The following is a 40895-nucleotide window of genomic DNA, read 5'->3' as shown; positions in this document are numbered from 1 at the left end:
AATTAAATTTGAATATAAATTCACAAGCATCATTTGTACAGAACTTTATCCTCTAACTGGATAATTAGTCTTTAAATGCGCTTCAACATAGCCAAATAGACCAATCACCCTGCTTAAATAGCCAAGTTCGAAACGAAAAAAAGCCGAAAGTAGACACTTTCGGCTTTTGATTATTTATATCATTATGGTCGTACTACTGAACTCGTCGGTTAGACCGCTTTTCAGTATTCAGACGATCAATTACAACTAATTTCATCCCAGAACCAATTCGATTGAACTGGGCTTTCCCATACGCCCGGGCCGTTTTTAGCCACGAAGCACTTGCCGTTATGCGTCACTTTGTCGCCATTACTCACTTGGCTAACACCGGCTTGCCACGTAATAAATTCAGATGGATCGACAACCACTGGCGGTTCTGTCACAGGTGGTTCAACGGGTGCAGGGTCTACTGGTTCTGGATCGACAGGGGCAGGATCAACAGGCGTTGGATCTGTCACAACTGGTGGTGTTGGCTCGCCCGCTACTAGTTTCCAAGGGCCACCATTGGCAGGGTCATCCCCTTGTGTCCACCATTTCGCTTCATAGGTTGCGCCGTTATGCGTCACTTGGTCACCCGCGTTGTAAACCTTGGTCGCACTCCAACCATTACCACCCGGATCAGTACCAGGATCTACCGGATCCAGCTTATCGACAACTTTCACTTCAGGCCAACTCGCATGAGAACCATAGAAGTTGGTCACACACTTCTCGTAATCACCAGCCACCAGTGCGGAATAAGCCGTTTGGAAACCAACAAGCTCACACTCAAACGAGTAACCTTCTGGGCGGTCTGCGTAGTATTTCCAGTTACCATCCCAGTTGGTGTACAACACATCCGTTGCTCCGTTGAGGTTTAAGCTTCCGTAAGGCGTTTGCTGCCAACAAGTATTGGCTTCATCCGCTTCTACCGGAATTTCATAGTGCGCTGCTAACCCTTCCCAATAACGAATACGGTTAACGGGTTGGCCTTTGTCTTTGTTCTGCTCGCCACACTCAATACCACCATTGATCACGTTGATTGTGGTACCAAAGCCATAACCAATACCCGCATCCAATTCGCGTTGAGATGGCGTCCAAGTGCGGTCGATGACATGCAGCATAGCTGGTTTAGGTGCTTGAGGGGTAAGGAAAAACCAAATAGCAGAAGCTAAGTTCAACCAAGAGTCCGCCACTAAGCCCGGATTGTTGAGAAGCACCGTCGCGTCACCATCAAACATCACTTCAGAGAACGCGCCATAATTAAAATGGTAAGAAAGCTGTTTAGCACCACGTCCGAAGTAGCCCTGTCCCGCAGCACATGGCCAACGGGCATTCTGCCAATCGTTCTGACCACAACCTGTGGTGTAACCTTCTTGGCCTTCAGACCAACCCATTTCGCGAACATGCACCAGCGCTTGCTGCCACTCTTCTAGAGCTAATGGATTATCAGAGGTGTTGTCTATCGCGATATGCCCACCCGTCTCTTGTGAAAAGTGAGCAAAGGCCGTGATGATGGATTTTTTACAGATAGCATCAGAATCACGGCCATCGGTGTACTCTCCACAGAAGGCTGGGAATTTGCCAATTGCACGTAAGAAGCGAGTGTAGGTGTATTCTGGCGCTGCCATCTGAGTGAGGAAGTTCCATTCCGATTGAGGGAACACGCGCTCTACACGCTTTACGTTTTCAGGGTTGGAGGGGGAACCGGGTTCAATCGCTTCAACGATTGTATTCGGGCGAGTTTGAAGGGCCTGTGACCAGATCGCATACATAGGATCGGATGTTTTCGCTTGTTCAGCAGCTTGTAGAGCCGACTTTTCAACAAGGTAACCATTCGGGTTTTGCGGATCAGGTTGAATGTTCAAAGACGCATGACTTTGCGCTGCTAATGTGCAGCCCAGTACTGTCGCCAAATATTTGATTTTTAACATGATGGATTCTCTTATCTGTCCTTAATAAGTCCATCAAAGAGTATGCTTCACATGTGGAATGGCCTAGCTGTAGCTGTGTGAATTTATAAAAAGTGCGAGTGATCTTTTTGATACATGGCTCAGCACAACAAAGCGTCTCATGGTTTCTTGAGCTGATATCTAGTTTCCAACTCATTTGGTTTCTAGTTATTGTTCATTTGATTTCGAGGTATTGCTCATAAGCCTTTAATGTAATGAATCAATATAATCAATCGAAAAGAAAAAAGCCCCGAACTGAGTTCGAGGCTTAAGATCTTAATCAAAGCTGGTTAAATCTCTAAGAGATTATTCCCACTCGATAGTTGCTGGTGGCTTACCAGAAATATCGTAAACAACACGTGAAATGCCGTTAACTTCGTTGATAATACGGTTAGAAACCTTACCTAGGAAGTCGTATGGTAGGTGTGCCCAGTGAGCAGTCATGAAGTCGATAGTTTCTACGGCACGTAGAGATACAACCCAATCGTACTTACGGCCATCGCCCATTACGCCAACTGAACGTACTGGTAGGAATACCGTGAATGCTTGAGATACTTTGTGGTAAAGGTCAGCAGCGTGAAGCTCTTCAATGAAGATCGCATCTGCGCGACGCAGTAGATCACAGTACTCTTTCTTCACTTCGCCAAGTACACGAACACCTAGACCTGGACCCGGGAATGGGTGGCGGTAAAGCATGTTGTATGGAAGACCAAGCTCTAGACCGATCTTACGTACTTCATCTTTAAACAGCTCACGTAGCGGCTCAACAAGGCCCATTTCCATATCATCAGGAAGACCACCAACGTTGTGGTGAGATTTGATTACGTGTGCTTTACCTGTCTTAGATGCAGCAGACTCGATTACATCTGGGTAGATAGTACCCTGAGCAAGCCATTTAGCATTCTTCAGTTTCTTAGACTCTTCATCGAAGATATCTACGAATACGTGACCAATGATCTTACGCTTAGCTTCTGGTTCAGCTTCGCCTTCAAGAGCATCAAGGAAACGTTGCTCAGCATCTACTTTGATGATGTTTAGGCCAAACTTGTTGCCGAACATCTCCATAACCTGCTCACCTTCGTTTAAACGAAGAAGGCCGTTATCAACAAATACACATGTTAGTTTGTCGCCGATAGCGCGGTGAGCAAGCATCGCAACTACAGATGAATCAACACCACCAGAAAGACCAAGGATAACTTCGTCGTCACCTACTTGTTCTTTAATACGTGCAACTGCATCTTCAATGATTGAAGCTGAAGTCCACAGACCTTCACAACCACATACGTTAAGAACGAAGTTCTCAAGCATTTTCAGGCCGTTTTTAGTGTGTGTTACTTCTGGGTGGAATTGAACACCGAAGTACTTCTTCTCTTCGTTTGCCATTGCAGCGTATGGGCAAGTGTCTGTTTCAGCGATCTTTGTGAAATCAGCTGGAATCTCAACTACTTTGTCGCCGTGGCTCATCCAAACATCTTGAGTAGACTCAAGGTCAGCGAAAAGTGCAGATTCGCCAGTCACTTGTACCGCTGCGTAGCCGAACTCGCGCTCAGTAGACGTTGCTACTTTACCGCCAAGTTGCTCAGCCATAGTTTGCATGCCGTAGCAGATACCGAATACAGGAACACCTGAATCAAATACGTACTGAGGTGCACGTGGAGAGTTCTCTTCCGTTACACTTTCAGGGCCACCAGATAGGATGATACCGTCTGGATTGAATTCACGAATATCCGCTTCTTCTACGTCCCAGCTCCAAAGTTCACAGTAAACACCGATCTCACGAATACGACGAGCTACTAGCTGTGTGTATTGAGAACCGAAGTCCAGAATTAGAATACGTTGGTCATGAATATTTTTAGTCATTGTAAGCAGTCTTATTGGCTATGTGATAAAACGGAGGCGAGTTTACTCACCTCTGATTAACTCTTCAAGAAATAAAGCAAACGTTTTCGTTAGATATCTTTAACCACGTGTTTTGAGACAATCGGACTTTTAACAAAACAGGCGGTAGATATAATACCAATCACAGTAAGTAAGTGTTCAGGAATAGCGTAGGAAAAAAGCCTGAGAACGAGGCAGGATTTTCTGATAAGTAGTTATTCTACAATCAAAAATTCTAACGAAGTTATCGAGGTTTTTAACAAGCTAGGATGACCAGTTATTTACTACGATTGGTATATTAATGTGCCGACTAAATCAGCACATTATTCAAACGTTTGGACGTATTATTAACCTAAACGGTAGTTAGGTGCTTCTTTCGTGATTTGAACATCGTGTACGTGAGATTCTTTCATGCCCGCACCAGAGATACGAACAAACTCAGCTTTAGTACGCATGTCTTCAACAGTTGCAGAACCCGTTAGGCCCATGCTTGAGCGTAGACCGCCCATCTGTTGGTGAACGATCTCTTTTAGACGACCTTTGTATGCGATACGACCTTCAATACCTTCTGGAACAAGCTTGTCTGCAGCGTTGTCAGATTGGAAGTAACGGTCAGAAGAGCCTTGAGACATAGCGCCAAGAGAACCCATACCACGGTAAGACTTGTAAGAACGACCGTTGTAAAGGATAACTTCACCCGGTGCTTCTTCAGTACCAGCGAACATTGAACCAACCATCACACAAGATGCGCCAGCAACGATAGCTTTACAGATATCGCCAGAGAAGCGGATACCGCCATCTGCGATTACTGGAATACCGTATTCGTTTGCAACTTCCGCTGCGTCTGCGATTGCTGTTACTTGAGGAACACCAACACCAGTAACGATACGAGTCGTACAGATTGAACCTGGGCCGATACCAACTTTAACTGCACTAACACCCGCTTCGATAAGAGCACGAGCGCCAGCACCAGTTGCTACGTTACCACCGATGATTTGTAGATCAGGGTATGCAGCGCGAGTTTCGCGGATACGGTTAAGTACGCCTTCAGAGTGACCGTGTGAAGAGTCGATAAGTAGAACGTCTACGCCAGCTTCAACTAGAGCAGCAACACGCTCTTCGTTACCAGCACCAGCACCAACAGCTGCACCTACACGTAGGCTGCCGCGCTCATCTTTACATGCGTTTGGTTTACGTTCTGCTTTGTGGAAATCTTTTGCAGTGATCATTCCAGTCAGTTGGAAGTCATCATTTACAACAAGAACTTTTTCAACACGCGCTTCGTGCATTTTCTCTTGAACTTCTTCACGAGTTGCACCTTCTTTAACAGAAGCAAGGCGAGCTTTAGGCGTCATTACTACATCAACTTTCTTAGAAAGGTCAGTAACAAAGCGAACGTCACGGCCAGTAATGATACCAACCAATTCGTTTGTTTCAGTAACAACAGGGAAACCGGCGAAGCCGTGTTTTTGAGTAAGGGCTACAACATCAGCGATTGTCGCGTCAGGGCTTACAGTTACTGGGTGAGAAACCACACCAGCTTCGTAAATTTTAACCTGGCGAACCATTTCAGCTTGCTGCTCGATTGACATATTCTTATGAATAAAGCCAATACCACCTTCTTGCGCAAGGGCAATTGCTAGGCGTGCTTCCGTAACAGTATCCATCGATGCAGAGATCATTGGGATGTTTAAAGAAATGTTTTTCGTTAACTGAGTGCGAAGATCAGCTGTGTTCGGAAGAACGGTTGAGTGTGCTGGGACGAGTAAAACGTCATCAAAAGTTAAAGCTTCTTTTGCGATTCGTAGCATTTGCAATATCTCACAACAAAGGTGTTAAAAGGAGTAAACCCAACTTTATCGTTTCGCATAATAAAGTGATTTGGATTTGATATTGCAGACGGATTATACGCACGGCGAAATCGCTTGGCTACACATTTTTGTATTTTTAATTTGCATTTACCCCCTTGCTATGTATTATATTGCCGCTATCTTCCATACTCACGCCCTGTGAGATTCCAAGAAAGACCTTCCTTCAAGGAAAGATAGTGCTTCTATGACTAATCCAAACATCTTTACTGTTTCTCGCCTCAACTCAGAGGTTCGTCTCCTATTAGAAAACGAAATGGGAATAGTCTGGCTCGTTGGTGAAATCTCAAACTTCTCTGCACCTGTCTCTGGTCACTGGTACCTCACGCTAAAAGACTCTCGCGCTCAAGTTAAATGCGCCATGTTTCGTGGCAATAACCGCCGTGTGACCTTTAAGCCTCAGAACGGCAATCAAGTTTTAGTCAAAGCTCGCCTATCTCTTTACGAGCCACGCGGTGACTACCAACTGATCATCGAAAGCATGCAGCCAGAGGGTGACGGTAAACTTCAGCAAGAATTTGAAAAGCTGATGATGAACCTTGCCGCAGAAGGACTGTTTGCTCAATCAAGTAAGCAAGCTCTTCCTGAACACCCAAAACGTGTTGGCGTTATCACATCTAAAACCGGTGCAGCGCTGTTTGATATTCTTGATGTACTAAAAAGGCGCGATCCTTCGCTACCGGTTGTGGTTTACCCGACCATGGTTCAAGGCGAAGAGGCGGCGATTCAGATTGCCCAAGCGATTGGACGCGCTAACGAACGCAATGAATGTGATGTGTTAATCGTCGGCCGTGGTGGCGGCTCACTGGAAGACCTATGGTGCTTCAATAACGAGATCGTAGCTCGCACAATCGCAGCAAGCCAAATCCCGATTATCAGCGCCGTTGGCCACGAAGTGGATGTCACTATCGCTGATTTCGTTGCCGATATGCGTGCCCCAACGCCATCAGCTGCCGCAGAATTGGTTAGCCGTGATAACAGTCATAAAGAACAAGCTTTCGCGTCTAAACGTGCTCGCTTAGTCAGTGCGATTCGTCATGTGTTAATCAAACAGGCGCAATCAACTCAAACGTTGAAATACCGCTTAGAGAAGCAACACCCTAGCTACCAACTTCAAAAGCAGAGTCAGCAGCTTGATGACCTAGATATGCGTTTGCGTCGTGGTATGACTCAATACCTAAAACAGCATGCACAGCGTGTTGAACGTAAACAGCACCAGCTTCAATTGAACTCGCCAGTGAAACGCCTTGGCGAACAGAAACTGCATCTGCAACGTTCAGAGCAAAAGCTATTGGATGCAATGGACAAGACATTACTAACCACTCGCCACCAGCTCGCTATGGCTGCAGAGAAGTTAGAGACCGTTAGTCCACTGGCAACCCTAAAGCGTGGCTACAGCATTACTCATTCAGAATCGAGCAAGACGGTATCATCGATTAACGATGTCGAAGTCGGTGAAGTGATCACCACTCAAGTTGAAGACGGTGTGATTGAGTCGCAAGTGACCACAAGAGTGACTAAGAGCGAGCTTTAAGTTCGACCTAACGTTTCAAACCAGAAAGCCCTATCGATAATCGACAGGGCTTTTTAGTATCTAACGCTTTCAAAAAACTAACCTATTCCAACCCTACTCAGTAGTAGAAGGCTCCTTCATGGTTAGCATCCCTTCAGTCACAATAAAGTTGATGATGAAGTCTAGCCCTTGGCTCTCTTTGAGGTTGGTGAACACGTATGGCTTGGTTGGACGCATGCGTTGTGTGTCTTGCTCCATCACCTCAAGTGACGCACCCACATATGGTGCTAAATCGATCTTATTGATAACCAGCAGATCAGAACGCGTAATACCCGGTCCGCCTTTACGTGGGATCTTCTCCCCTTCCGCTACATCAATCACGTAGATGGTAAGATCGGCTAATTCAGGGCTGAACGTCGCACTCAAGTTATCACCGCCACTTTCGACGAATACCACATCGAGGTTTTTGTGCAGCTTAGCCAGCTCTTCTACCGCAGCTAAGTTCATCGACGCATCTTCACGGATCGCCGTGTGCGGACAGCCACCCGTTTCAACACCAATGATACGATCCGGTTCTAGCGCTTCTGCTCGCGTGAGTATCTTGGCATCTTCTTGTGTGTAGATGTCGTTGGTTACCACGGCAATGTTGAGCTTGTCGCGAATAGCTTTACATAGCACCTCTAACAGCGCTGTTTTACCAGATCCTACTGGGCCGCCAATACCAATTCGAAGTGGTTGCTTATAACTTTCCATTGTCTACTTCCTTATATTCTTTTTACTATACCGTTCGAGCTGACCGCTACGAACGAAATAGTCGTGTGTATTGTGTTTCGTGCAGTGAACTTGCTAATGCCATTGATGGCGAAAAACTGCCTACCATCCAATCTTCTATCGCGTGGGCCTTTTCGATCACCTCAGGAAAGGTGTTGGTGATATTAATCAATGCCAACTGCCCGTCGGTTTGACCTAAAGGCACCAGTTTCACGCCTGCGGTAACGATATTTTCAAGCCAGCTCCATAAGTAACCTTGCTTGAGGCTTTCTAAATCAATGCCCCAATGCTGAGCCGCCATACACATGCCCAACAATTGGTTTGGATGACTATCAACAGAATCCACCAGCGAAATATCGATATCCAAGCGCTTCAACAAGGTGTTCAATGCATGCCCACGCTGCTTTTCTTCCGCTCGCAATTCACTGGTTTCACGGCTTGAGTATAAGTAGTTACACCAATGCTCAATCTCATCGATTTCACCCTTTTCTAGCGCGTGATAAAGACGCTCTAAGATAGGTAATTCCAAAGTTGCGACACTGGAACTGACGATGGTATTAAGCCACTGTTCCATGCTGTTGCGATCGGTCACCCACCCCGCTTCAACCGCTAACTCTAAGCCTTGCGAATAAGTGAACCCACCAATCGGCAACGATGGACTGATCAATTGAAACAGACGATAGACGGCTACATTTTCTGTTGTGGTCATAATCGTGCCCTCAGTCTTCCAGAATCAAATAAGTTCGAGAGCCTACGCGCCTAACAGCAATAGTGCGCTTGCTGAAGCCACGCCGACTGACAACCATTTAGAGTAAACCGCGCGACCAACAAAAGTACCGATAACCATCAGAGCCAAAGCACTGATACTCATGCCTGTTGCGAACTGAGTCAGGTTGCTCGCGGCTTCAACGCCGTGTGCGTAACCATGGAAAAACAACATAGCAATCGAAGCAACTAATACGCTGTTTACACGCTTGGTTGATGGTGAGAATACATGCCATAAACATAAGCTGACGACAAACAGAGAAGCGATAATGGCAGGCTCAACAATCACAGAGAAACCTAGGGCTTGGCCTGCGATAAGCCCTACCACTAAAGACACCAATCCACCGCCAATCAGAGCTGCTTTTGTCTTGGTGGAAAATGACAATGCGCCAATTAATAAACCGAAAGCGATCAGCATGATCAGATGATCCATGCCAGTCACAGGGTGAGTTAAGCCAGACATAAACGAGTGAGACTCATGAACTGAATGCGCCCCATGTCCTGGGTGAGCGAAAGCCATCGTTGATGTTGTTAGAGAAGCTATTGTGAAAGTGCATAAGCCTGCAGCTGTTTTAAAGTTCATCGCGAGTTCCTTGCGTTTATAGTTATTAATATTTGTTGTTATATAAATCGTTTAGTGAGTCATCAATGACTCGATTAATGATGGTGATGATGTCCACCTGAGCGACCGCCATAAGCGCCACCTTCAGGTTCAAAGGGTTGTTTTTCGGTCGTCACTATCGCGCCCAAACCTTCCACCATTTCATCCAAAACATGGTCGTGTTGATAGCGAACCCACCCCGCTTCCACTTGCAGCGGAACATGACGATTGCCAAGGTGGTAAGCCACTCGTGTTAACAGGAGCATGTCTTCACAGTAAACAGTCGAAACGGTTTCAGGTGCCGCTTTCACTTCTACGACTAAACCACATTCACTTGAGAGCTGTTCGCCACCACGCAAGATATGACCTCGTGGTAGAAACAGCCCTGCATTGCGCCCGTCATCTAGCATCACCTTAAGGCGGCTTTTGATGCGACTATCGATCGGCAGGCTCAAATAGCCGTCCGGTGCATTTTGTATTTGAGTATTCAGTTGAGTCAGTTCAATCATGCTATTACCTCAATCTCCTTGTGAGATTTATAACGTTCAAAATAGGGTCACTAAAATAAGATTCTTTAGTCAAAGGCTTAGAATAGAAAGTACCGCTGAGCCATTGGCAGCTCTTCAGCAGGCTCACACGTGAGTAGTTCACCATCGGCGCGCACTTGGTACGTCTGAGAGTCGACTTCAATCTTCGGCATCCAATCATTGAGCTTCATGTCGGCTTTGCTGATGTTTCGGCAGTTGCTCACAACACCAATCAAGCTCTGCAGACCCAATTGCTTGTCGATGTTCTGCGCCTTGGCTTCTTTAGAGACAAACAGCATTGATGTGTTCTGACACGCCTTGCCGTAGCTACCAAACATCGAGCGATAGTGAACTGGCTGAGGTGTTGGGATTGAAGCGTTTGGGTCACCCATCGGCGCCATGGCGATCATGCCGCCTTTCAAAATCACGCTTGGTTTCACGCCAAAGAAGGCTGGCTTCCATAGAACTAGGTCAGCTAATTTCCCGGCTTCGATCGAACCGATTTCATGAGACATACCATGAGTGATCGCAGGGTTGATGGTGTACTTAGCGACATAACGTCTTAAACGGAAGTTATCGCTGTAGTCTGAATCTTCTTTTAAGCTACCGCGCTGAACTTTCATCTTGTGCGCGGTTTGCCAAGTACGTGTTACTACCTCGCCTACACGTCCCATTGCTTGTGAGTCCGAAGCGATCATCGAAAACGCGCCTAAGTCATGAAGAATATCTTCTGCAGCAATGGTTTCACGGCGGATACGAGATTCAGCAAACGCGACATCTTCTGCAATTGATGGTGAAAGGTGATGACACACCATCAACATGTCTAAATGCTCATCGACCGTATTGACCGTGTAAGGTCGTGTTGGGTTGGTTGAAGAAGGCAGAACGTTGGGTTCACCTGCCGCACGGATAATGTCGGGAGCATGACCACCGCCCGCACCTTCAGTGTGGTAGGTATGAATCACTCGGTCGCCAATTGCGCCAAGTGTTGATTCAACAAAGCCCGACTCATTCAAGGTATCGGTATGAATCGCAACTTGTACGTCCATCTCGTCAGCAACACTTAAACAAGTATCGATGGAAGCGGGTGTGGTTCCCCAGTCTTCGTGCAACTTCAAACCCACTGCGCCTGCAGCTACTTGTTCACGCAATGCTTCAGGCTGACTTGCATTGCCTTTGCCTAACAAACCAAAGTTCATCGGGAATTGATCGAGTGACTCTAGCATGCGGTGCATGTTCCACGGACCCGGTGTACATGTGGTTGCGTTAGTCCCTGTGTTTGGCCCCGTACCACCGCCTATCATGGTCGTAACACCAGATGCTAAGGCTTCTTCAATCTGTTGCGGGCAGATAAAGTGAATATGTGAGTCGATACCACCCGCGGTGAGAATCGAGCCTTCACCGGCTAAAATTTCCGTGCCCGGGCCAATTACTATATCGACGCCCGGCTGAACGTCTGGGTTACCTGCTTTGCCTAAAGCTTGAACTCGGCCGTCTTTGATGGCGACATCGGCTTTTACGATGCCCCAATAATCCAACACAATCGCATTGGTGATCACCAAGTCAGGTGTTTCGGCGCTTGGACGTTGGCTTTGCCCTTGTCCATCACGAATCACTTTACCGCCGCCGAACTTCACTTCGTCGCCGTATACGGTGTAATCTTTTTCAACTTCTAGCCATAAATCAGTGTCAGCAAGACGCACTCGGTCACCGACTGTTGGCCCAAACATTTCGGCATAAGCCTGTCTGGATATCGTCGCCATGTTCAATCCTTTGTTATTTTCATTATTCCGTGGGAGCGCTTAGAGCTTGCCCATCACCTTTCCTTGGAAGCCATAGATCTCTAACTTACCGGCGTAACGCACTAACTCGACGCTGCGCGACTGACCCGGCTCAAAGCGGGTTGCAGTACCCGCAGGAATATTGAGTCGAAAGCCTTTAGTGACTTCTCGGTTAAAGATCAGCGAAGGGTTTGCTTCATAGAAGTGGTAATGAGAGCCAATTTGGACAGGACGATCGCCAATGTTTTGCACCTTAACGGACGTTGTGTCTCGGCCTTCATTGAGAGTGATGTCACCCGGTGCGGTTTCTACTTTTCCGGGAACGAATCCTGAGTATTGTTTTGTGGAACCAGCCATATTACTTCTCCCTACACGATAGGTTCATGAACGGTCACCAGCTTGGTGCCATCAGGAAAAGTGGCTTCGACTTGTACATCAGGGATCATGGAAGGGATCCCCTCCATAACGTCATCGACAGTAAGAAGTGTGCGTCCAAAATCCATTAATTCTGAAACGGTTTTACCCTCGCGGGCACCTTCGAGAATGGCACTGCTGATCAGTGCGATAGATTCTGGGTAGTTGAGCTTTAAGCCTTTTTGTTTGCGCTGCTGTGCCAGCATTCCTGCGCAGAAGATAAGTAGCTTATCTTTTTCTCTTGGTGTTAATTCCATTTAGCCGCCCGCTGTTAGTGTTGTTTTCTTATTGCTCAAAAACGCATGAGCAGTAAGTGGGATTCAATCACAGCAAGCTTGAAAAAATGTACCTAGGGTCGGAAGTCACCCTAGGTACAAAAAGGGCTAATCGCTAAGTCGCCCAAATCCTTGGTAAATCAGGAGTCGTACCACATAAATGAGAGCGAGTTGCTTGCCAAATCTGACCAAAGGCTTGGAGGATATCTTCACTCCAATTACCCAAGGCTCGCACCACAATCAATCCTTCTATCTGAGTAGCACCCAATATTAATGTGGGTTCACTCGACGTTTTTGATGTAACTGATTGCTGTGAAGCTTGCTGTGAAGCTTGCTGTGTAATAGATATGAGCAAGCTCTGTACCAACTCTAGATCTTGCTTCTCATTTGAGGTGATATAAAAGGTTCCCATCATTGAATAATCAAGTAACCCCATATTTATCATTAACTTATCGCCACCATGAAAATTAAAGCCTTCAGTCAGAAGCCTTTGATTATCAAGATAGATTTCTGTTTTCCCAACGAGATGACCATGCTCGAATCCCTCATTCTGTGCAGGGCGTCCAAAACAGTGCATCTCCCAACCCCAAAACTGTGCACCCTTTTCTAGGCGAATTTCAGTATCTAAACGAACGTGTGCATTGGGGAAAAAGATGTTCTCTTGCGGCATCCATTCCAAGCGTGCATCTTTCTTCACTCGTAGGGTCTGCTTCTGCTTGGCGTACTTGTTGTTTGAGCGATAAAACTTGGTCGCACCGGGTGTGGTGATCAACGCATGCGCACCGCTTTCGATGGTCGCTTCAATATTGAGAGTGTCACCACCTACCACTCCGCCGGGGGGATGGAGTAAATAGGTGTGACACGTTTCCCCATCAGGATACAGGGGGCGTTGCACCGCAAGCGGACCAGACTGCTGACGATTCTTTAATACGGTTTTATCACTGCGGTCGACAAAAGTGAGGTTTAAACTCGCTTGCCAACCATCACGAATATCTTGTTCGATGGTCTCATTCAAAGATAAAGCTTCTACTAAAGAAGCCTTGCTTACTTCATTCGGAGAAAAGAGAGAATTCATACGGTTAGGTACTCCTTTATCAAGGACTCATCGAGCCCTGTCATTTCACCTTCTGCCACTTGGCGTCCACGGTCGATAATGCAAAAACGGTCACCGACCTTTCTTGCAAACGGCAGCTTCTGTTCAACCAACAGAACCGTGAGCCCCATTTTCTCGTTGAGCATGCGAATGATGTCGCCAATCTCTTGCACAATATTGGGTTGAATACCCTCCGTCGGCTCATCCAAGATCAATAGCTTTGGATTAACCACCAGCGCACGCCCAATCGCTAGCTGTTGCTGCTGGCCACCCGATAAATCACCACCGCGACGATGTAGCATCTCTTTTAACACTGGGAAAATATCGAAGATGAATTCAGGGATCTTGCGGTCACCCTTTTTACGAATCGGTAAACCGACCTCTAGATTTTCTTGAACAGTGAGCATTGGGAAGATCTGGCGACCTTGCGGTACATAGCCGATCCCTTGGCGTGGACGGTCCTCGGCATCGGTTTTCAAAAGTGACTCACCCGATAAGGAGATGTCACCGCTTTCAACCTTCACCAACCCCATAATGCATTGCAGTAAGGTGGTTTTACCGACACCATTTCGCCCCATTAACACCGTGCATTTACCTTCTGGGATCTGCATATCCAAATCCCACAGCGTGTGGCTCTCACCGTAATATTGATTAACTGATTTAACCTCTAGCATCCTATTCTCCGAGATAAACTTGTTTAACTTCAGGGTGAGCCTGCACTTGATCCATGGTGCCTTCAGCCAACACATGACCTTGATGAAGCACGGTGACATGGCTGGCGATAGAACGAACGAAATCCATATCGTGTTCAACGACCACAACCGAGTGCTTACCTGCCAGTGAGTTAAGTAACTCAGAGGTGCGATCCATTTCTTGGTGAGTCATACCTGCCACGGGTTCATCCACCAGCAACAGCTTAGGGTTTTGCATCAATAGCATGCCGATCTCTAACCACTGCTTTTGTCCGTGAGACAGGTTACCTGCCAAATTCGCCGCTTCGTCTTTTAAATGAATCAGCTCAAGTACCGAGGTCAATTTGTCTTTCTGTTCACCAGACATCACAGCGGTGAACGTCGCCCACACTGAGCGGTCACCGGCCATGGCTAATTCAAGGTTCTGCCACACAGTTAAACACTCAATCACGGTCGGTTTTTGGAATTTACGCCCAACGCCTGCATTGGCGATTTCGGCTTCGTTCATCTTCAATAAGTTGATGTTCGAACCCAACCACACCTCGCCGGTGTCTGGCTTAGTTTTACCTGTGATAATGTCCATCATGGTGGTTTTACCTGCGCCATTAGGACCTATGATACAGCGTAGCTCTCCCTCTTTGATGTAGAGGTTGAGGTCGTTTATCGCTTGGAAACCATCGAAGCTTTTGTTGACGCCTTCGACATACAACAGCACGTTATGTCGAGTATCGATGGCAGGATGAATATCGGGTTTGAGGTAATCAAAGACTTCGTCTCGACGAGTGAACGCCTGAACCGATTCCTTTACGCTATTAAATGTGGTCATGCGATCACCTCCTTGGCCTTGTGCTGATCATCCTTATCTTTATCTTGGTTTTTCCCATTTGATGCCTTGCGCAGCTGCTGCCACTTTTCACTGACAAAGCCAATCACACCTTGTGGGAAGTACATGGTTGAGAGTACGAATAGTCCACCCAGAGCAAACAGCCACACCTCCGGGAACTCAACCGTAAACCAACTCTTGGCGTAGTTGATGATCAATGCACCGACAATGGCACCAAACAGAGTGGCACGACCGCCTAAGGCTACCCAAACCACAATCTCAATCGAGTTAAGAGGAGCAAATTCTCCCGGATTGATAATACCCACTTGAGGGACATATAAAGCCCCGGCAATACCGGCGATAACCGCAGAAAGAACGAAGACCCACAGCTTGATGCCATCGACGTCATAGCCCATAAAGCGAGTGCGTGATTCCGTATCACGAATCGCTAATGCCACACGACCTAATCGACTGGTCACCACCATGCGACAAGCTATGTAGCTGAGAATAAGCGCAATACCAGTCGCGACAAACAGACCTATCTTGACCGCATCACTCTGCAAACTCAGACCGATGATGTCTTTGAAATCCGTCAGTCCGTTGTTGCCACCAAAGCCCATCTCGTTGCGGAAAAATGCCAGCATCAATGCGTAAGTTAACGCCTGAGTCATGATAGAAAGGTAAACCCCTGACACACGAGAGCGGAAAGCTAAATAACCGAACAAGTAAGCCAATGCGCCCGGCACTAGCACCACCATCAGGCAAGCAAACCAGAACTGGTCAAAGCCCTGCCAGAACCACGGCAACGCAGACCAATCAAGGAACACCATGAAATCTGGTAAGACTGGATCACCATAAACCCCACGGTCACCAATCTGACGCATCAAGTACATGCCCATCGCATAACCACCAAGCGCAAAGAAAGCACCGTGGCCAAGGCTCAAGATTCCGAGATAGCCCCACACCAGATCGAGCGCCAACGCCAACATTGCGTAGCTCAGATATTTGCCCATCAGCGAGATAGTAAAAGTCTCTACATGGAGCGGGTGCCCACTTGGTAACATGGTGTTAGCCAGTGGGATAAGAATAACGGCCGCTAGAATGGCAAGGATGGTCAGTTGGCCACCTTTGTCACCACGCATTGCCGAAAGTACAAATGATTTTGACTGCATGATGTTGTCCTTAACCTTCAGCCGCACGACCACGTTGCGGGAAGAGTCCGCGTGGGCGTTTTTGAATAAATAGAATGATGAAAACCAGTACCAGAATCTTGGCGAGAACCGCACCAGCCCATGGTTCTAAAATTTTATTGAACAGACCAAGGCTTAAGCCTGCGACTAGCGTGCCCCATAGGTTGCCAACACCGCCGAATACCACCACCATGAATGAGTCGATGATGTACGCCTGTCCCATATTAGGGCCAACGTTGGTCAGTTGAGACAGTGCCACGCCTGCAACACCCGCAACGCCAGAGCCTAAACCGAAGGTCATCGCATCAACTCGCTCTGAACGAATACCCATCGCACGAGCCATGCCACGGTTTTGAGAAACCGCACGAACCTGCAAACCTAGTGGTGTCTTTTTCAGAACCATTAATAAGCCCATAAATACCAAACCACAGAAGAGAATGATATAAAGTCGGTTGTAAGTCAGGGACAACATTGGGTTCAATTGAAGTGCGCCAGACATCCATTCAGGCGTGCTCACTGAGCGGTTCAAAGGAGAGAAAATCGAGCGAACAGCCTGCTGCAAGATTAAGCTAATACCAAAGGTCGCGAGTAAGGTTTCCAATGGGCGACCATAAAGATGACGAATCACACTTCGCTCAATCGCAATGCCCACTAAGCCAGAAACAATGAATGCCGCTGGAATGGAAAGTATCAGCGCTAGGCCAATATGATTCGGCATCAACAACTGCAATACGTAGGTGGTGTAAGCGCCAATCATGATCAGCTCGCCATGAGCCATGTTGATAACGCCCATCACACCAAAGGTAATCGCTAAGCCAATGCCTGCCAGTACCAATACCGAGCCTAAGCTCAAACCGAAGAATACGGTTTCTACACCCGAATAGAGTGCTTGGCTTTGTTGATAGCTATCCATCGCACGTTCTGCTGCAGCGGTAATGCTTGGATCTTGCTCAGTGTTTAACAGTTGATTCAGTGTTTTCAGAACCACCGAGTGTTTGAAGTCACCAACTCGTTCAATTGAAGCCACACGATCTTCAATGGTGGCACTGTTATTAAGAGAAGTGGCAATCGCTAACGACAAATCCATTAGCTCAGCTACTTTGCCATCTGATTCATTGGCTCTGAGTTCAGTTAGTCGTTCGATAATGTCAGCGTCTTTGGTTCCTAACAAATCCAAAACCGCCTTATAACGCACATCAGGGTTGCCGCTGTTCAGTCCAATCGAGGCTATTTCCCCGCGTAATATCCCGCGAAGTTTGTTGTTTACGCGCACCTTTTTAAACAGCTTAGCATTGTCGATATTGAGAGTTGATTCATCCCATACAGACTGAGCTGAAGTGGCTGTTTTGGTGTTTTGAATGAGATAGAGCTGTTTATAATGTTCGTTTTTTTTATCATTGAAGTAATAGAGATTGCCGTTTAACCATCCATATAAAATAGCCTTCGACACGTCTTCCGTTTGTGTCTCAATGATCCAATCGATGGCTAGCTCTTTATCCGATGTTTTTTTACCAACTAGCGCCTTGGTAAAGCTAGCTTCATCCGTTATTCCAGCAAAAGCCAACTGAGCACTGATAGCCATGAGCAACAGCGCCTTAAATACGTTTAATACGTTCTTCATCCCTGCTTCCTTAACCAACAAGTTAGATATTGTTATTTTTTACTTGGTGGATGTTTGGATAGTTGTTGTGACTTGAAACTAATTTGAGCCTTCTCTTTCGTTGCGCCTCCATGCAGAAGCACTCTTCCCTAAAGAGAAGGCTCAATATTCATAGCTAGTAGTTACCGGTAATAGCTAACACCCAGTAACGAAAGCTGATAACCAGTAACTAGTTATCAGCTAAGAGCGAATAACTCTAGTTACCACCAGAACACTTTTTAGTTTCAACGTTGAACGCACCACATGAGAATGGCTTAGACCAACTAGAGAATAGTTTTGCTGATTCAGGTAAGTAGTTAGACCAAGCATCACCTGCAACAAGGCCTGTGGTTTCCCAAACGATGTCAAACTGGCCATCATCTTGAATTTCACCGATCAGGACTGGTTTAGTAATGTGGTGGTTTGGCAGCATGGTAGAGTAGCCGCCAGAAAGGTTAGGTACAGACACGCCAATCAAGGCATCTTGCACAGATTCAGGATCGGTTGTGCCCGCATTAGTCACAGCTTGAGCCCACATATTGAAACCAATATAGTGTGCTTCCATCGGGTCATTCGTTACACGTTTGTCACTCTTAATGAATGACTGCCATGTTTCAACGAACTCTTCATTGACTTCGGTATCGACGCTCATGAAATAGTTCCATGCCGCTAAGTGACCCACTAGAGGTTCAGTATCCATGCCCGATAGCTCTTCTTCGCCAACCGAGAATGCAATCACTGGAATGTCTTCAGATGAAACACCTTGAGCACCAAGCTCTTTATAGAAAGGTACGTTTGCATCGCCATTCACAGTAGATACAACGGCGGTTTTCTTACCAGCTTCACCAAACTTCTTGATATCTGAAACAATAGATTGCCAATCAGAATGACCAAACGGTGTGTAGTTGATCATGATGTCTTCTTCTGCGACACCTTTACTTTTTAGGTAGGCCTCTAAGATCTTATTGGTGGTACGTGGATAAACGTAATCGGTACCTGCAAGCACCCAACGTTCCACTTCAAGTTCATCCATTAAGTAATCAACGGCAGGAATCGCTTGTTGGTTTGGCGCAGCACCGGTGTAGAAAACGTTTTTAGAGGACTCTTCGCCTTCATACTGTACTGGGTAGAAAAGGATGCTGTTTAGCTCTTCAAAAACTGGCAGCATGGATTTACGTGATACCGATGTCCAACCACCAAATACCACATCCACTTTTTCTTTCTCGATAAGCTCACGTGCTTTCTCAGCAAACAACGGCCAGTTTGACGCAGGGTCAACAACTACAGGCTCAAGCTTCTTACCAAGTAAGCCACCTTTTTTGTTTTGCTCGTCGATGAGCATAAGAACGGTATCTTTTAGCGTTGTTTCACTGATCGCCATAGTGCCTGACAATGAATGTAGAACGCCGACTTTAATGGTATCGTCAGCCGCAAGCACTGTTGCAGAAGAAAATGAAAGTGTTGTACACAGTGCAGCTAGCGATAAATTGAACACCTTGTTCATGATTGTTACTCCATAATTGTATTTTTGTTATTCAATTACAGAGTTACAAGAAGAGTGCCAAACTTAAAACATAACCAACAAAGTTTTAAGCCTTTGTATTTAATAGTACTTTAACTAAGTTAACACCAATGCAGTGCATAGCGACAAGGTTACTATGTTTCATGCTGGTGCAGTGACGATAAGATTGAACCAAGATGACACACGCATATTCGCTAAATACAAAAAAGGCCCAATATTTTCATACTAGACCTACAAAAAACACCTCAGATTATCGTCTTGCCATTGAGAGGTAAGACTATTCGGCTTGTTGAAACTCGAATTTCACTCTCGACTTAGATTTAAGCTCGTTACAATCACCATTGCAGAAATAGCTCGCAGCCCCACAAGCTTGAAGCTTCTCTAATTGGCAGCTGCACTCAGGACAAAAGCCCACTTTTGTAAAGTGATCTTGGCAGCTTTCACAGTGGTATTTACCATCCCAGCTAAGTTCTGACTGGCATTTAGGGCAGATATTTTCACTCATAGGAAATCCTAACTTTTTACTTTCAGTACTAATAAGCAATCTACTCTTTCTTCGCCTTGGCTTGCTTGATTTGATACATGCTTTTGTCAGCTGACGCAATCAACTGATCGAGCCCTTTAGGCGACTTTTCACAAGCAATCCCAACACTGACTGAAAACTGAACGCCATTAATATAGAGAGCTTTATCCAACGCTTTTTCTAAGCTGTGATAAAAGTCTGACACTTTTTGTTCGGTATCAAAGCAAGAAAACACTACAAACTCGTCACCGCCGTAACGACCTACCTTGGCACATGCCGTAGTCGCTTCATCGAGAACTTTTGCAACGGCTAACAGAACATCATCGCCAAAGCTATGGCCATACGTATCGTTGATTGACTTGAATTTATCAACATCAACAAACAGGCAGGCCATCACTTTGTCCGCAAAACATCGTTTAACTAAAACCTTCTTAGCTTCACTTAACAATGCTCGGCGGTTCAAGCAATGGGTTAAAGAATCTCGATTGGCGAAAAAGTTAAGCTGATTCTCCAACTCGAACTTCTCTAGTGCTACCGAATACAGGGAAGCCAGTAGTTCTAAGATCTCGAGCTCAAATTCATGCGGTTCAGAGATGTACTGACTATAAATAGCGAAGGTACCCAACACATTACCGCGCGACGAGATAATGGGTACCGACCAACAGGCATGCAGATTCGCTTGATTAGTGAGGGCTAAAAAAGGTGCCCAGTTTGGGTGTGCATTTATGTTGGAGACCATCACTGCTTTCTTAAGCGCAGCTGCCTCGCCACAAGAACCTATCCCCGCACCAATTTCTACCCCTTCAATCTGTTGATTGTAAAAATCAGGCAGGTTTGGAGCATATTCAAGGTGTAAAGTTTTAGACTCTGAGTTGAGCAGTAGAATTGAAGCCATGCGCTGCCCAAAAAGCTGCTCGGTAAGCTGAATAATCTTGTGATTTAAATCTTTGCGATCCATCCCAAGCGCAAGCTTCCGTAGCAAGCTATTGACGGCTCGATGGCCTTCTAATAAAAATTGTTGTTCCATTCACTAAGGCTTTCAATTGTGTAATCGGGTACAGCCTGTTCTTATGCAAGCTTGTTATTGGTTAATAATAACACACTAAATTAGTACGACACACAATCGAAGATCATAGGTTGATCTTTCGCTTTATCTATTTTGATCAGCGATCTACCCCAAAAAGAATATTTATATCACCACACACCGAAAGCATAAGTTACATGTGCTGCATTTCAATTTTAAATAGTCATTTATATTAAAAGTTACATGAAAAAACAAAATAAACAGCACAGGCTATTTCGATCTGTAGTCTAAATCATCGAATTACATGCGTCAGCATTTCAATATGCTGGTCATCTAACTGGGTTAACTTAACGGACAATGCCTTAAGCTCTGAGGTGTTCTCAATGTGAGTACCACCACACGGAATAGACACTAAAGTGTCGGCATCCAACTGCCATTCCCAATAACGAGAGTCTGTTAATGCTTCGCCTTCCAGTCGCATTGCAACTGGCGTCGGCTCTGCAAGCCAGCCCGCAATCATCTGGTTGATATCAGCTTCGATGTCATCAAGATTTGCTAGCATGTCTGCAACGTTCAAACCGCGCTTCTTGAGGGTTTTGCCTAAACGATACTTATCGGAACACAGCTCTGGAGTCACAAAGCTCGTCACTTGTGCGTAGCTATTGAAGTCGTAACTGCCAAGCGGATCTTTTCTATCCGCATCTTTACGCCAGTAGCGCTCAGCCAATACTTTATTCAAAGCTAGGAAAGCGATGTGGCCAGCACTGTGACCACGGCTCAAACTGGCTTGGTACTCTTTATCAACCGACAACACGACTTCGTCGTTAACCTTAATCATAGAAGCAGATGTAGGTAGCTGGTGGACAACAACAAACGCCCACCCTTCCGTATCACGCTTAACAGGGATATCTGCTGCGATATGAAGCTTGCCAGTAGATTGTTCTATAGCACCAACAAGGCAGTCTTCAACTGGATATAGCACGTCACCAACACTCACAAAGCCTTGGTCTGCAGGGTGATCTGGCCAAATGTGACTCACTGGGTGGAAGGGTGTCACGTCGGTGATCAGGTAAGTTTTGCTGTCATCGCTTGCAACGTACTGCGCTTTAGCATTGAGCTGCCAAGCCTGATGACAAAATTGAGTGATGGTTGGTGTGATTGCTGACACAGGTGTAATCAAATCGCTAGTAGTCATATCGTTCTTCTTCTGGAATCTAGTCTGATTCGTTGAGCCATGATGATAAAAACGTATTGTTATGGCTTAACGTGAATTTTGCTTAAAAAAATACCCGAGACAGGCTCGGGTATCAAATCTATTGGAAAGGTTTACTTACGACCTTTAACCATGCTCATCATACGTTTACGTTTACGTTCTTGAGAAATTGTCAGCTTGTTAGTCTTAGCTTCAAATGGGTTCTCGCTGTTCTGGAATTGAATGCGAATAGGTGTACCCATGATTTCTAGTGAACGACGGTAGTAGTTCATCAAGAATCGTTTGTATGAATCTGGCAAGTTACGAACTTGGTTGCCGTGGATAACGATAATCGGTGGGTTGTAGCCACCAGCGTGCGCGTATTTCAGTTTCACACGACGGCCACGAACCATAGGCGGTTGGTGATCATCAGTCGCCATCTTCATGATACGAGTTAGCACAGAAGTACCAACACGAGTAGTCGCTGACTTGTAAGCTTCTTGTACAGACTCAAACAAGTGACCAACACCTGTACCGTGAAGTGCAGAGATAAAGTGAATACGTGCGAAATCAACGAAGCCTAAGCGACGGTCTAGCTCTTTCTTAACGCGTTCTTTAACGTCGTTATCTAGGCCATCCCACTTGTTTACGGCAATAACAATTGAACGACCAGCGTTCAACGCAAAGCCTAGCAAGCTTAGATCTTGATCAGAGATGTTTTCGCGAGCATCGATAAGCAGCAATACAACGTTAGCATCTTCAATCGCTTTCAGTGTTTTAACCACTGAGAACTTCTCTACCGTTTCGTTGATGTTTTTACGACGACGAACACCCGCAGTATCGATTAGAACGTATTCACGCTCGTCACGCTGCATTGGGATGTAGATAGAGTCACGAGTCGTACCTGGCATATCGTAAACAACCACACGCTCTTCACCAAGAATACGGTTCGTTAGCGTTGATTTACCTACGTTAGGACGGCCAATGATCGCTAGTTTGATCGGTTGATCTTGAAGACGCTTGAATTCTGCTTCAGCTTCTTCTTCTGTAAATTCAACCTGCTCTTCTTCTTCGTCTTCAAACTCAGTTAAGTCGCTTACTTCGCCATTCTCAGCTTTTAGCGCTTCTGCGAATGGGTTAAGAGCAAGGTCAATAAGTGCAGTAACACCACGACCATGCGCCGCAGCGATTTGGTACATGTCTTCTACACCTAGTTGCCAGAAGTCAGCACTTGCAGCATCAGGGTCGATACCATCAACCTTGTTTACTACTAGCATTGAAGGCTTTTCTAGTTGACGTAGGTGCTTAGCAATCGCCACGTCTGAAGATGTTAGACCCGCACGGCCATCTACCATAAATAGAACGACATCAGCTTCATCAATCGCCGCTAGCGACTGTTCAGCCATTTTAGTTTCAACACCTTCTTCAGTACCGTCGATACCGCCAGTGTCAATAACAATAAAGTCATGCTCGCTAAAATGAGCATGACCGTATTTACGGTCACGCGTTAAGCCAGGGAAATCCGCAACCAATGCATCACGAGTTCGAGTCAATCGGTTAAATAACGTAGATTTACCTACGTTCGGACGCCCTACTAGAGCAACAACAGGTACCATAACAACCTCTACAATTTCTTCTCTAAATGTAGTTATAGGTAAGCACTTGTTCGCAAGTTTAAACTCTTACCTATAACCACACGGTTTATTAATTTTTAACAACAAAACGGCTCCTGGCTGTTACCAACCAGGAGCCGACTGTGAATTATATCACGCTTTTATTGGCTAATCGTTAGTTTCTTTACATCGCCATTGCGAGTCGTCACTAAGTAGCCTTCAGGCAGTTCAATTGGTGCAACCGCAAAGCCGCTATCATCGACAAGCTGTTGAGCAACAAACTCACCCGATGAACGATCCAACCAGTGCAGATAACCTTCAGTATCACCCACGACTACATAACCATTAATAATAGCAGGTGCTGTCAGTAAGCGGTTTTCTAACAATGGAGTGCTCCACAGTTCAGTACCACTACGCGCATCAACCGCAACCACATGGTCTTTGTCGGTAACAACGAACAAACGGCTACCATCACTTGCTAAATCAATCGCTGATGAGTAGTTACGTTTCCAAATTGGCTTACCAGAACGAAGGTCGATAGCAATCAGCTGACCATTGATACCTACGGTATACAGGGTGCCACCAAGAACAATTGGAGATGCATCAACATCAACCAAACGATCAATTTCCGTTGCACCTTTTGGTGTGCCTACTGGCTGTTGCCAAATAAGCTGACCACGATCAACGATAGCCGCAGCTAGACGACCATTTGCTGTACCCCAGAATACACCACCAGAAACTGCAACAGGCGAGCTATCGCCACGCAGTGTTAGGCTTGGTACTTCCGTACTGATGGTCCATTTTTGTTCACCGCTTACTTGATCTAACGCGATCAACATACCGCGACTGGTATGAACAATGACCATGTTGCTATCAGTTGCTGGGGATGCAAGCACCTCGCCATTGACTGATACACGCCACAGCTCTTCACCGGTCGATTCTTCCAGTGCGATCACTTCGCCATTTTCAGAACCAACAAAAACTTTACCGTAAGCCGCCGTTAAGCCACCCGATAAACGAGCCAATACGTCTTTCTCAAGATCGACTTTCCACAGCGCTTTACCTGTATCAGGATCAAGCGCTTTAACCATACCTTCACGGCTTGCAACAAACACTTTGTCGTAAGCCAATTCTGGCGTTAGTTTTGAAAAGTAGTGACCAACACCATCACCAACCGACGTAGACCATTCCTGACTAGGAGTGAACTCGCTGTTTACCGTTGGGACTGGAGCCATGATTACGGTGTCTTCTTCACCCGCACAGCCAGCTAGTAGGCCAAGAGCAATCGCACACAACGCCGCTTTTGGAAACATCTTCTTCATTCAAAGCGCCTTATTTAGCTAGGTCGTCAAGTTTGATTTGAAGCGTTTGGCTAGCGTCAACAGCTTGCTGTGCTTCTGTGTAAGCACTGTATGCTGCGTCTGTGTCGCCTTTACGAAGTGAGATATCACCACGCAGTTCAGCAACACGGCCTTTCCAAGATTCGTCTGTCATAGCAGCAAGATCAGTCAGTGCTGCGTCAAATTCACCTTGCTCAGCTTTAATACGTGCAACACGGTAAGTAAGTAGTGGCGCAAGTGCCGCGTCCTTAGTTGCCGATTTTGCCCACTCGAGCTGTTCAAGTGCCGCCGCTAGATCGCCTGCTTGTACTTGTACTTTTGCTAGTTGCATAGCAGCAAGTACTGAGTACTCAGCATCTTTGTTTGCGTCGATGAAAGCTTGAATATCAGATTGAGCATCAACACCCTTAACATCAAGAGCTGAAATTACAGAGGTGTAGCTTTCTGAAGCTGCTTCACGCGCTTCAACTACTGAATCTTGGTAATAGCGCCAGCCAAATAGACCACCTAAACCAATAACCGCACCAAAGATTACGGCTTTACCGTTCTCTTTCCACCAATCTTTAATGGCTTCAACTTGTTGCTCTTCGCTATCGTAAAGTTCCACTTCCTGTCCTCTTTAATTCTTTAAACGCCAGCATAGTGCTGACGTTAGTATTCATTATGAGCGTTTGCTCAATGGCTAATTAGATTAGCGCAGCAACTTTCTCTGCAACTTCCGTTTGAGACACGGTTTCTTGCTCGCCGCCAACCAGATCTTTTAGCACAACTGTATTGTCAGCAACTTCGTTCTCACCAAGTACCAGCGCCACAACAGCACCTACTTTGTCAGCACGTTTGAATTGCTTCTTGAAGTTACCACCACCGAAGTGGTTCATTACACGCACGCCTTCAACGGTGTCGCGTAATTGATTCGCTAACTGCATGCCCGCGATCATAGTACCTTCGCCAGCAGCAACTACGTATACATCAACGCTACGACGAACTTCTGTTAGCTCTAGCGTTTCCATCATCAGAACCAGACGCTCTAGACCCATTGCGAAGCCAACTGCATTGGTTGCTTTGCCGCCTAGTTGCTCAACAAGACCATCGTAACGACCGCCGCCACATACTGTACCTTGAGCACCAAGGCTATCTGTGATCCACTCAAATACGGTGCGGTTGTAGTAATCTAGGCCACGTACTAGACGCTCATTAACTTGGTATTCGATACCAACAGCGTCAAGAAGTTCACACAAACCAGCAAAATGTTGCTTCGATTCTTCACCTAGATATTCAGATAGTCGAGGTGCGTCACCTAAGATAGCTTGAACATCAGGGTTCTTAGTATCAAGTACACGTAGAGGGTTAGTGTGCATGCGACGTTTGCAGTCTTCGTCAAGCACATCAATATGTTGCTCAAGGAAAGCCACTAACGCAGTGCGGTAGCTTACGCGATCTTCTTGAGAACCGATTGAGTTCAGCTCTAGGCGAACGTGCTTATCGATACCTAGCTCACGCCATAGACGTGCTGTCATCATGATAAGTTCTGCGTCAACGTCTGGACCGTCTAGACCAAACACTTCAACACCACATTGGTGGAATTGACGGTAACGACCTTTTTGAGGACGCTCGTGACGGAACATAGGGCCCATGTACCATAGGCGCTGTTCATCACGGTTGATAAGGCTATTTTGAATACATGAACGAACACAACCTGCTGTGCCTTCTGGACGCAGCGTTAGGCTATCGCCATTGCGGTCGTCAAAGGTGTACATCTCTTTAGAAACAACGTCTGTCTCTTCACCAACTGCACGGCTAAATAGGTTTGTTTCTTCAACGATAGGCATACGTACTTCGTTGTAACCGTATGCACTCACCACGTTTTTAACTGCGCTTTCTACTTTCTGCCACAGTGGTGATTGAGTTGGAAGGCAGTCGTTCATGCCTCGAATTGCTTGAATATTTTTAGCCACAGTATTTATTCCGTAATTTCTCACGACCAGGTGTTAGTGCGAATAGACAATCACACCCCATCGCGTTGTATTAATCTTCTAAGTTTTCTACATCAATGCGATTTGCTTTATCAAGCACTGACGCTTTTGCACGAATCTTAGCTTCAAGTTTGTCGACAAGGTCATCGTTGTCGAAGCGCTCTTTCTGACGCTTACCATCTTCGTAGAAGGCACTCTTACGTGCACTACCAGCTAAACCTAAGTGAGACACTTCAGCTTCACCAGGGCCGTTAACCACACAACCGATGATAGATACGTCCATTGGAGTGATCACGTCTTCTAGGCGCTCTTCAAGGGCATTAACGGTGTTAATAACATCGAACTCTTGACGAGAACAGCTCGGACACGCAATGAAGTTGATGCCACGCGAACGAATGCGCAAAGATTTAAGAATATCAAAGCCAACTTTGATCTCTTCAACCGGATCAGCCGCTAGCGATATACGCAGCGTATCGCCGATACCTTCAGAAAGAAGCATACCTAAACCTACCGCTGACTTCACAGAGCCTGCACGCGCACCACCCGCTTCGGTAATACCAAGGTGGAGAGGTTGATCAATCTGCTTAGCCAGCAAACGGTAAGAACCGACAGCAAGGAATACATCAGAAGCCTTCACGCTGACTTTGAATTGATCAAAGTTCAGGCGGTCTAGGATATCTACATGACGCATTGCTGATTCAACAAGCGCTTCTGCTGTAGGTTCTGTGTATTTCTCTTGGATCTCTTTCTCAAGAGAACCGCCGTTAACACCAATACGAATCGGAATATTCATATCACGTGCACAATCAACAACTGAGCGGATACGGCTTTCGTTACCGATGTTGCCTGGGTTAATACGCAGACAGTCAACGCCGTATTCGGCCACTTTTAGGGCGATACGGTAGTCGAAGTGAATATCAGCAACCAAAGGAACAGAGACCTGCTGCTTGATTAGCTTAAAGGCTTCAGCGGCATCCATAGTCGGTACAGATACGCGAACGATATCAGCGCCAACTTTTTCCAGAGCTCTAATTTGAGCAACGGTCGCGGCTACATCTGTTGTTCTTGTGTTGGTCATGGATTGCACAGCAATTGGTGCGCCATCACCGATCGGCACATCACCCACATAAATACGGGTTGATTTGCGACGAATAATAGGAGATTCGTGTTGCATATTAACTCTAAGGTAAGGTTATTCTAGCTACTTTGCCTGAAGTATACCCAGAAAGGTCGACAGGTTCACTTGCAAATGTCATTGATACGCCTTCTGGCGCACCTAGAATCACTTTATATGGCGCAGTTCCTGAAAGATTTAACGACTGACCTGCTTTTTTGATGCCAGTCGACAAGGTTTTACCCGTTGCATCTTTTACTTGGATCCAGCAATCAGCAGAGAACTGCATGACTAGCTCGTTAGCCACAGCTTCAGGAGCAGTGCTTGCTTCAACCGCTTCTGCATTCGCAGCAACTTCAGCAGTTGGCTCTGTCTCTGTTGCTTGTTGTGCAGGAGTTTCGTCAGCTGGAGTAACAGCATCTGAAGTATCTTCCGCATCGCTTATCGCAGCAAGGCCTTCAGTATCTTCAACAACAGAAGCACCCGCTTCGTTTTGTTCAGCTTCAATCACTTCCAAAGAGGTGAATTCAGGGGCAAGTGATTCTTCTACCGCTAGCTCTTCTGAGCTTTCAGTATTCGCTAAAGATTGAGATAGGGTGTCTTGCTGTTGGTTCTGCCACCACCAAAGTGAGGAGATACCCGCAATGACCGCAAAAATGCTCCAAGTCAGGATCATAATACGGCTGTTGTGCTTCTCGGTTTTGGTCTTACGAGAAAAACTCAGCATTTCTTGCTCTTGATGCTGAGCATCACCGGCATGATGCAGCGCACTCAATACGACTTTTTCGTCAAGATTGACGTATTTCGCGTATGAACGAATATAGCCACGCATAAACGTCGCCACTTGATCTGACTCGAATTGGTTTTCTTCAATTTGTTGGATCAGAGTAACGCGAAGTTTCAAGCGATCAGAAATCTGCTTTTGCGTTAAACCAAGAGATTCTCGTTTGTTCTTAAGCAGCGTTCCCGCTTCCAAAGCTGGAGCTACGGTTTCTTGCGTTTGTGTATCTTGTTCTGTGTTCATAGAGAGTGAACTTCTAAAGTATTATCGCAGGTTGAGGAGAGCGTTTTCTTATTGTCGTTTAAGCTCAATCTAACAACCCACGTTATGTGGAATTTTTCCTGCTATCTAAATCATCAACCCTTAAAGGCGAACATCATTCATTTGTTATGGATGACCTTCTCAGGAAGCTAGTTTATCAAGTAGCCAACCTAAATAGACATATTGATGATCAGTAGCAAGCGAGCACTTAAATTAATTTAAGATTAGTTAATCATAAGCTAATGCCATTACAAGGCAAAAACACTTTAAACAAAATTTACCGTCAGCTCATGGTTTTGTCCAAAATTTGACGAAAAATGTAAGAAAGCGTGGGCAAGAAGTCCAAAAAATCAAAAACTGTACCCCAGAAAAGCAACAAGCCAGAAGTAGGACTTCTGGCTTGTTTAGGTTCTAATCGCGTTTTATACCGCTTTTACTTCAATCACACCACCGGCAATCAAGTTCGCTTCAGAGGCTGCTTTGATCATTTTGGTACGTTTGGTTCTATCAATCACATCACCGACTAACTGACCACACGCGGCATCAATATCATCACCACGAGTCTTACGAACGGTTACTGTGTAGTTGTATTCCATCAGCGTTTTTTGGAAGCGATCAATACGAGAGTTGCTTGGCTTCTTATAAGGCGAACCCGGGTAAGGGTTGAATGGAATCAAGTTGATCTTACAAGGCGTCTCTTTCATTAGCTCTGCAAGTTCACGTGCGTGGTCCATATCATCATTCACATGATCCAATAGCACGTACTCAACCGTTACTTTACCGCGGTTAGCGTTTGAAGATGCAATGTAACGACGAACAGATGCTAGGAAGTCTTGGATATCCCAACGGTCGTTGATCGGCATGATTTGGCTACGTAGTGCATCGTTTGGCGCATGTAGAGAAATAGCCAATGCGACATCGATGTTGTCTGTCATTTGGTCAAGGCCAGAAACAACACCAGAAGTTGATACGGTTACACGACGCTTAGACAGTGCGAAACCTAGATCATCAAGCATGATTTCTAATGATGGCATTAGGTTCTTCATGTTCAATAGAGGCTCACCCATACCCATCATTACAACGTTAGTAATTGGACGACGACCGGTTTCTTTTTCTAGGCCGATTTCGCGAGATGCGCGCCAGATTTGGCCAACAATCTCTGAAACTTTTAGGTTACGGTTGAAGCCTTGTTGAGCTGTAGAACAGAACTTACATTCAAGTGCACAACCAACCTGTGAAGATACACATAGCGTCGCACGGTCACCATCTGGGATGTATACCGTTTCAACGTCTTGGTCGCCAACGCTCATCGCCCATTTAATTGTGCCATCTGAAGAGTGTTGAGCTTCAGAAACAACAGGTGCAACAATCTCACAGCGACGTTGAAGTTTCTCACGTAACTTTTTGTTGATGTTATTCATTTGTTCGAAGTCATCGACACCGAAGTGATAAATCCACTTCATCACTTGCTCTGCTCGAAACGCTTTCTCATTCAGTTCTTCTGTGAAAAATTTACGAAGACCTTTACGATCAAAATCGAGTAGATTGACTTTAGCTGTGGTCATGATGCCTCTCAATGACGGAACAATAATTAAGGGCGCGAATTGTACAGGCTTTACGCAACTTCAACAAGCATTGTAAAACCCTGTGTTTATTAAGACATTCAAACTTAAGCGATTAAAATTTGAACGATTGTATTTATCGGCCTGAGATTACCCAATTTAAACAAAGATTCCCGATTACACTCCTTCGTCGCTTTCGGGAATGACGTAAATAATCACCAATTGCTCGATAATATTTACCACGAGGTGGTTGCTCCAAAGTTCCCCGTCATTCCAGAACTGAGGAACGAAGTATCTGGAATCTCCAATAACAAAAACAGATTCCCGATTACGCTCCTTCGTCGCTTTCGAGAATGACGACTAAATTGATTATCGAGAGCGTAAAATCCACTTACAAAAAAGGCCTCACCGAGGTGAAGCCTTTAGAATAATTTGCAGTGCCGGTTATTGAGCTGGGCGTGGGCAAATTTCAGATTCTGGGAAGAAGAATTCGATTTCGCGAGCTGCAGACTCAGGGCTGTCGCTGCCGTGAACTGAGTTGTAACGCATGCTGATTGCGTAGTCAGCACGGATAGTACCGCATGCCGCTTCTTCTGGGTTTGTTTTACCCATAAGCTCACGGTAACGAGCGATAGCGTTTTCGCCTTCAAGCACTTGAACCATGATAGGACCAGAAGTCATAAACTCTTTAAGAGCTGGGAAGAACTCTTTACCTTCATGTTCAGCGTAGAAGCCACTCGCTTGCTCTTCAGTAAGACGAACCATTTTAGCAGCAATAATTTCTAGGCCTGCTTTTTCGATACGGTGGTAGATTTCACCAACAAGGTTACGCTTAACTGCATCCGGCTTAACAATTGAGAACGTTCTTTCTAGAGCCATAGGGATTCCTTCACTTCATTTTTTTTGTTATTAAATACTGAAATTACTGAGATCTTTCGATCTGAGCTTTATGAATGAGCGGCACAAAATACCGCTCACCCTTATTATTATTTTGCTTGGTCGATAAGAAGACGAGCCAGTGTGCGAACGCCCATACCCGTTGCGCCTGCCGCCCACTTGTCACTTGCTGACTTACGGTAAGTACCCGCGCAATCCATATGAATCCAACCTTTTTTGTAATCATCTACAAAGTAAGAAAGGAATGCCGCTGCTGTACTTGCACCCGGTGTGTAATCGCCTGTGCTGATGTTTGAAAGATCAGCAAAGTTTGAAGGCAACATACCACGGTGGAAATCAGCAAGAGGCAGTGGCCATAAGCCTTCTTTCTCTTGGTTTGCCGCTGTTAGCGCTTGGTGAGACAACTCATCATCGAAGCTTAATAGTGCGTGGTAGTCGTTACCTAATGCGTTTTTAGCCGCGCCTGTTAGCGTTGCACAGTCGATGATCAGCTCAGGGCTTTGTGCACTTGCGTACATCAGGCCATCAGCTAGCACTAAGCGACCTTCCGCATCAGTGTTCATGATCTCAACTGTTTTACCGTTTTTGTAGGTAATGATATCGCCAAGCTTCAATGCGCGACCAGAGATCATGTTCTCTGCGCAACATAGAATAAGCTTGATGCGCTTGTTAAGACCGCGTTCAATCGCAAGACCTAAACCACCAGTAATCGTTGCTGCGCCACCCATGTCAGCTTTCATCGCTGTCATGAATTGGCCTGGCTTGATACTGTAACCGCCCGAATCGAACGTAATACCTTTACCGACTAAACAAGCAAATACAGGTGCGTTTTCATCGCCTGTTGGGTTGAAGTCCAGTTGCAGCATTGCTGATGTACGCTCAGAGCCACGGCCGACCGCGTAGATGCCTTCCCAACCTTCGGTTAGTAGATCCTTGTCTTTAACAATCTTCGCTTTAACAGTGCCCGCTGGTGCCACTGACTTGATGTATTCTGCAGCCATTGTCGCAAGTTGACGAGGTGCCACTTCTTCAGCGGTTTTATTGATAATGTCACGCGTCCAGTCAGTTGCGCGAATACGAGCTTCAAGCTCAGTTTGATCGGCTTCTGAAAGTGCATCCCATTCCAATGCATTCTTTTTCTTTGGTCCACGGTAGCCTTGGTAGAAAGCCCAAACGCTTTCTAGATCCCAACCTTCACCACGAAGTGAAACGAATGCGATACCTTGTCCGTCAAGCGTACGACCCGCACGTTGAACTGCGCCTAGATCGTGGCCTTCACCAATGTGAATTGTCGCTCCCGCTTCTGAGAACGATAAAATAGCTCTTGCTCCCCACTGAGGCTGGGCAGCTTCTTGACTTAAAAATACTGGCATCTGTGTAGACATGATTTCTCCTTGTCATGAACCACTTCGAGAGTGTGATTCTGATTATTTTTTATTAGCTCACTGATGTTAGCATTATGTAGGAGGAAAATGTCATTTTGATAAAAAAACGGACCATAAGGTCCGCTTTTTTTAGTAAGAATTGTTAACTTGGCTGCGTTTTATATTGGACTGATGCCAACCCGCGACCAAATCATCAGATAAGAGGATTAATCCATCTCATCCATCCAGCACAAAATAATAGCCTCTAAGATTTTTTCATTCGAGTGGTTAGGCTCGTCGTCGAACTCTTCAAGGTCTAGCACCCATTGATGCAGATCGGTAAAACGTACCGTTTTAGGATCAGTATCAGGGTACAAATCACATAGCTCAATTGCGATATCTCGCGAATCAATCCACTTCAAGCTCATAACACTTCCTTATATTTATCAGCGACGCTCTGTCACCTTTATGATCTATATTCTAGGCCAGTTTTCTTAGTATGTTTGTCTAAGCAATAACTCTCTCAGTCATCGCTGTATTAGCCATGACTGAGAACAGGTTCTTAATGGTCTTCAGAAGCCAGGTTCAACGTGTACTTTGGAATCTCTACAACAAGATCCGTATCAGCCACTTTAGCTTGGCAACCCAAGCGAGATTCCATCTCTAAGCCCCATGCTTTATCTAGCATGTCGTCTTCTAGATCATCACTCTCTTCTAAAGAATCAAAACCTTCACGAATCACAACGTGACATGTTGTACATGCACACGATTTTTCACATGCGTGTTCAATACCAATACCGGCCTTCAATGCAACATCAAGAACCGTCTCACCAGTTTTTGCTTCTAAAACAGCGCCTTCTGGACATAGATCTTCGTGAGGTAAAACAATAATCTTTGGCATGTTTATCTATTCTCTAACTATTAAATATTATCGACTGACTGACCTGACAGTGCAGCACGAATTGATTTATCCATACGACGAGAAGCAAAGTCTTGGCTCGCTTTGTCGGTATTCTTAATTTCTAGTTCAATAGCATCAGCGTTGTCGCCATTACGCACTTCAATCAGTGCTTCAATCGCTTGAACAAGTTGTTGTTTGCCTTGCTCATCAAGTAGCTCGTCACCGTCGGCTTGCATTGCAGCGATAAGGCCTTCGATAACGCGATCCGCTTCTACGCGTTGCTCAGCAAGAGCACGTGCTTGCATGTCTTCTTTTGCAAACGTCATCGAATCTTTCAGCATGCTAGCCACTTCGTTGTCGCTTAGACCGTAAGAAGGCTTAACTTGGATTTCAGCTTGAACGCCAGTGCTCTTCTCCATTGCGGTAACTGATAGCAGGCCATCAGCATCCACTTGGTAAGTAACACGAATATGAGCAGCACCTGCAGTCATCGGCGGGATGCCTTTCAGAGCAAATCGAGCCAGTGAACGACAGTCATCAACCATCTCACGCTCGCCTTGCACGGTGTGTACTGTCATTGCAGTTTGACCGTCTTTGAACGTGGTAAACTCTTGTGCACGAGCAACTGGGATCGTGGTATTACGAGGGATGATCTTTTCGACTAAGCCACCCATGGTTTCGATACCCAGTGACAGAGGGATAACATCCAATAGCAGCATCTCAGAGTCAGGCTTGTTGCCAACTAAGATATCCGCTTGAATCGATGCGCCAATCGCAACCACTTCATCAGGGTTAATACTGGTTAATGGAGTACGACCAAAGAAGCCACCGACCATTTCACGAACAAGTAAGGTACGAGTTGAACCACCTACCATCACGACTTCTAGTACTTCATCCGCGTCAACTTCCGCATCTTTCAGTGCTCGGCGGCACGAAAGCAGCGTTTTCTTAACTAGTGGCTTGATGATCTCTTCGAACTCTTCACGAGTTAAAGAGCCAGACCAACCTAGTGCTTCAACATTAACGCTTTCAGCTTCAGATAAGCCAATCTTCGCTTCTGTTGCTGCGTCTAGAAGAATACGGTTCTGTTCTGCTGTCAGCTCTAACAAGCCCATTTGCTCTTGGAAATGATCCGCAATTAAATGGTCAAAGTCATCGCCGCCTAATGCAGAGTCACCACCGGTTGCTAAAACTTCGAAGACACCTTTAGACAGGCGTAGGATAGAGATATCAAACGTACCACCGCCTAAGTCATAAACAGCGATAACCCCTTCTTTACCTGAATCCAAGCCATAAGCAATCGCAGCTGCAGTGGGTTCATTAAGAAGACGTAACACATGAAGACCAGCAAGTTGCGCTGCGTCTTTGGTACCTGCACGTTGTGCATCATCAAAGTACGCAGGGACGGTAATCACGGCACCAGCCAATTCACCACCTAACGTCGACTCAGCACGTTGACCGAGTGCACGAAGAATATCTGCAGATACTTGAATTGGGTTCTTATTTCCTTGCGCTGTGTTAATCACAGGCAGGCCATTATCACTTTCTTCAAACTGATATGGCAGAGATGGGTATCGCTGTTGAATATCTGACAGTGAACGACCGATTAATCGCTTAACTGAGATAATGGTATTTTTAGGATCAGTTTGTGCATTTACACGCGCTTCATCACCAGTGGTGTACGACTCTGACTGATAGTGAACAACGGAAGGGAGAATACTGCGACCTTGTTGATCAACAAGCGTGCTTGCCTCACCACTGCGCACTGACGCAACCAATGAGTTTGTTGTACCTAAATCAATACCCACTGCAAGCTTGTGCTGGTGAGGAGCGGCGCTTTGCCCTGGTTCTGCAATCTGAAGTAGTGCCATGGATGTGTCCTTGTTATACGAACTAGCCGATCAAACGATCTTCAACTAACTCGATTTCATTCTTTAATTTTGCAATAAACTTAAGCTTTCTTACTCGGTCTGCAGCTTCTAACCAAGCTTCGCTGTCGAGTTCTTGTTGGATAGCGCTTAATTGTTGTTTATACATTTTGCTAACCTTTCCTTCAAATGCAAACAAAGCATCTTCAGGATCAGAACTGTCGGCGATATCTTCCAGCTCTTCACGCAATTCCATTTGCTCCATCAGGAACATAGGATCTTGCATAGTCTGCTGCTCACCACGAATATCCTCACCATGTTGAACTAACAGGTATTCAGCGCGGCTGACTGGATTTTTCAACACCTGGTACGCATCATTGATTTGCGCAGCTTTTTGCACAGCCAGCAAGCGATCTCGCTCAGAAGCCGTGGCAAATTTATCAGGGTGGAATTGGCGTTGCAGATCTCTAAACTGAGAAGAAAGAAGGCTACCATCCAGTTGAAACTGAAGTGGTAGCCCAAATAATTCGAAATGATTCATGTAACGGTGGTCCTAAGTTTAGGCTCTTTACTTAGAGCCTAATTTTATTCTTCGCTCATTATAAACGCTCAACGATTGAGGCGTTTATACATTGAAGCTCTCACCACAACCACATTCGCCTTTCGCGTTAGGGTTGTTGAATTCAAAACCTTCGTTTAGGCCTTCTTTTACGTAATCAAGCTCAGTACCGTCTAGGTAAACTAGGCTCTTTGGATCAATGATGACCTTAACACCTGAATGCTCGAACACTTCGTCTTCTTCGTTGAGCTCGTCAACGAATTCCAGTACATACGCCATACCCGAACAGCCAGTAGTTTTTACCGCTAAGCGCAACCCGATACCTTTACCTCGGTTATCTAGGAAAGCTTGAACTCGGCTTGCTGCCGTATCTGTCATGGTGATGGCCATACTACAACCTTGTGTTTTATATAAATTGAGAACTCAGGGGGAGCACAAAGGGTGCTCCCAAATATTACTTTTTTGAAGTGATTACGTTGTAGAAACGATTAGTGCTTCTTTTTGTAATCCGCAACCGCTGCTTTGATTGCATCTTCAGCAAGAATTGAACAGTGAACTTTCACTGGTGGCAACTCTAGCTCTTCTGCGATTTCAGAGTTTTTAATAGCAGCTGCTTCATCAATACTTTTACCTTTAACCCACTCAGTGACTAGTGAGCTAGAAGCGATTGCGCTACCGCAACCGTAAGTCTTGAATTTTGCGTCTTCAATAATACCTTCTGCAGATACTTTGATTTGCAGTTTCATTACGTCACCACAAGCTGGTGCGCCAACCATGCCGCTACCTACACTTGGATCTTCTTTATCAAACGAACCTACGTTACGTGGGTTTTCGTAGTGATCAATTACTTTTTCGCTATATGCCATGATAGTTACCTCGAATCCTCTATTTCCGTGAGATTAGTGATGAGCCCACTCAACAGTGTTCAAATCAATCCCTTCTTTATACATATCCCATAGAGGAGACATGTCGCGTAATTTATTTACTGCTACACGGATTTGTGCAATCGCGTAGTCGATTTCTTCTTCCGTAGTGAAACGGCCGAATGAAAAACGTACTGAGCTGTGTGCCAGTTCATCGTTTAAGCCAAGAGCGCGTAAAACGTATGAAGGCTCAAGACTCGCTGATGTACATGCAGAACCTGATGATACCGCTAAGTCTTTTAAAGACATAAGCAGAGATTCACCTTCAACGAAAGCAAAGCTCACGTTTAGGTTATGTGGTACACGTTGATCTAAGTCGCCATTTACCGTTACTGCTTCTAGATCTTGAACCCCTTTCAATAGACGCTCGCGAAGTGCTAGTGCGTGGTCATAATCTTTCTGCATGTCTTGTTTAGCGACAGCAAAAGCTTCACCCATACCTACGATTTGGTGAGTAGCAAGCGTACCAGAACGGAAACCACGTTCGTGACCTCCACCGTGCATCTGTGCTTCAAGACGAATACGTGGCTTACGACGAACGTACAAAGCACCAATGCCTTTAGGGCCGTATGCTTTGTGTGCAGAAAGAGAGATAAGGTCAACTTTCATCTCTTTTACATCTAGTGGGATTTTACCCGCAGACTGAGCCGCATCAACGTGGAAGATGATCTTACGTGAACGACATAACTCGCCGATTGCACCGATATCTTGGATTACACCAATCTCGTTGTTAACGTGCATGATAGAAACTAAAACAGTATCTTCACGCATTGCAGACTGTAACTTGTCTAGATCAATGATGCCGTTTGCTTCAGGCTCAAGGTAAGTCACCTCAAAACCTTCACGCTCTAGTTGGCGACATGGATCAAGAACCGCTTTATGTTCTGTTTTACACGTGATTACGTGCTTACCTTTCTTCTCGTAAAAGTGCGCTGCACCTTTGATAGCAAGGTTGTCTGACTCTGTAGCACCTGACGTGAAAACAATCTCACGTGGGTCTGCATTTAGTAGATCGGCAATTTGCTCACGAGCATTATCTACTGATTCTTCTGCCTGCCAGCCGTAACGGTGTGAACGAGATGCAGGGTTACCGAAGTTACCGTCCATCGTCATGCACTGAACCATTTTTTCAGCAACACGTGGATCGACTGGGCATGTAGCTGAATAGTCAAAGTAAATAGGCAGTTTCATTTTCTACTCCAATGTAAAAACTGACCGCTAAGAGCGGGCATTAACACCGTGAGGTGCTGCACTAATCGTTGTAGTGCTCGTATTTTTATGTGCAAAACCATTATTAACCGCAAGATCGATATCTTGACGATCAGAAATCTCTAAAACTTCGTTATCTTTCATTAGCTCACCGAGCGTAATGTCATTTAAGAAGCTGCTGATTCGGGAGCTTAAATCACGCCAAAGAGTGTGAGTTAAACAACGACTACCACCTTGGCAATCTGCTCGACCGTGACACTTAGTTGCATCAACTGATTCGTCTACTGCAGCAATTACAGTTCCGACAGCGATGTCGCTCGCTTCAGCACCTAAACGGTAACCACCGCCAGGACCACGAACACTAGCAACTAAGCCAGCTTTACGTAACTTAGAAAATAGTTGTTCTAAGTAAGATAACGAGATGCCTTGTCGCTCTGAAATGTCAGCCAGAGGAACTGGGCTCTTTTGCGAATGCAGTGCTACATCTAGCATAGCTGTTACCGCATATCTTCCTTTAGATGTAAGTTTCATATCACACCGTATCCACATTGTTTATGTGGTTGGAATTTTCCCATACCCGACTAAATTGGTCAAGTATTTAGTTGACTATTTTAGTCAGGTATTCATCCCTACAAGCAGAGTGGGTTTTATTTGTCGTTTTTGCTCTTCTCAATTGAAGTCAAAATACCACGTAGAGTATTGATCTCTTGCAGTTCAGGGCGAGCTCGGCTGAACAGACGACGTAGCTTGTTCATCACCTGACCCGGTTTATCCTTAGAGATAAATTGGGTATCAATGATCACTTTTTCAAGGTGTTCATAGAACATTTCTAGTTCTTCGTGACGAGGGTACTCATCTTGTTGCTGTGGCTGATATTGGCTAGCGACCATATCAAGGTGAGCTACACGCACTTCGTAGCTCAGAGTCTGCACTGCCATTGCTAGGTTTAGCGAGCTGTATTCAGGGTTAGCTGGGATACATACATGGAAGTGGCACTTCTGAAGCTCATCGTTAGTCAAGCCAGTACGTTCACGGCCGAACACTAATGCGACTGGGTGCTTTTGACCTTCAATCGCAAACTTTTGTCCACACTCACGAGGCTCAAGCATTGGCCATTCAAGCGTACGTGAACGTGCACTCGAACCAACCACCAAACCACAGTCTTTTACGGCTTCGTCTAATGTAGAAACGATAGTCGCGTTTTCTGCGATGTCACCTGCACCCGCAGCCAGTGCTAAGGTCTGCTCGTCAACTTCACATTGAGGGTCTACAAGAACTAATTGACTCAAACCCATCACTTTCATTGCGCGAGCTGCTGATCCGATATTTCCCGAATGAGACGTACCAACCAGAACGACTTTTACATTGTCTAACATGCTATATGACACCACTTTAAAAATAATCGCGAGATATTAACACATAGCAAAGTAAAATGGTCAGACCCTTCGCGTAATGTGAAACCAAGAGTTCAAAAAATAACCACTTCCCTTTTGGTAAAACTTTGGTATACTCGCCGCCGCTTTAAATTGTTCTTTAACATCTTGTGGGAAAAACCATATGCATCCAATGCTAAACATTGCGATACGCGCTGCGCGTAAAGCTGGCAACCATATTGCTAAATCTCTAGAAACAACTGATAAGATCGAATCGTCTCTAAAAGGTAACAACGATTACGTTACTAACATTGCTCAAGAAGCTGAGTACATGATCATTGAGACAATCAAAGCATCTTACCCAGAGCACAGCATTATTTCTGAAGAGAAAGGCCTGACTGAAGGTAAAGACTCTGATGTACAATGGATCGTTGACCCACTGGATGGCACCAACAACTTTGTAAAAGGTTTCCCTCACTTCTCTGTATCTATCGCTGTTCGCATGAACGGTCGTACAGAAGTTGCTTGTGTTTATGACCCAATGCTAAACGAGCTATTCACAGCTCAACGTGGCGCTGGCGCTCAACTTAACAACGCTCGTATGCGTGTTACTCAACTAAAAGACCTTCAAGGTACTGTTCTAGCGACTGGTTTCCCATTCAAGCAAAAACAACACTCTGAATCTTTCATGAAGATCATCTCTGGTCTATTCATCGACTGTGCTGATTTCCGTCGTACAGGTTCTCCTGCTCTTGACCTATGTTACCTAGCAGCTGGCCGTGTTGATGGTTACCTAGAACTAGGCCTTAAGCCATGGGATCTAGCAGCTGGCGATCTAATCGCTCGTGAAGCTGGCGCTATCATGACTGACTTTGCTGGCGGTACTGATTACATGACGTCTGGTAATGTTGTTGCTTCAAGCGCACGTGGTGTTAAGTCTATTCTTAAGCACGTTCGTGAGAACGCTAACGAAGGTATGCTGAAGTAATTCAGACCTTACGTTAACGCTCCCTATTTTAAGGGCGCATAAAAACTCCAAAGCCTCGCTATATAGCTATAGCGAGGCTTTTTTGTATCTGCGATACGAGATACGAGATAC

General features: G+C 45.6%; 39 protein-coding genes. 2 read left to right on the top strand and 37 right to left on the bottom strand.

Annotated elements, in window-relative coordinates; genetic code table 11:
• Nucleotides 1-236: 236 nt before the first annotated feature.
• The 3 genes from AB4623_RS19695 to guaB all read right to left on the bottom strand — a co-directional run bounded on the left by AB4623_RS19695 (nt 237) and on the right by guaB (nt 5656).
• Nucleotides 237-1949: a glycoside hydrolase family 19 protein gene (locus tag AB4623_RS19695; protein ID WP_372147212.1), complete on the bottom strand. Its 1713-nt coding sequence runs from the start codon at nt 1947-1949 to the stop codon at nt 237-239.
• Between the two features lie 324 nt (nt 1950-2273).
• A complete protein-coding gene (guaA, locus tag AB4623_RS19690) occupies nt 2274-3827 on the bottom strand; it encodes a glutamine-hydrolyzing GMP synthase (RefSeq protein WP_017066418.1) in 1554 nt (517 codons plus the stop codon).
• A 365-nt stretch (nt 3828-4192) separates the two neighbouring features.
• Nucleotides 4193-5656, bottom strand: a complete 1464-nt coding sequence (gene guaB / locus AB4623_RS19685) for an IMP dehydrogenase (protein ID WP_017062496.1) — start codon at nt 5654-5656, stop codon at nt 4193-4195.
• A 244-nt stretch (nt 5657-5900) separates the two neighbouring features.
• Here guaB and xseA point away from each other — a divergent pair, with 244 nt between their 5' ends.
• Nucleotides 5901-7247, top strand: coding sequence for an exodeoxyribonuclease VII large subunit (gene xseA, locus AB4623_RS19680; RefSeq protein ID WP_372147210.1), 1347 nt, complete (start codon nt 5901-5903; stop codon nt 7245-7247).
• A gap of 93 nt (nt 7248-7340) precedes the next feature.
• Here the strand turns inward: xseA and ureG are convergent, their stop codons facing one another.
• From ureG to trmJ, 34 genes are all read right to left on the bottom strand, one after another.
• Nucleotides 7341-7979, bottom strand: a complete 639-nt coding sequence (ureG, locus tag AB4623_RS19675; RefSeq protein WP_017062498.1) for an urease accessory protein UreG — start codon at nt 7977-7979, stop codon at nt 7341-7343.
• A 46-nt stretch (nt 7980-8025) separates the two neighbouring features.
• Nucleotides 8026-8706, bottom strand: coding sequence for an urease accessory protein UreF (locus AB4623_RS19670; protein ID WP_136974075.1), 681 nt, complete (start codon nt 8704-8706; stop codon nt 8026-8028).
• Between the two features lie 42 nt (nt 8707-8748).
• Nucleotides 8749-9345, bottom strand: coding sequence for a HupE/UreJ family protein (locus AB4623_RS19665; protein ID WP_017079882.1), 597 nt, complete (start codon nt 9343-9345; stop codon nt 8749-8751).
• A gap of 74 nt (nt 9346-9419) precedes the next feature.
• Nucleotides 9420-9872 (bottom strand): urease accessory protein UreE, encoded by a 453-nt coding sequence (ureE, locus tag AB4623_RS19660; protein WP_372147208.1) that lies wholly within the window; start codon nt 9870-9872, stop codon nt 9420-9422.
• Nucleotides 9873-9949: 77 nt separating this feature from the next.
• The gene (ureC, locus tag AB4623_RS19655; RefSeq protein ID WP_048614369.1) at nt 9950-11653 is read right to left on the bottom strand and encodes an urease subunit alpha; all 1704 of its coding nucleotides are present in this window, start codon (nt 11651-11653) and stop codon (nt 9950-9952) included.
• 39 nt (nt 11654-11692) lie between these two features.
• Nucleotides 11693-12028, bottom strand: a complete 336-nt coding sequence (locus AB4623_RS19650; protein WP_017062503.1) for an urease subunit beta — start codon at nt 12026-12028, stop codon at nt 11693-11695.
• A gap of 11 nt (nt 12029-12039) precedes the next feature.
• Nucleotides 12040-12342, bottom strand: a complete 303-nt coding sequence (gene ureA / locus AB4623_RS19645) for an urease subunit gamma (RefSeq protein WP_004735119.1) — start codon at nt 12340-12342, stop codon at nt 12040-12042.
• A 133-nt stretch (nt 12343-12475) separates the two neighbouring features.
• Nucleotides 12476-13435, bottom strand: a complete 960-nt coding sequence (locus AB4623_RS19640; protein WP_372147206.1) for an urease accessory protein UreD — start codon at nt 13433-13435, stop codon at nt 12476-12478.
• Nucleotides 13432-14127 carry an urea ABC transporter ATP-binding subunit UrtE gene (urtE, locus tag AB4623_RS19635; RefSeq protein WP_017062505.1) on the bottom strand — a complete coding sequence of 232 codons (696 nt, stop codon included), beginning with the start codon at nt 14125-14127 and terminating at the stop codon, nt 13432-13434. Before urtE ends, AB4623_RS19640 begins: the two co-directional genes overlap by 4 nt.
• Before the next feature lies 1 nt (nt 14128).
• Nucleotides 14129-14971: an urea ABC transporter ATP-binding protein UrtD gene (gene urtD / locus AB4623_RS19630; protein WP_017062506.1), complete on the bottom strand. Its 843-nt coding sequence runs from the start codon at nt 14969-14971 to the stop codon at nt 14129-14131.
• Nucleotides 14968-16140, bottom strand: a complete 1173-nt coding sequence (gene urtC, locus AB4623_RS19625) for an urea ABC transporter permease subunit UrtC (RefSeq protein ID WP_017062507.1) — start codon at nt 16138-16140, stop codon at nt 14968-14970. Before urtC ends, urtD begins: the two co-directional genes overlap by 4 nt.
• Nucleotides 16141-16150: 10 nt before the next feature.
• Nucleotides 16151-17779 (bottom strand): urea ABC transporter permease subunit UrtB, encoded by a 1629-nt coding sequence (gene urtB, locus AB4623_RS19620; protein ID WP_372147204.1) that lies wholly within the window; start codon nt 17777-17779, stop codon nt 16151-16153.
• Between the two features lie 235 nt (nt 17780-18014).
• Nucleotides 18015-19301, bottom strand: a complete 1287-nt coding sequence (urtA, locus tag AB4623_RS19615; RefSeq protein ID WP_065584655.1) for an urea ABC transporter substrate-binding protein — start codon at nt 19299-19301, stop codon at nt 18015-18017.
• Nucleotides 19302-19596: 295 nt separating this feature from the next.
• Complete coding sequence (locus AB4623_RS19610; RefSeq protein WP_372147202.1) at nt 19597-19824, bottom strand: zinc ribbon domain-containing protein; 228 nt, start codon at nt 19822-19824, stop codon at nt 19597-19599.
• A gap of 40 nt (nt 19825-19864) precedes the next feature.
• Nucleotides 19865-20869 carry a sensor domain-containing diguanylate cyclase gene (locus AB4623_RS19605; RefSeq protein ID WP_372147200.1) on the bottom strand — a complete coding sequence of 335 codons (1005 nt, stop codon included), beginning with the start codon at nt 20867-20869 and terminating at the stop codon, nt 19865-19867.
• Nucleotides 20870-21158: 289 nt separating this feature from the next.
• The gene (locus tag AB4623_RS19600; protein WP_372147198.1) at nt 21159-22061 is read right to left on the bottom strand and encodes an alanyl-tRNA editing protein; all 903 of its coding nucleotides are present in this window, start codon (nt 22059-22061) and stop codon (nt 21159-21161) included.
• Nucleotides 22062-22192: 131 nt separating this feature from the next.
• Nucleotides 22193-23674 (bottom strand): ribosome biogenesis GTPase Der, encoded by a 1482-nt coding sequence (der, locus tag AB4623_RS19595; RefSeq protein ID WP_372147196.1) that lies wholly within the window; start codon nt 23672-23674, stop codon nt 22193-22195.
• A gap of 158 nt (nt 23675-23832) precedes the next feature.
• Complete coding sequence (gene bamB / locus AB4623_RS19590) at nt 23833-24993, bottom strand: outer membrane protein assembly factor BamB (protein ID WP_372147194.1); 1161 nt, start codon at nt 24991-24993, stop codon at nt 23833-23835.
• Nucleotides 24994-25003: 10 nt separating this feature from the next.
• Nucleotides 25004-25618, bottom strand: coding sequence for a YfgM family protein (locus tag AB4623_RS19585; protein ID WP_017062513.1), 615 nt, complete (start codon nt 25616-25618; stop codon nt 25004-25006).
• Between the two features lie 79 nt (nt 25619-25697).
• Nucleotides 25698-26966 (bottom strand): histidine--tRNA ligase, encoded by a 1269-nt coding sequence (hisS, locus tag AB4623_RS19580; RefSeq protein ID WP_017062514.1) that lies wholly within the window; start codon nt 26964-26966, stop codon nt 25698-25700.
• Nucleotides 26967-27036: 70 nt separating this feature from the next.
• A complete protein-coding gene (gene ispG / locus AB4623_RS19575; RefSeq protein ID WP_009848294.1) occupies nt 27037-28158 on the bottom strand; it encodes a flavodoxin-dependent (E)-4-hydroxy-3-methylbut-2-enyl-diphosphate synthase in 1122 nt (373 codons plus the stop codon).
• A 7-nt stretch (nt 28159-28165) separates the two neighbouring features.
• Nucleotides 28166-29122 (bottom strand): cytoskeleton protein RodZ, encoded by a 957-nt coding sequence (rodZ, locus tag AB4623_RS19570; protein ID WP_372147193.1) that lies wholly within the window; start codon nt 29120-29122, stop codon nt 28166-28168.
• A gap of 440 nt (nt 29123-29562) precedes the next feature.
• Nucleotides 29563-30705 carry a bifunctional tRNA (adenosine(37)-C2)-methyltransferase TrmG/ribosomal RNA large subunit methyltransferase RlmN gene (locus tag AB4623_RS19565; RefSeq protein ID WP_019822113.1) on the bottom strand — a complete coding sequence of 381 codons (1143 nt, stop codon included), beginning with the start codon at nt 30703-30705 and terminating at the stop codon, nt 29563-29565.
• Between the two features lie 441 nt (nt 30706-31146).
• A complete protein-coding gene (gene ndk, locus AB4623_RS19560; RefSeq protein WP_016797173.1) occupies nt 31147-31581 on the bottom strand; it encodes a nucleoside-diphosphate kinase in 435 nt (144 codons plus the stop codon).
• Between the two features lie 107 nt (nt 31582-31688).
• Nucleotides 31689-32984 carry an aminopeptidase PepB gene (gene pepB, locus AB4623_RS19555; protein WP_065584659.1) on the bottom strand — a complete coding sequence of 432 codons (1296 nt, stop codon included), beginning with the start codon at nt 32982-32984 and terminating at the stop codon, nt 31689-31691.
• 206 nt (nt 32985-33190) lie between these two features.
• Complete coding sequence (gene iscX / locus AB4623_RS19550) at nt 33191-33391, bottom strand: Fe-S cluster assembly protein IscX (RefSeq protein WP_004740335.1); 201 nt, start codon at nt 33389-33391, stop codon at nt 33191-33193.
• A gap of 134 nt (nt 33392-33525) precedes the next feature.
• A complete protein-coding gene (gene fdx / locus AB4623_RS19545) occupies nt 33526-33864 on the bottom strand; it encodes an ISC system 2Fe-2S type ferredoxin (protein ID WP_010440525.1) in 339 nt (112 codons plus the stop codon).
• 20 nt (nt 33865-33884) lie between these two features.
• On the bottom strand, nt 33885-35735 hold the full coding sequence (gene hscA / locus AB4623_RS19540) for a Fe-S protein assembly chaperone HscA (RefSeq protein WP_017062518.1): 1851 nt from the start codon (nt 35733-35735) through the stop codon (nt 33885-33887).
• Nucleotides 35736-35757: 22 nt separating this feature from the next.
• Nucleotides 35758-36273, bottom strand: a complete 516-nt coding sequence (gene hscB / locus AB4623_RS19535; RefSeq protein WP_010440522.1) for a co-chaperone HscB — start codon at nt 36271-36273, stop codon at nt 35758-35760.
• Between the two features lie 84 nt (nt 36274-36357).
• On the bottom strand, nt 36358-36681 hold the full coding sequence (gene iscA / locus AB4623_RS19530) for an iron-sulfur cluster assembly protein IscA (RefSeq protein WP_010440519.1): 324 nt from the start codon (nt 36679-36681) through the stop codon (nt 36358-36360).
• Between the two features lie 98 nt (nt 36682-36779).
• A complete protein-coding gene (gene iscU, locus AB4623_RS19525) occupies nt 36780-37157 on the bottom strand; it encodes a Fe-S cluster assembly scaffold IscU (RefSeq protein WP_004735094.1) in 378 nt (125 codons plus the stop codon).
• A 33-nt stretch (nt 37158-37190) separates the two neighbouring features.
• The gene (locus AB4623_RS19520) at nt 37191-38405 is read right to left on the bottom strand and encodes an IscS subfamily cysteine desulfurase (protein ID WP_372147191.1); all 1215 of its coding nucleotides are present in this window, start codon (nt 38403-38405) and stop codon (nt 37191-37193) included.
• Nucleotides 38406-38432: 27 nt separating this feature from the next.
• Entirely contained in the window at nt 38433-38954 is a 522-nt protein-coding gene (iscR, locus tag AB4623_RS19515; RefSeq protein WP_010440512.1) for a Fe-S cluster assembly transcriptional regulator IscR, read from the bottom strand.
• A 116-nt stretch (nt 38955-39070) separates the two neighbouring features.
• The gene (trmJ, locus tag AB4623_RS19510) at nt 39071-39799 is read right to left on the bottom strand and encodes a tRNA (cytosine(32)/uridine(32)-2'-O)-methyltransferase TrmJ (protein WP_017062835.1); all 729 of its coding nucleotides are present in this window, start codon (nt 39797-39799) and stop codon (nt 39071-39073) included.
• Between the two features lie 181 nt (nt 39800-39980).
• Between trmJ and suhB the strand changes: the two genes are divergently transcribed.
• A complete protein-coding gene (gene suhB / locus AB4623_RS19505; protein WP_017062836.1) occupies nt 39981-40784 on the top strand; it encodes an inositol-1-monophosphatase in 804 nt (267 codons plus the stop codon).
• Nucleotides 40785-40895: the final 111 nt, after the last annotated feature.

This window comes from Vibrio sp. 10N.222.52.C12, from assembly GCF_041474215.1.
Taxonomy (GTDB): domain Bacteria; phylum Pseudomonadota; class Gammaproteobacteria; order Enterobacterales; family Vibrionaceae; genus Vibrio; species Vibrio crassostreae_C.
Note: the sequence above shows the minus strand (reverse complement) of the source record. Positions and strands in the feature narration are given on the sequence as shown.

Bases quoted from the DNA above. Each gene is read 5' to 3' on its own strand.
- AB4623_RS19695 (WP_372147212.1), bottom strand. From the start codon at position 1,949: ATGTTAAAAATCAAATATTTGGCGACAGTACTGGGCTGCACATTAGCA.
- guaA (WP_017066418.1), bottom strand. From the start codon at position 3,827: ATGACTAAAAATATTCATGACCAACGTATTCTAATTCTGGACTTCGGT.
- guaB (WP_017062496.1), bottom strand. From the start codon at position 5,656: ATGCTACGAATCGCAAAAGAAGCTTTAACTTTTGATGACGTTTTACTC.
- xseA (WP_372147210.1), top strand. From the start codon at position 5,901: ATGACTAATCCAAACATCTTTACTGTTTCTCGCCTCAACTCAGAGGTT.
- ureG (WP_017062498.1), bottom strand. From the start codon at position 7,979: ATGGAAAGTTATAAGCAACCACTTCGAATTGGTATTGGCGGCCCAGTA.
- AB4623_RS19670 (WP_136974075.1), bottom strand. From the start codon at position 8,706: ATGACCACAACAGAAAATGTAGCCGTCTATCGTCTGTTTCAATTGATC.
- AB4623_RS19665 (WP_017079882.1), bottom strand. From the start codon at position 9,345: ATGAACTTTAAAACAGCTGCAGGCTTATGCACTTTCACAATAGCTTCT.
- ureE (WP_372147208.1), bottom strand. From the start codon at position 9,872: ATGATTGAACTGACTCAACTGAATACTCAAATACAAAATGCACCGGAC.
- ureC (WP_048614369.1), bottom strand. From the start codon at position 11,653: ATGGCGACGATATCCAGACAGGCTTATGCCGAAATGTTTGGGCCAACA.
- AB4623_RS19650 (WP_017062503.1), bottom strand. From the start codon at position 12,028: ATGGCTGGTTCCACAAAACAATACTCAGGATTCGTTCCCGGAAAAGTA.
- ureA (WP_004735119.1), bottom strand. From the start codon at position 12,342: ATGGAATTAACACCAAGAGAAAAAGATAAGCTACTTATCTTCTGCGCA.
- AB4623_RS19640 (WP_372147206.1), bottom strand. From the start codon at position 13,435: ATGAATTCTCTCTTTTCTCCGAATGAAGTAAGCAAGGCTTCTTTAGTA.
- urtE (WP_017062505.1), bottom strand. From the start codon at position 14,127: ATGCTAGAGGTTAAATCAGTTAATCAATATTACGGTGAGAGCCACACG.
- urtD (WP_017062506.1), bottom strand. From the start codon at position 14,971: ATGACCACATTTAATAGCGTAAAGGAATCGGTTCAGGCGTTCACTCGT.
- urtC (WP_017062507.1), bottom strand. From the start codon at position 16,140: ATGCAGTCAAAATCATTTGTACTTTCGGCAATGCGTGGTGACAAAGGT.
- urtB (WP_372147204.1), bottom strand. From the start codon at position 17,779: ATGAAGAACGTATTAAACGTATTTAAGGCGCTGTTGCTCATGGCTATC.
- urtA (WP_065584655.1), bottom strand. From the start codon at position 19,301: ATGAACAAGGTGTTCAATTTATCGCTAGCTGCACTGTGTACAACACTT.
- AB4623_RS19610 (WP_372147202.1), bottom strand. From the start codon at position 19,824: ATGAGTGAAAATATCTGCCCTAAATGCCAGTCAGAACTTAGCTGGGAT.
- AB4623_RS19605 (WP_372147200.1), bottom strand. From the start codon at position 20,869: ATGGAACAACAATTTTTATTAGAAGGCCATCGAGCCGTCAATAGCTTG.
- AB4623_RS19600 (WP_372147198.1), bottom strand. From the start codon at position 22,061: ATGACTACTAGCGATTTGATTACACCTGTGTCAGCAATCACACCAACC.
- der (WP_372147196.1), bottom strand. From the start codon at position 23,674: ATGGTACCTGTTGTTGCTCTAGTAGGGCGTCCGAACGTAGGTAAATCT.
- bamB (WP_372147194.1), bottom strand. From the start codon at position 24,993: ATGAAGAAGATGTTTCCAAAAGCGGCGTTGTGTGCGATTGCTCTTGGC.
- ispG (WP_009848294.1), bottom strand. From the start codon at position 28,158: ATGCAACACGAATCTCCTATTATTCGTCGCAAATCAACCCGTATTTAT.
- rodZ (WP_372147193.1), bottom strand. From the start codon at position 29,122: ATGAACACAGAACAAGATACACAAACGCAAGAAACCGTAGCTCCAGCT.
- AB4623_RS19565 (WP_019822113.1), bottom strand. From the start codon at position 30,705: ATGACCACAGCTAAAGTCAATCTACTCGATTTTGATCGTAAAGGTCTT.
- ndk (WP_016797173.1), bottom strand. From the start codon at position 31,581: ATGGCTCTAGAAAGAACGTTCTCAATTGTTAAGCCGGATGCAGTTAAG.
- pepB (WP_065584659.1), bottom strand. From the start codon at position 32,984: ATGTCTACACAGATGCCAGTATTTTTAAGTCAAGAAGCTGCCCAGCCT.
- iscX (WP_004740335.1), bottom strand. From the start codon at position 33,391: ATGAGCTTGAAGTGGATTGATTCGCGAGATATCGCAATTGAGCTATGT.
- fdx (WP_010440525.1), bottom strand. From the start codon at position 33,864: ATGCCAAAGATTATTGTTTTACCTCACGAAGATCTATGTCCAGAAGGC.
- hscA (WP_017062518.1), bottom strand. From the start codon at position 35,735: ATGGCACTACTTCAGATTGCAGAACCAGGGCAAAGCGCCGCTCCTCAC.
- hscB (WP_010440522.1), bottom strand. From the start codon at position 36,273: ATGAATCATTTCGAATTATTTGGGCTACCACTTCAGTTTCAACTGGAT.
- iscA (WP_010440519.1), bottom strand. From the start codon at position 36,681: ATGGCCATCACCATGACAGATACGGCAGCAAGCCGAGTTCAAGCTTTC.
- iscU (WP_004735094.1), bottom strand. From the start codon at position 37,157: ATGGCATATAGCGAAAAAGTAATTGATCACTACGAAAACCCACGTAAC.
- AB4623_RS19520 (WP_372147191.1), bottom strand. From the start codon at position 38,405: ATGAAACTGCCTATTTACTTTGACTATTCAGCTACATGCCCAGTCGAT.
- iscR (WP_010440512.1), bottom strand. From the start codon at position 38,954: ATGAAACTTACATCTAAAGGAAGATATGCGGTAACAGCTATGCTAGAT.
- trmJ (WP_017062835.1), bottom strand. From the start codon at position 39,799: ATGTTAGACAATGTAAAAGTCGTTCTGGTTGGTACGTCTCATTCGGGA.
- suhB (WP_017062836.1), top strand. From the start codon at position 39,981: ATGCATCCAATGCTAAACATTGCGATACGCGCTGCGCGTAAAGCTGGC.